The following is a 57,022-nucleotide window of genomic DNA, read 5'->3' on the forward strand; positions in this document are numbered from 1 at the left end:
AGTGACCCACTGTTCCAGCGTTTAGCCACTTTAGTAATTGAATTAAAGGAAGATTTAAAAAAGCTAGAGCAACGGGTGCAAATCTTAGAAAAAGAAACCGTTAGCCAGAAATCGTAGTCAATTGATGCTATAACGATCGAAAGTTAAATTGATATCAACTATGCAGTTAATTGATTATGTAATTGTGCTGCTTTATCTGGCAGCAACCCTAATAATCGGGATTATCGCCGAGAAAAAAGCTTCTCAAGGTCTAGAATCCTACTTTTTAGGTAATCGCAATTTGCCTTGGTGGATGTTAGGGGTGTCGGGAATGGCAGCTAACACCGATTTAGCGGGAACTATGGTCATTTCTGCCCTAATTTACGCCGTCGGACCCAAAGGATTATTTATCGAAATCCGCGGCGGTGTCGTCCTAATTATGGCCTTTCTCATGGCTTTTATGGGCAAATGGAATCGCCGGGCCCAAGTTATGACCATGGCGGAATGGATGCAATTCCGTTTTGGAACTGGAAAACAGGGGAATTTTGCCCGAATTATTAGCGCCGTCGCCACTCTCTTATTCTCTATCGGTGCGATGAGTTATTTCTCGGTTGCGGGGGGGAAATTTTTAGGGCAGTTTCTGGGTATGGATGATCGTCTTGCTTCGGTGATATTAATTCTTTTAACCTTGATTTATACAGTGGCCAGTGGTTTTTATGGTGGGGTAATTACCGATTTATTTCAAGGATTTCTGATTTTTGTGGCGGTAATTTATGTATCGGCAGTGGCCTTTTTTACCGTTAATCTTCCCGATAGTTTCACGGTAGCAATTCCGGGGGCAGCGGAGCCAAAAACTTGGAATTTAAGCGACTGGGCTAGTATTTTTCCCTCCCTGACTTTGGATTTACCCGGAGATTATGCCATCTTTAATTTGTTTGGTGGGGTGATTTTCTTTTATTTAGTTAAAACCATCATCGAAGGTTGCAGCGGCAGCGGTGGTTATATGTTACAACGATACCTAGCCGCCAAAAGCGATCGAGATGCCGGTTTATTATCTTTATTCTGGATTGTTCTGCTTTCTTTCCGTTGGCCTCTAGTCACAGCTTTTGCTGTTTTAGGCATTCACTACGGTTTAACCGAAGGCACGATTACAGATCCAGAAAGAATTCTGGCCACGGTCATTACTCAATACATTCCGGTGGGGATGAAAGGGTTATTAATTGCTGCTTTTTTAGCGGCGGCTATGTCCACTTTTAACGCAGTTATTAACGCTAGTGCTGCCTATTGGGTCAAAGATATCTATCAAGCTTTTTTGAAACCGAATGCGGGAGAACAGGAGTTAGTTTTTCAAGGTCGTTTGGCCTCGGTTTTTGTGGTAGTAATTGGCTTAGTTTTGAGTTTTAATATCCAAAATGTCAATGATATTTGGGGTTGGTTAACCACGGGATTAGGGGTAGGATTAGCAGTTCCTCTCCTATTACGTTGGTATTGGTGGCGCTTTAATGGTTATGGTTTTGCTGTGGGAACTTTAGCGGGAATGATTGCGGCTATTGCCTCACAAGCGATAATTTTACCTTTCTTCCGTCACAGTCAATATCAGGAATATATTCTCTTTCTTGTGCCGAGTTTGTTCGCTTTAGCTGGCTGTATTATCGCTACTTTGTTAACTCCTCCCACCGATAGTTTAGTTATGGAAAATTTCTATAATGTTACCAGACCTTTTGGCTTTTGGGGAGAAGTTCGTCACAGTGTTAAACCTAATCTACAGGCAAAAATTAAAGCGGAAAATCAACGGGATATCATCGCCGCTTTTCTCACCGTTCCTTGGCAATTAGTCCTCTTTATGATGGGGATTGTTTTAATCATCAAGCAGTGGCAAAGTTTGAAGATTTTGGCTTTGGTTTTTCTTTTGCTTTCTATCGGTCTCTATTTTACTTGGTATCGCCACTTATCTAAGGAAATTACTGTCACTAAAGACCGAGATTTAGGTTAGGCAGTTATCAGTTATCAGTTATCAGTTATCAGATTTGAGTTTTAAGTGTGCAGTAGGGATATACTGAGGAAGAGGCATTAACTAATATACAAGATGCAATGAGTATCTTGCAGCCTTGGAAAAACGCTGGCAAGATGGGGAAATTCCTGAAATTAAAATGCAGGTGTAACTATTTGACAGTCGTAGAATTTCGTAAACTATTATGATTGCGATAAAATTAGCTAAAATTTCTCTTTCTTTCGACTCAGCCCTAGATTTGATGATTAATTACATAAGCTTTAAAAACAGGATTCAAACATAATAGAGCGTTTTCATCTTTTGCCACTATTATTCGTCTGATTAGAGATTGAATTACTTTCAAAGAATCTGTATAAGCTAGAGAAGTTTGGTCGATCATTTCTTTAATAGAAATAGGTTGATTAAAATTTGCTAATTCTGTTAGCATTAGTTTCTCTGATTCTGTTAAACTTTGCAAAATACTTAATAAAGTCTGCTCTAAAGTTTCTTCGGCAATCGGGTATTTAATCTCCAAAAAGTCAGCAACCTTACCTAAAAATGTCTCTTGAATAAAACTAGCAACTAATTCTAACCAAAGAGGATGACCTTGATAACATTTAATTAAGGCTTCCCAACTGTCTTCATTTAATAGATTATGATGGCGCAAAATTTCTATGGCATCTTCTCCTAAACCTTCTATGATTAATGTTTTAATGAATTTATTTTTCTGCCCATAAAAAGTCGTATCAATAGGTTTTTCTTGACTCAACAACAGTAAACAGCTTTGATGATTGACTTCAGCAATGCTTTTAAACAATAGTTGATAATCTTGGTACTCTTTGTGATAATTACCTGCTAGTTTTTTAGAATCAAATAGACTTTGTAAATCATCAAGAATAATCAAGCATCGATGACTTTTCATTAATTGTAAGAACAAATTTAATTGCTTTTCAAGACTTTGAGAAAGCTTCAATTGAGGATTGATAGATTGTAAAATTTCACTTAAAAGTTCATCTAGTTTTGGACAAAAATACAAACTTCTGCGAATAACATAGTTAAAATTATCTTTGATTTTATCAACCAGTTTCAGAGAAAGTGTGGTTTTACCAATTTCTTTTAAACCTAACACATTAACCAAGCGGTATTTCTCCGCAACTATCCAAGTTTCTAGATTATTTAATTCGGCAACTCTCCCATAAAATTGAGTTATTTCAGGAATATGACCTAAATCTAAATAAGGTTGATCGCGCTGGATTTCAGAGTGATAATTATTATTATTGAGGGAAAATGGATTATGATCACAAATATGAACATTATTAAAAGAGACTAAATCTCGTCCCATATTATTATTTATAAAGCTATGTTTCTTTAAAACTGCTCTAATATTTGATTTAGTAATATCTTCCCCTAAAACTTCTGACAAAATTTTCCATAATTCTGAAGCACTATCTCGAATATGACCTTCACTAAGATGAGATTCTTTGGCAACTTCTGAGTATTTGTAACCTTCTAAGGTCCCTTGCAAGATAGTTTTTTGAAGATAGTCTAGATGTTGATCTGTTTTGGCAAAAACCAACTCATCTAAGAGATTTAACACCGTATTAGATAGATTAGCTTGAAACATGGACTATAGATTAGGTATATGAAGGTAGAGCAGACAGTGATGCAATTCAGACCTGAATTGGCGAGTTTTTACGCGATGTGTAACTAAAAACGACAGAATCAGGGTTCCCGATGATACTTTATCACTGCTGATTTCTGAGAGCCTTGTAAATCAAGACTAAAAATATAGTTGCACACGGGGTAGTTTTTTACTTATTCTAGCTGACATTTCCGATATTTCAGATCAATTGTTTGGCTGTAAGTTCCGACTTTTCCGACTTACTAAACTCAAGACTGCGATGTATCCTAAGTAATTAAGCAGTTTCAAGGCTTTATTTAGCCAATCTAAAGAAAATGTGAAATAGTACAGGTTCTAGCATATCACAGTCAGGATGCTTAAGGTGGCTTTAGGCAATGTAGCCCAGGCCGCACGCTCAACCAGTACACAAATCAAATGGGGAGGAAAAAATGACATCAAGTTCTAAAGAAAATGTCTTAGTTGACAACTGTTTTGGTATTGTAACGAACAAAAGACTTACCTATATGGCGAAGAAAAGCTGGTTTCGTGGTGGACGAAGAGAAGATGTTCCTCTCAAGCAAGTTGTTGCAGTTCGATATGAAATGGATAGGAAAGTTGTTGGGGGACTATTCCTTGTTGTTTTAGGGATTGTCTTGATAACTGTAGTAGTGGGTATTATTCCCTTGATTTTTGGTGTTCTATTGATGTGGGGTTCTCCAACGGTAAGTGTGGTTACGGCCGGAGGAACAGCAACTCCTGTCACTGGATGGCCATGGCAAAAATCAGAAGCAGAGGCGTTTGTAAACGCTGTCCACAGTCAATTATTTGGTGAGTAAATCGAGGGACACAAATTGTTGAAATTTACTCAATCTTGCTGATACTTTTATAACTTCGGAAAATTAAAAAGTTAGCTGGAGAATTTTTTATGGATTTGGCAAATCGTTTGCTAATAATGCCTCATTACTTGAGTTGTTTAATTTCATATTTCTTTTTCTTCTATGGTGTATTACTTGCTGTTGTTGGGTTATTTGCACGTGAATTAGTTGCCCAAGTCTTTCTAAATTGGCATATACTTATAGTAATATTTTTTCAGTTTCTTTTACAGATGTTTTTAAACCAATCATCACAGGAACAACTTCTGATGACTTTGGCCAGAGACATTGCATTATTGGCTTTCGGAATGTTACCAAGTATAGTGCCTACCAGTAATTTTCAAGAGGGTCTTCTCGTTTTTGTAATTTCGGGATTTTTTATGGTCGGAATCCTTGACTCAGAAGTAGTTAAGAGTTGTGGTACTTTCGAGCAATTGCTTGAAATGTTTGGTCGCTAAATAATATAGATTTTTAAGATTTACTCAATCTTGCTGATACTTTCATGACTTTAGAGATTTACAAACTTAGCTGGAGAATTTTTTATGGATTGGGGAAATGCTTTGAGAAATGTTTACGATGGGATCGTAAAAGCTGTCTCTGTTGGGTTTTCATTGATGGCGATTTATTTGGGATTTTGGGGATTTTTTGCACAAGATGCTGGAGCAATATCCCTACTATTTATAGTAGGTACTAGCTTGACTCTTCTAAGTTATGCTATAACACCTGTACTAGGCTTAAGTTTAGATATATCTGCAATTTTAACTGATTTATTGCTTGTTATAGTATCATATTTTGTGGCACATCTTTTTTTATCTGCTGCTTCTTCATATTTCGGAGTTCCCTATTCACCATTTCTTGTTAATATAATGTTTTTTGGAGCTATCGTTATGGTTAATCTTCGCCGAATAGCGGAGGTAACTTGTTTACCACAACTTGCACAAATATTCAGTTTTTCTATTAATCATTGCCTACGCTAATTTTTTTAAAATGACGAATATTTATATATTCTAATGATAACAAAAGCTCCATATTTAAGGCTTTAACTAAAGATTACTTTGTTATAAACATCTGCCATCTCTACCTCAATCCTCAAAGATTTTAAAGGAACAATAATGTTAGTTTCATAAGCGGTAAAAAAACAGCGATCTCGCAGAGATCCGCTTTGCGGTGCGCCTTCTTCTTGAAAATGTTCAATATAACATCGCCAATTGAAGTCTGAATTGGCAGTTATAGTCATTTCAATTAAGATTGAGAATATCAATGCTAGAGTTAATCAGGGTTTCATCGGTCTAGAGCGTATCAGACTTATCTGAAATGACTATATCAGTTTACTGTCTTCCCACTCCCCAATTCATAATTCATAATTCCCCAAACCCTCACCTCTCAAGGAATTAGAAGTTTCACAGAATAATTAGGAGAGATACCTTGACTTTTGCGGCGGCTTGGGTTATAGTTTTTTTATAATGGGATGTTTGTGTTTAAGTTCAAGTGCTAAGATTTCCATTATTAATAAACTCTTTTAAAAATATTGTCCCAAAATCTGCAAAAAAAAGCAAGCAAAACTTTGCCGTCAATTGTTAAGTTTTGTTAAGAAAAATAGCAAGAGCGGCAAGGAATAGAAATTCCTTACCGTTGACTTTGGCCGGACTCACCACTTCTTATAGGGTAAAAACTTACCCGACATAGTAATTTTAACGCGATCGCCTTTAGGGTCTTCCTCCTTATCCACGTCGAGGGTAAAATCGATCGCACTCATAATACCATCGCCGAATTTTTCATGAATTACCGATTTTAGGGGCATTCCATACACCTGCATGATCTCATAGAAACGATAAATCAGGGGATCGGTGGGGACAACCGGACCTAATCCCTTGACAGGATACTCGGTTAAGGAGGGGATGATTTCGGTTCCCAATCCCAAAGCTGCCACAATTTTCGTCGCTTCCTCTGGGGAGGCGCTCGCTTGCCGGTAAAAAACAGCGGCAATCCACACCTCATCTCGTCCTAGAATGGCTTCTAGGTCAGCGAAACTGAGGCCTTTTTCCTTCTTCGCTTCCAATAGTTTTGCGGTAATTTCGGGTATCATTGCTTATTTTTGCAGAATTTGTCTGCTTCTAGTTTACCTGAACATCAATTATATAAGGAAAAGTTATGACATTGATAAAAAAACATTTCTTAAAACCCCTTTACATAACTATAAAAAGCCGATAGTATTAACTCATGTCAAACAACGAACCTTGACAACCTAATACATACAGAAATTATCCAACCATGACTACAACTCTACAACAGCGCGAGAGCGCTTCCCTGTGGGAGCAGTTCTGCCAGTGGATCACCAGCACCAACAACCGTCTTTATGTCGGCTGGTTCGGTGTCATCATGATCCCCACCCTGCTCACCGCCACCACCTGCTTCATCATCGCCTTTATCGCCGCTCCTCCTGTAGATATCGACGGTATTCGCGAGCCTGTAGCTGGTTCTCTACTCTACGGAAACAACATCATCTCCGGTGCGGTTGTTCCTTCTTCCAACGCGATTGGACTCCACTTTTACCCCATCTGGGAAGCTGCTTCCTTAGATGAGTGGTTATACAACGGTGGTCCCTACCAGTTAGTCATTTTCCACTTCTTACTAGGTGTCTTCTGCTACCTCGGTCGTCAGTGGGAACTGTCTTTCCGTTTAGGAATGCGTCCTTGGATTTGTGTTGCTTACTCCGCACCTGTATCCGCCGCTACTGCTGTATTCTTAATCTACCCCATCGGACAAGGTTCTTTCTCTGATGGTATGCCTTTAGGAATCTCTGGAACCTTCAACTTTATGTTCGTGTTCCAAGCAGAACATAACATTCTGATGCACCCCTTCCATATGTTAGGTGTTGCTGGTGTGTTCGGCGGTTCTCTGTTCAGTGCAATGCACGGTTCGTTAGTAACTTCCTCCTTAGTGCGTGAAACCACTGAAATCGAATCTCAGAACTACGGTTACAAATTCGGTCAAGAGGAAGAAACCTACAATATCGTTGCCGCTCACGGTTACTTCGGACGCTTAATCTTCCAATACGCTTCTTTCAACAACAGCCGTTCTCTGCACTTCTTCTTAGGTGCATGGCCGGTAATCGGTATCTGGTTTACGGCGATGGGTGTTAGCACCATGGCGTTTAACCTCAACGGTTTCAACTTCAACCAGTCGATTCTCGATTCTCAAGGTCGTGTAATCGGTACTTGGGCCGATGTGCTGAACCGCGCTGGTATCGGTATGGAAGTAATGCACGAGCGCAACGCTCACAACTTCCCCTTAGACTTAGCTAGTGGTGAACAGGCTCCTGTAGCTCTGACTGCTCCTGCTATCAATGGTTAATTCCTAGTCTGAACGAAAAGGCACTCCCGCGAGGGGGTGCTTTTTTGTTGTTAGAATTGGGGAACAATGAAAAACGCTGCAAAATGCTTATTCTCAAACAATCATCATTATGACCGCTCTCACTGGAAAATATACTCTTAGTCAATATTTTGAGCAGGAAATACAATCCCAAACTCGTCATGAATATCTGGATGGAAATATTATTGCTATGACAGGAGGGACACCGACTCATAATCGCATTATTAGTAATTTATTGGTGGCTTTATATACTGGACTAAAGAATCAACCCTATGCCGTTTTTGTCACCGATCAGCGTTTATGGATACCTGAGCGTCAAATAGCTACCTATCCTGATATTATGGTGATGCCTGAACCTCTCACTTATCAAGAAGGACGCAAAGATACTTTAATTAATCCTGTTTTAATCGCTGAGGTTTTGTCTGCTTCAACGGCAAATTACGACAGAGAAGAAAAGTTTGCCGCTTATCGAACCATTGCAACTTTTCAGGAATATTTATTGATTTCTCAGGAAAAATGTTATATTGAACATTTTCAAAAGGAAGGCGATTGCTGGTTGTTTACAGCTTATGAATCTGATAGGATAATTCATTTAAACTCTTTGCGGGTTGAGGTGGAGATAGCAGATATTTATAACAAGGTAATCTTTAGTTAAAGCTTTAAATTTGAAGCTTTTGTTATCATTAAACTAGACTAATCTTGGTCAGGAGTTAATTTTATGATATCCCCTCAAATTATTGAACTGGAACAAAAGTTACGAAATTTTTCGTTTGAAGATAAACAATGGTTATTAGAACAGTTACACAAGCATTTAGAAGGTTTCAAAGAAAATGTAAATAGAAAACAGGTCAAAGATTTGATTATGGAAACATTAAATGAGGTTCAAAATATGCCCGATAATTGTTATCATGAAGTTTGGCAAAAATTTGATGACGCTTGTGTGAGAATTTCAGGAAACTTAGAAGAATCTGATTTACTATGATGTTTGCTCAAGATTCACCTCTTGTTATTCTTGATACTTCGGTTTTTCTTTCAGCTTTGTTAAGTAAAAATCCTAACAGTGCGCCTTGTCAAATTATTCGTTATTGGCGAGAGGGTAGATTTAAGTTAGTTATTTCTCCTCAATTATTGGAGGAATTGGTTGAAAAACTATTACTGAAAAATATTGACAGAAATTATATTAAGGAGATTTTAACGGCTATTTTTTATACTGCTATCAAAATTCAAGGCATTTATCAAGCAACGCTACTCGATCAGGTTGATCCAAATGATAATATGTTTTTGGCAGCCGCTTACGAAATAGGTGCTGATTATCTAGTTTCTTTAGATAAAAAACACATTTTACCGCTAAAGCATTATCATCATACACAAATTTTGTCCCCAAATTTATTCTTACAAGTCTTACAAAATAGTTAAAGGTAAAAAGGCGATCGCGTCTATTTGTAAAGAGATAATCCTAATCGTTAGGATTTCTTTTAAGATAAGATTTAAAGACAGGATTAATAGGAAAATAGGACGAGGTTTCTGATGATAATTTATCGAGTAAACAGCGTCTCATTAATGACTGAATAGTTGCCCAAAATTCAGAAGTAGATAAGTCAAGACTAGCAGTTTTGGAAAACTTTTCTACCGCTTCAGTTTGATTAGCTAACCAGTGTATCACCTTTTTTTCTGTTGCGGATAAACGCTGTAAATGACATTCGATCGAGTTTTCTATATCCCCTAAATAAATTTCATTGTTCATTTGTTCTAAAAATAAGGATACTTCTCCATCAAATAGCTCAATAATAGTTGAGGAGATGATATTTAACCAGTTAGGATGACCTTGATAAAGTTCGCTCAGTTCCGTCCATTTCTCCTCACTTTTTAAACCGTATTCTTTGAAGATTTCTTCAAATTCTGTTGTGAAACCTTGCAGGTATAAAGTTTTAATTTTATCGGATTTTAAGGTGACAAAATCTCTGGGAAGTTCCCAACTAATTAAAATCAAGCAACTTTGATGAGATGTGGTAGCAATTTGCTGAAAAAATTTATGATAATCCTGACAGTCGCTTAAATATTTACCTGCTAATTCCACCGGTTTAAAAATATTCTGCACATCATCAAGAATAATTAAACAACGATAGGAGCTTAGATAATCTATTATATCAGGTAAGGGGGTTGATAGAGATTGGGCGAAAAACTGTTTTAGATCATCTTTGAGAGCGATTAATTGAGGAATATTTTCCAGACTGCGGTAAATAATATAATCAAATTGTGGGGCAATTTCTGAAATTAATTTAAGGGTTAAAGCTGTTTTTCCAATTCCACTTAACCCATAAATAGTAATTAATCGAGTTTTATTATCTAGCCATTCTTTTAAGGTTGATATTTCTAACTTACGTCCATAGTTATACCTTAATTCAGGAGCTTTTGTTAGGTTAATTATTGGGAATTGATGATCATTATCTGGAAAATTTGAAGACTTTTTTAAGTTGTTTTCTGAGTAGGGGTTATTTTCTCTACAGATATTTATATGGTTATTACTAATATTATTACCATGATGGCTAACAAAGTGATAAATAGTAGATGAAGCTTTATTTTCTAAAACAGAACGAACATTAGACTTTTTTATATCTTCTTCAAAAACATCTGATAACAGTTGCCATAACTTCCATGCTTCTTTTTTTATATGGTCATAACTGCGCTGATTATCTTTGGCAATTTTTTCGTAATCTTGATGTTCCCAAATACCCTGTAAGATGGATTCTTGCAAAGAATCAAGATGTTTACCGGTTTTCTCTAATACCTGTTTATCTGTCCATTCTAAAAGGTTTTGAATATCCATATAAGTAAGCGAAGAACATTTGTATTACTGTTTGGGATAAGGGAACAGATTTTATTTTTCTCGTTTTTTTATCAGACTAATAATCATTTTACTTCCCTCTTGCAAGAGATCAATGTATTGCCTACGAACATTTTACCCCATAAAGTCGGGAAGGGCAAACTGTCATACCAAATTCGCCTTAGAAAGTAAAGCTTGTAGTCATATTACTCGTAGGGTGCGCCTTTCAATAGCGTAACGCACCAATTTAATAATAGAGGTGGTGCGTTACGGCGAATTATTAATTTTGGTTTTTTGACTAAATTGATAGCCGCCTAACGCACCCTACACTCTACGGACTCGTAGGGTGCGCTCTTCAATAGCGTAACGCACCAATTTAATAATAGAGGTGGTGCGTTACGGCGAATTATTAATTTTGGTTTTTTGACTAAATTGATAGCCGCCTAACGCACCCTACTGGACTGTTTCAACTAAAATAGGGCAATAGATTTCGGCTTAAAGTCTTAGATTATAGAATTTATAGCATTTTTCTAATACACCAAATTAGCTGAAACAGTCCACTACACTCTACGGACTCGTAGGGTGCGCTCTTCAATAGCGTAACGCACCAATTTAATAATAGAGGTGGTGCGTTACGGCGAATTATTAATTTTGGTTTTTTGACTAAATTGATAGCCGCCTAACGCACCCTACACTCTACGGACTACTGATTAACTAGAAATTTGAGAAAAGATTAATAAAGGGTTTTTTATTTTTCCAGCGATAGGTATTAAAATCTCGATTATCAATTGATAAGATACGTCCATTTCCTAACTCTTCTGCTAAGATAACTAGGGAGGCATCGGCTAAGTCCATTGGCAGACTTTGATATTGTTTCATAAGGTCTTGAATTCTTTCTAGATGAGTATTTTCAAGGTGAAATAATAGAAATTTTTGGGGATGTCTCTCAAATACGTTCATTAATTTTATTTGTTTTTCAACTCCTGTATAGAGATTTGGAGAACGTTGTAAAAGAAGATGACAACTTTCTGTTAAAACACACCAAGTTGTAATTAGGGGTTGAGAAGAATACTGTGCTAAGGTTTGCTGTGCTATTAGATGATATTGATCTTTATTGTTAAATAAAGCCACCCAGAACCCAGTATCAACGATGATCATATTTAGCTTTTAATCCTTCTTTGAGAACGGATTTATAATTAGTAGAAAGGTCTGATTCTGCACTAATACAACCGATTAATCCAGATTCTTTTAAAATGTCTAGGGTACTTTGAGCTTCAGGGTTTATTTTTGCTGCAATCTCTGGCTTTTTTGCTAAAGAATAGCGTTTTTTTAATAACTCAATAAAATCAATCAGTAAGTTTTGTGCTTCTTCAGGTAATTGGTTAATATCTTGTTGAATTTGTTCTAAGTTAATCATTAATTGTCCTCCGTTAAGGTTTTTAAACAGGCTGCTAATCTTTAAGCGACTGTTTCTGACATTTAAACCTCCTGATTTGTTTCCGACTGTCCCCTGTTACTTAATCGATTAATATTAATGCCAATGCTTGATTAATAATTTTATTTTTATCGATCATAGCCTCAATTTCTTCTGGTTTATATATACCTTCAAAAGCTTCTAATGCCGCTTGTCTTAAAGCGGAATAATAAGCATCATCTAAGGTTTCTTTTAATTCTTCTATTGTTAGATAATTTCCTCCAGTTTTACGTCGTTGATTAATGCGTTGAATCTGTCGAACAGAATTAGAAATAGAGGTTTCCCATGAGCGGGTACTGCGGTTTTCTGCTTGCTGTTTAATCAGATGTAATAGGACAATAATACTAAAGCTAAAAATCTTATTGAGCTTATCATCTTTGCTCATTTCTGTCATTTCCTCTACCAAAATCAAGGCATCGGGAACATTGCCAGCTAGTAATAGATTTTTTAACTCTAATAATTCTTCCATTTTTTACTTTTTTTTACTGATTAACCTCTTAATTTAGTAATTTGTTCTTTACATTAGATATTGTTAAAGTTGGAAAAACAAGCGAAAACTTTTGCCTGTTTTCTTGCCTTATTAAGGAAAATTTAGCCTTGTTTCATGAGCCTTGCCCTCCTTTTTGTCACTAAATCCCACTTTATCCCACGAAAATTATTATATCAGAAAATCCAAAATGGCCACAAATTCCCACAGACAAAACCAAAGTGAACATCTAGATTGTAAGAATCACTTAGTTTTTTGGATTTTTATCAGGTTATGAACAAGATACTAGCTAATTGTATCAGCTTAGGGATCGGATTGGGTGCGATCGGGGTGGCGTTACCTGCACAGGCCGCCTCTTTTCAGGGTTTAGGGTTCTTAAATGCTATCAATTTAATTAGCCGTGCGCAGGGAGTATCGGCAGATGGGTCTGTTGTTGTTGGTGAAAGCGCCAGTGCTGGTTATCAGGCATTCCGTTGGACACAAGCAACGGGAATGGTAGGACTGGGGTACTTACATTCTGGGGTTGATTTATATAGCTATGCTTTAGGAGTATCAGGGGATGGGTCTGTTGTGGTTGGTCACAGCCGGAATACCAGCAATAATGGTACGGATGCATTCCGTTGGACACAAGCAACGGGGATGGTGGGACTAGGGAACTTATCGGGGGGAGGCATTACCCCTATCAGTGCTAATGGAGTATCAGCAGATGGGTCTGTTGTTGTTGGTTATAGCAATAGTGCTGGTGGCCAGGAGGCATTCCGTTGGACAGAAGCAACGGGGATGGTGGGACTAGGGGAGCTATCTGGGGGTGCTTTCCAGAGCAAGGCTTTAGGAGTATCAGGGGATGGGTCTGTTGTTGTTGGTTATAGCAATAGTGCTGGTGGCCAGGAGGCATTCCGTTGGACAGAAGCAACGGGGATGGTGGGACTAGGGGACTTAGATAATGGGTTTGGTTATCTTCTATCTGCAGCTAATGGAGTATCAGCCAATGGGTCTGTTGTTGTTGGTGAGGGCAATAGTGCTAATGGCCCTGAAGCATTCCGTTGGACAGAAACAACGGGAATGGTAGGACTGGGGGACTTATCTGGAGGTAGTTTCTATAGCACTGCTTCAGGAGTATCAGCCGATGGGTCTGTTGTGGTTGGTAATAGCAATAGTGCTAATGGTCAAGAGGCATTCATCTGGAATTCCAGACAAGGGATGCGGAGCTTAAGAGAGATTTTAACTAATGATTATGGTTTAGATTTAACCGGTTGGACTTTAATACAGGCGACTGGCATTTCTGCCGATGGGTTAACAATTGTGGGTACTGGACTTAACCCTAATAATAATGTTGAATCTTGGATTGCTCGTTTAAATCCGCAAAATAATCCATCTGTACCGGAGCCTAGTTCTATATTAGGGTTAGGACTGTTTTCTTTGGTGGGTTTTTTAATTAAGAAACGGTCATAATCTAACCTGACTTTGATGGGAAAGTCCATAAATTACCTATTTTTGGCATTTCAATCAGTTAGCATCTCAATCATTAGATAAAAGGGCATCCTCGAAAAGGGGTGCTTTTTTGTTGTTCGGATGTATCGATCGAGCTACAATAAAAGGGACTTCTCTAGGCGAAAATATGGCTACAGGCATCGATATTGGTGAATTTATTGTTGCTAGTCCGGATATTTGTAATGCTCGTCCCCGGATCGCGGGAACTAGAATCACGATTCAAAGTTTAGTCATGGATCATAAAATGGGAATGAGTGCCGAAGCGATCGCTAAAGAGTATCCTCAATTAAGTCTGGCTCAAATTTATAGCGCTCTAGCGTATTATCACGCGAATAAAGAACAGATAGAAGCCGATATCGATGCTTACCGAGCCGATTGTGAAGACTGGGAATCCCGATATCGAGCCGGTGAATTGTAATGAGTCAAATCCGTCTCTACCTTGATGAAGATGCGGGTCAACGCTCGGTCGTGGAAGCTTTGCGGAATCTGCGGTCAGTAAGGTATAGTCATTTCAATTAAAATTGAGAATATTAATCCCAGAGTTCATAAGGGTTTTGTCGGTATAGAGTGTATCAGACTTATCTGAAATGACTATAACTAATGATTTCGTTAGTACCGGAACCTAGTTCTATTTTAGGGTTAGGCCTGTTTTCTTTGGTGGGTTTTTTAATTAAGAAACGGTCATAATCTAACCTGACTTTAATGGGAAAGTCCATAAATTCCCTATTTTTGGCATTTCAATCAGTTAGCGTCTCAATCATTAGATAAAAGGGCATCCTCGAAAGGGGGGCTTTTTTCTTGTTCGGATGTATCGATCGAGCTACTCTGTTCTCACTCAACAACCTCGGAGAAAGCGGGTTTCTTAACAAAAAAATCTGAGCTTTAATTTAGATATTTACCAGAAACCCGCTTTCTGTTCCACTGACTGATAATAAACCTCAAAACAATCCTATTCATGGTTATTTGCCCGTTTTTAGTCCTGATTTCAAAGCAGATTTGGCTTGGTGGTATCGAAACGAACCGAAAAAAGGCGATAAAATCTTAGACTTAGTAGCAGATATTTTGGATGGCGATCCGTTTACAGGATTGGGTAAACCCGAACCTCTTAAGTATATTGCTGCCGACCCTTGGTCACGACGGATCGATTTAGAGCATCGTTTGGTTTATAAAGTCACAGGAAATAAGGTTTATTTTTTACAAGCTCGTTATCATTATCAATCAGGCTAAACTCAGACAAACCCATCAAGAACTGTTACAGGAGAAAGGGGACAAAGAACTTAGTGAGTCCCCCCTCGCAGCTAGGTGAAGCAACAGCCCAACCCAAGACAGAAGGAGGACAGTGAAACAGTACACACTAAACTAAGCAAAGCTGTAGCCTACGTTACATTTTAATAAATCTTTACATTCCTCCAAGATTTAATCCTCATAAATGCGGCACTCTAAGGCATCGGGATTGGCTTCGCAGTAGGACTGGAGTGAGTTATTCCCCTGTTTTTTGACCCGTTGATGGGAAGCTTCGGCTTGGAGTTCCTCCACCACATCCCAGGCTGCGGCGCAATCGGGAGAGATTTCACCCTTGGCCGCGCAAATTGCCCGTGCGTCTTCCCGGGCTGCTTCAATTTCATCTTCAATGAACAACCGCTTGGGCTTTTCGACAAAATCGCTCTTGAAGAGAATATCACTCACAGAAATAATGCCCAGCAAAGTTTTGCCCTGAATCACCGGGGCGCGGCGAATGCGGGTTTGAGCAAATAACCGGGCTACATATTCCACCCCCAGTTCGGGATTGACGACCACACAGGGCTTGGCCATAATTTCATAGACCCGCATAGTTTTAGGATCGTGGCCAAAGGCCGCCACTTTGTAAACGATGTCGGTTTCGGTGACAATTCCATAGGGGTCCTGTTCATGGCGCGGTTCGACAATCAAACCCCGCAGTTTTTTTTCTTTCATCAATTTCACGGCATCGGCAACCGTTGCCGAACCACGAATGGTGACAACGTTTTGGGTCATAATTTCTTGAGCTTGCAGCATAGGAGTTGGATGGTGTTGTTAAATTAAAGAACTGGTATAAATGCAAAAGTTGACTAGGGTTGTCCCGATAGCAATTTCCTAGACTCTTGTGGGCTGAGTGCCACTTTGAACACAGATGACAAAGACCAATGGGCGCTCGCTGGTTGGGGCTGGGGCGGCATGGCCGCAGCTGTGCTCCCCTGAATGCCTGGAGCATAGGCCTCCAGCACAGCGCCGTTTTGCCAACACATGGCGATGAAATAATCACACACTGGGCATTCCGTCTGAGCAACCTGCCGGGCTGGACACTTATATCCTGCGGGCAGGCGATCGCTCAAGAGCCGTTGAGCTACGCTGCCACAGTTGGGACACCGAATTTCTATAAGCTTGTTCATCGCCATACCTCAAAATTGAATAGTGGTGTGAGAAGGAAAGGGTCAACGTCGGACGTTTGCCCAGAGTGTTCGTTCACGGTGGAAGACTTATAATTGTCGTTCTACTGCAGCCGTAAATTCTTCATAGGGTTTAACCCCAACTAATGTTTCTATCAATTTCCCCTGTTTAAATACCATGACAGCCGGAATACTTTTAATTCCAAAGCGTTTGGCCACGGGTTTGTTACTGTCCAGGTCAAGTTTGAAGACTTTGGCGCGATCGCGATAGTCATCGGCCAATCGATCGATCAACGGTGCCACCAGTTTGCAAGGTCCACACCAGGTTGCCGTGCAATCTACCACCAACAGGGATTCACTCTTTAAGAGGGAATCAAATTCAGTTTCATCTTGAATAAATGTAGCCGTACCCATGTTTATATCTCCAAATTGATGCTGTGTAACTTAGGACAAATTCTCTGCTCGCTGCGTTTTACAAGATAAATTCAGCCTTGAACCGCTCCTCCTCTAAAAATGCTTGGCTTTTGACTCTTTAACTTTCCCCCAGAAGGGGGTTGGGGTTCAGGACTATGAATAAAGAAAAATGGCATTAGTCAATGTCCGCCTCCCGGGGGTATCGTCTATAGTTTGGTTGTCCCAGACATCGATGGTGAGATCTAGTCCCTGCTCATGCAGGGGTTTTACTTTGTAAGTCGTCATCGGCTGCCCCCAATCAAAACAAATTTGCGACGTTAAGTTGCGATAATATAGTTTTGCAAGTTATTGCATTTAGATACCCTATGACAGCGACCCCTTCCAACGATTTATCTGCCTGGGAGCGGCTAGAACAAGGCAGACAAGCAAAAGCAAGCAACGGTGGTTATGCGGGCTACGGCTCCCCTGCCTTTGGACAACGATCGATCGATGGGGAATTAGTGGATGATCCGGAAGAGTGCCGGGTCATTGAACTGATTCGCCGTCATCACAAATCGGGGAAATCCTTGCAGAAGATCGCCGATTGGCTTAATGAACAGGGCTACACCACCAAACGCGGTCAACCATGGCAGCGTATTTCCGTAAAGCGGGTGCTGGATCGACTTTATGGAAAGGTGTCCAGAATTTCCGGAGTAACCCTTTAGGCCGACCAGAACCCGGAAGTACTCACCCCAGCGTCTGGTGATGCCGCTCCTAAAACCATTAGAGGCTGAATAACCCCTAAATAAAAAGTTTCAGGCTTTAACCTGTTACATCCCTCTATGATACACCGAAGTGGGTCTAAAATCTTTACGAGTTTAATAAAAATTGTAACAAAACGTTACATCTTTTAGGAAAAAGTTAAATGACGCTACACTTTGAGATAGTTTTAGAACGGGTTTCAGCAACTCTGAGAGTCTGGGTTCTTTGCCCGGGGGCTAGTCTGCCTATCTTGGCCTTTGCGATTGCGGGATGGTGCTGATGTCCTTTGATACACCTCTGAGTTGGGCCCCCGATCTGGAAAAAGCGATCGATCGCCACCCCTTGACGGTGCCGCCAACGACTTCCCTGGCAGATGCGATCGCCATGATCGGTCAGGCCCATAGCCGTCTGTGTTTACTCACCGATGACCTATCCCCTCTAGCTGCTCCGGCCGGAGAAGCGCGTGTTAGCTGTCTGCTGGTGGTGCAAGGGCAAGAGTTATTAGGAATTTTGACAGAACGGGATGTGGTGCGACTCACCGCTCAAGGAATTAACCTGACCGAGACAACCGTTGCCGATGTGATGGTACATCCCCTGATCACCTTGCCCCAGCAATCTGCTCAAGACATTTTTGCTGCCCTGTTTTTGTTTCGGCGCTACCGCATTCGCCATTTGCCGATTGTCGATGACCAAGGACACTTAATCGGGGTGATCTCCCATGAAAGTATTCGCCAGATTTTGCGTCCGGCCAATCTGTTGCGGTTTCGTCGCGTATCCGATGTGATGACCAGTCAAGTGGTACAGGCCCCACTCACCGCCACAGTCCTGCAATTGGCCCAGTTAATGGCTGAACATCGTGTCAGTTGTGTGGTGATCACCCAACGAGATTCAGAGGACAATGACTGCCCGGTGGGTATTGTGACAGAGCGAGATCTTGTCCAGTTTCAAGCAGTTCAAATCGATCTGCACAAAACTAGGGCCCAGACGGTGATGAGTACGCCCTTATTTCTCCTCAACCCCGAGGATTCCCTGTGGACGGCCCATCAGGAAATGCAAAAACGGCGGGTGGGGCGTTTGGTGGTTTCTTGGAACTGGGGTCGGGGGTTGGGTATTGTCACACAAACCAGTCTGTTAAGGGTTTTTGACCCGATGGAAATGTATGGGGTGATTGAAAATTTACAACAAACGATTCAACAGCTAGAGTCCGAGCGATCGCCCTCTCTTCCTTCCCCACCAGCGGACTTATTACCCCAACGGACCCGCACCCCATCAGAAAAAGAGAGCGCTGGCGATCGCGAATTATTACTGGCCTTGCTGGACAATGCTTACAAAGACGTAAAGTATATGTTGGCTAACTTAGATATTGTCGTCGAGCAGCGGCGATCTTTGCTTCAATCTGTTCTAGATAAGCTTGCCCACCTCGGTCGTGAAATTAGCTCTTAAATAACCAGCTTGCTTCTATTCATACTAAATCTGGTTAAGTAAGCTAAAACGCACTTAAACCACCTAAAATAGAAATAGTAATTTTAGAAAAATCCTACTTATGCCAGCCAAAGATTTCCTAGATTTAGAAGAAAAGAAAAACTTACAAAAAGCTCTTAAAGAAGAAGAAAGAGCAGAAGTTAGGGAAAGAATTTTAATGTTTCTCTTGCTGAACGACGGGGGGGTGATTCGGTAGTAGTGATGGCGGCTTAATCCTTTGCTTTGCTGTGCATCGTAGTCATGGATAAAATACCAAAGGGTTCCCCAACGTGATTCTCCATTTTTTTAGAGAAAGATAGACTCTCTCTCACCAGCCGAGAAATCCTTTGTCGAAAGGTATTATTGAATCTTTCAATATGATTAGTTTGACCAGTTTCTTTACCTACTGCCCGATGACGTTTACTAGGAATTACTGTCTTATAGGACTCCCAAAAGTCTGTGTAAGCAACCGCGCATTGTCGGTAAACACCTGGTAAACTGGCCCCAAAGTTTTTTAGCTGATTGACGACTCCTATCTCCGCGCATAGCAACCAATAATTTCTCTTGTCTTTCTATCAATTGCCAGCCAAATATAAACCTTTATCGTCTTAGAAAAAACAAAAGACCACATCTCATCACATTCTATAACCAATTTACCTTTTGGTTTGTCCGAAACCTTTATTTGACGGGGGACAGCCGCCAGTTTATTGTTGACATAGTTTTGTAACCATGACCAACTTACCCCTGTTACTCTAGCAATTCCTCGCAAGGAAATTCGTTCGAGCAAGAGTTTATCAATTAATTGTTTGGTTTCGTCAGAGACAGTTTTATTAGTGGGATTGATCACAAACTGACGACCACATTCTTTACATTGACGTTTGGGTTTTCCATTATGAATAGAACCATTCTTGATAGTATGGTGAGAACCACAATTAGGACAGGGGAATAGAGGTGAACTAGGGGGGGGATTTTGTTCGGTGCTAGACTGATATTTGAGTAAGCCAGACAGGAGCCAGAAAAAGATATTTATCATAAAAGTCATGATCAAGCTAGAGGTTTAAAGACTGATCGGGTTCCAATTATTTTTATTCATAAATATTTTACACAATTCATACCAGGTAAGCAAGAGGGCTACGCCACTACTACCAAATCATTACCGGGGTTTGTTTTTGGCATCTATTAATACTTCTAAAAATTGTCAAACTTATTAATTAGGGTTTGCTGAAAAAGTAAAAAACAAAAACTCTCAAAAATCAGCCCGAATTTAAGATAAGTTTTTCTGTTGAGAAATCAGCTTTGTTATCATCTTTTGTAATCAAAGAGGGATGAATAAAGCTAAATTTAGATGTATAAAGAAATAGGGACAAAAAAAGACAGTTAACCTGTCTAAGCAGGTTAGAAAGATTGATGACTAAAAAAGTAATGGCAATGGAAGTTTCTGAAGTTTTATCAAGTTTTGTCATGATACAATCAAGACTATATCTTCTTTTTGCTTGACCAAATTTACCTTCAATTGCATTCCGAATTCCTTCATCCTCAAGAGCTTGTTTTTTAGTTTCTTTACTAATATTTTTAGGTGGTCTTCCTAGAGGAACTCCACTGATTCTAATTCCTCTTTCTTTACACCAAGCTAGATTTTTTCTAGTTCGATAAATTTTATCAACATGAACTGATTCTGGATAATATCCTGTGAATTCTTTATACTCTTCTACTTGCGCTTGTAAGTCCCCAGATTCATTAAAATTATCCCAACTTAAATGGTCTAAAAATACATAACTCTCAAAACAGCTTACTGAGATTTTTGCTCCAAATTCAACTGGTTTTCCTGCTTTTCCTCTAACGATAGGGCGGATGTGTGGTTGGGTTATACTCACAATTCTATCATCAATTCTCGATGATTTATTTTCCCACATCCACAATTGTTGACGATAAACTTCTGTCACCACTAAAAACATTTTGTAGTTTCTTTTGCTGAGACTACTTAACTCTGATCCCCCCTCGATTAATTTCTCTATTTGAGATAGATTTCTTTTGATATATTGCAGTTGCTTCTTGATAGCTTCTCGTCTTTCTTTTTGAGAACAACGACGTTTTTGGGCTACTTTTAAATAATCTTTTCTCGCTCTTTTTCTATAAGTTCTTGGCTTTTTCTTCAGCTTGATTCTCAAATTTTGATAGAGACAATCTAGAATGTTTTCTGTTTTCTTTCTTGCTTGATTTAATATCCCTAAATCCTGGGGATAACTTAGATCAGCAGGTGCGCAACTTGCATCTAATATTAATTTTCCTTTATTTTTTATTTGACTCTCTTTTTCTTCTTCTTTTCTTTCACTTTTTTCTTCAATTTCCTTCTTTTTTCTCTCTCTCATCACCATTCTTTTATTGATTTTATTGATTAAATTCTTACTGATTCTTTTACGAAAATTAACGAACATTGTCGCATCAAATAGAGCTTCATTACTATAGGCTGACATCCCTAGAAAATACTGTAAATAGGGGTTTTCCTTGATTTGCTCTATGGTTTCCCTGTCGCTTGTTTTTAATTTTTCCTTAATAATTAATGCTCCTAATGCCATCCTAAATGGTTTGGCTGGCGCACCCATTTCTTCGTCAAAATTTTGGGCATATTCTTCTTCAAATTCTTCCCAGGGAATTAACTCTGCCATTATTATCCAGCGATTATCTGCTGATAATTTTCCCTCAAAAGGCAACTCAAAGTTTTCTGGGGCAATTGAAGACTCGTTCGTTTTTCGGGACATCTGTTCTTGTCGGATAAGTGCAAGGGTATTTTACCAATTTTAGCCGTTTTCTGTCCCTTTTTCTTGACTTTTTGGGAATTTAATGTGGCTGTAATCCTTATATCATAAGTATTTCACAGTTATTCAGCAAACCCTAATGATGTCTTGAATTTGCTGCGCTGGGATGTCCGTTTGGTCAGATTTGGCATAGATGAGGAGCATCAAAACACAACTATTGTCTTTAAGTTGATAGATAACACGATAGCCGCTACTTTTGCCCTTTTGAATATCGCTGTTTTTGAGGCGAACTTTAAAGACAGTGTAGCCCGTCCCTGGGATTCGATCGCCGATGAATTTGCCTATCTGAAGGTCATCAATTAGGGGTTGTATATCAGTACGAATGCTCCGATAGCGTTTGGCGAGGGTGCGAAGTCGGTCTTTGAATTCATCAGAGAAAAGGATTTTAATAGAGGGGATTCCTTCAGACATCTATGCCATCCCACAGTTCAGAGATGGGATGTACTTTGCCTTCTTTAGCTTGCTGAAGAGAAATACAAAGACTGGTGAGGATAAGTTCTTTTGGTTCGTCGTCGGGGTCAGTGGATGGAGTGAGGATATTACGCGATACTAGCAATTGGTAGAAATCATCGAGTGCCATTCCCGTTAGTTCGGCTGCTTGTTCAAATTGAAGACGTTGCTGCTGATAGAGCATGATAGCGATTTCCGTGAGCATTTGAGCTTCAGTCATTTGGACTGTTTGCAGAAGTTCAGTGGGAAGGATGAGGCTCATAGAGGTTTCATTAAGTGGTGGTAACTTCATTGTATCGCCATTAAAAAGTAAACCACAAAAGTTGGCTAAATTGCTTCTAAAAATACCATAAATGCCCCCTTAATTTAGTTAGTTGAGAGTGCGAAACGCAGGAACAGCAGCCGGTTGTCGAGAGATGATGTCAAATCCCGTCATACTTTATCTTTATTTCTGACCGGCTGCCTAGAAAAATCAGAAAGTAAAAGTCGTGCGGATAGTACCGATAACTAAGGTGGAATTGTTGTTATTTGAGTTAGGAGAAGTAATCACGATTACCCCCGGAGTAAGGGCAATATTATCGGTGAGTTTCCACTCATAAAATCCTTCGATATGAAAGGAAGTATCGGGATCATTAGTGGAACTGCCATCATTTAATCTAATACTAGAACTAGATACCCAAGGCTGCATACCAACAATAATACCGGCCGTATTTCCTTCCTTAAATAAATCAGGAAAAGCCAAAGTTACCGCCCAATTCCAGATATCTAAATCCCCGCGTTCTAGTTGTCCATCTAAGGTGCTAAGGGTGATAGCTTTTGTGTAACCACCCCAACCACCGAGGACAAAACCATCGACAATTCGCCAAGTAAATTGTAAACCCAAACTATTATTAATGGTCGGGACAGCCTCCCCGAATAGTTCTTCGGTGAAAAATCGGAAATTCGAGCGCTGACTTCCCGTTCCCGTGTCTAATTGGTTATAACCATGAAAGTAGGATAAAGCAATGCCAAAATTATCGTTTGGAACATAACCCAGCTGCCCTAGGGCAGTATAGGAACCGTTAAATAAACCCGCTCCCGGGTTAGGATCGTTAGCATCCCCGGCAAGATAACCGGCGCTGAATTGGAAAGCCCCATAATTACCCTGTAAACCGAGTCCAGTTTGTCCGGGAGCAAAATAAAGGGGATTGCGAGTACCAAAAGCGGAAAGCGCCCCACTAGCGCCATCTCCATCCAAAAAGTTGAGGGTATTGGTAAAGTCATCTTTAGCACCTCCCGTCGCTTCTAACCAGAGTTGGATGTTTTCCGTTAGGGGGAAACTGTAGTTTAAAACTTCTAGTAGTAAATCGTTACCATCGGGTTGGGTAAAGGCTAAGGTACTTTCAAAAGTTCCCGTAGTATCGGCTAAATCAGCAATATTTCCCGTTGCTAGACGGGTATAGAGTAAATCTTTGCCTGTGAAGCTAGTATTTAATTCTAAACGGGCCCGATAACCAAAAGCTGGTACTTGGGGAATTCCTTCACCACCGTTTTTTTCTCCTGTGGCTACCCCATATAATGCCATCACCACTTCCCCAGTTAATTTAGTAGTGGTGGAAAATTGATTATTTTCCAGAAAAGCGACTCGATTTTCTAAGTTATCAACTCTAGCCCCTAAGGCCGCTAATTCTGTCTCGAATTCCTTGACTAATCGCTTGATTCTGTCTAGATCTTCTTTTAATACCGCTACTCCTTCTTGAATCAATCTTTCCAGGGTATTTAAGCAGGCATTCAACCCGGCGGCAAATTCCCAACGAGTTAAAGCGCGTTCACCGCGAAAAGTGCGGTCAGGATAACCTACTATACAACCATACCTCTCCACGAGACTTCTTAAGGCCTCAAAAGCCCAGGCGGTGGGAGAAACATCCCGCAATTGATTGACACTTGTTACCTGTGCCATGGGGTTACTAGAGAGGTTTTCGAGACTATTAGCCAGTACCGGACCAGAAAAACCCAGTAATATCGCTGCTGTTAGGAAATTTTGCTTGATTTTCATTGCTGTCTCCTACACCTATAAGAATGATTATTGTTCTCAGTATAATTAGGTTAGCAAACTTTTTCCAGTCTGGCACTATTGCAAATATTTTTCAAATGTTACTCCAGATAAAATCTGAATTGCCTAGCATTTATTGGTTAAAATAAATCTTAAATGATAATAAAAGCAATAGGTAAATAATTTTATTTTTCCTAAAAACAAGATAGAGACGCTGCTGACAGCATCTCTAAATGATTATTTTTGGTTCAATTGAGGATAAAAAGGAGGTAACTAGCGCAATTCAGCGTTAAACTCGTTAAAAGAGCGTCTTTTTAACTCTACCGATTCTAATCGAGGCAGAAGATCAAAAACCTTTCTTAAGACATCATCCACATCTTCATACTTAACATTGCCCAAACCATCATAAACCACTTTACCTTGTTGGTCTAAAACCACCGTTTGGGGAACCCCACCGCGATAATAGTAACCCGGTTCATCGGGACGATAGGAAGACTTTAAGGGGATAGAATCGACAGTAACGGGGATAATACTGGCGGCGCGACCGTAAAACTCTTGAAAACGGGAGACAATCGCCGCAAATCGCTTACAATCACTACTATCATCCAGATAATAGACGATTATAGCTGGAATTTTCCGTTGAAAAGTTTCCGCTAAATTTAGACGCGGTGGTACGAGGGAACCATTACCCGCATAGACCACAAAAATATTACCATCGAGGCGATCGTCATCGATCCCCGCATAGGCGCTAGGGGTTAGCCAAGGAGACAAACTCGTCAGAGCAACAATAAGAAAGACAAGAAAGATCTGAAGACGCAGCCGATAACGAGATTTCATGATCAACAGGGTTAAAATATTAAGACAATTTTTAGTTTGACATACCCCACGCCGTAAACGGACGTGGATTCTTCTCGCATCACTGCTGAGAATTTCTGGCTCAACGAGTCCACTTGAATTAGATTCCTGGCGAAATCCAACCCAGAGGTGGTTCTCTCCTCAGACTTTCGCGACCTTACAGAAGCCTGTTCTCGTATGCCCTACGATACAGTTCAAAACCTCTAAAATAATTGGTTTCTCTGGTACTTGACGCTTAGAGCTTTTACCTATAGGAGCATTCCCCTATAGAACCCCATAACTCTAGTTTTCAAGGTGCGTTCATCCTGCGATGACTGGGTTTTTTAAGCGGTTGCTTACCCGGCCCGCTATTCTTAATATCATACATCAGATAAAGTCGCCCTAAAAGGGCGAGGCTTTAAACCCAATTTTTCGGTAAAAAATCTTGTGACCTTCGAGCGCGATAATTCCCAAACCACCTCGCGAGTCATTGCCGCTAACTCGCGCTTTGCCAATACTTATTATGCCATTCTAGGACTACATCCGAGTGCCTCGGTGATCGAAGTGCGACGCGCCTATCGGGAACTGAGTAAACGATACCACCCCGATACTACCGAACTCAGCCCCGAAGTGGCAACGGCTAAATTCCAGCGTCTTAACGAAGCTTATGCCACCCTGAGTAATCCCGATCGCCGTTCCCTGTATGATTTACAGATAGGTTACTCGCGCTGGAATGTCATCCAAACCATCCCCGATGGCGATCAACCCATAGCTAATCGTAGCGCCTATCTCGATCCGACCGATCGCCCCCTATCTTCGGGAGAGATTTTTGCTTTGTTTATCTTGGCACTCACCCTGCTGGGCTGCTTGTTACTAGCGGTGATTATTGCTATGCTTCGAGGAGAGAATGCCGTCACTGTAGCCCAATTATTTTTGATTTAGATGCGATGAAGATTCCCACTGCCGATACTCCCCTCTATAATCATCCCTTACCGGCGATCGAAGCATGGCTAGTTAAATTAGGTTGTCGGAAAAATACCGAGAATATCCACTGTTGGACTGTGGAAAAACCGACATGGAAAGCGGAAATCTGCCTCGAAATCGAAGAAATCACCGTTCGTTACTTTCGGGCAGCCAATGACGGCAGTGACATCAATCGCGCTTTTAAATACTCCCTTAGTCGCCAAGATATCGAATCGGCGGTTTTTTCTGGTCCCTAATCATCGGTTAAACTTTTGACTATCTAAGGCTTGCTCAATAAATCTAAAAACCTTGTTAGGTAAGACTTTTAGACTTTTTGGTTTCCAAACAGTACCAGATCTGGGAGTGATCGGGGGGAGAATTCAGGGACTTTTTCCCTGAAAATTGGCTAATTGACCACCTGAAAATCGGTAAAACCCCACACCCCACACCCAACCCCCCCGATGTCGGGGGGGTTGGGGGGGCCACACCCTACCCCGTTAAGACAGCACCGCAGTTGGCAGCGAGGAGAGCTAGTCCGAGCATTTGTACTAAATTGTCCGAGACACGCTGTCAATCCAGTACACTTGTTCAGACTGAAATCAACGCTCCCCCACAACTGGAACCGCTGCCAGCAGTGCAACCGTAGCAATAGGAAGCGGTTTGTACCTCTGTAATTACATCTAAACTATCCGCTTGTAATAAATCCGACAGGGTTAATTTTTGTCCTTGACTGGTGCAAGCAGCCAGATCCTCCATCTGATTAAAATCGCAGTCATAGATATTACCCAAATAATCAATGGAAAGCTGATTACGACACATCAAATGCTCGACAGTATCGCCATTAAAATGGTCTTCGAGGAATTGAAGATAGGGTTGATAGAGTTGCCGGTGTTCCAGATGGAAGCGCGTCCTGCCGACGGGTAGGTTAGTGATAGTAAACAGATTGTTAAAAGAAATATTAAAATGTTCTTGCAAGAACTTTTTGTAATCCCGTGTTAGGGATACCTGATCCGGTGTGAGAGAAAAATTCTCTGACTTAGGAATCTGGGGATTATAGACTAAATCCACAATCAAATTCGGCTCTTGAGCGTAGCCGAGACGGTTTAACCATTGTAAAGCGGCGATTGATCGATCATAGACTCCCAGACCGCGCATTTTATCCACATTATCGGCAAGATAACAGGGTAAAGAAGCCACCACCCGCAGCTGATGGCCAGCGCAATATTCAGGAATATCAGTAAATCCTTTCTCGAAATAAATAGTTAAATTCGAGCGCACGATTACCTCTTTCCCCGCTTTTCTAGAGGTTTCCACAATTGGCTTAAAACCGTAGAGCATTTCCGGAGCGCCGCCAGTCAGATCGACGGTTTTAATTTGGGGAAATCTTGCGATCAGTTCGATAATTTGTTCGCACACTTCTGGAGTCATTTCTTCGGAGCGAACTGGACTAGCTTCCACATGACAATGGCTACAAGCAAGGTTACATCTTTTCCCCAAATTAATTTGCAGAACCGAGATTTTTTGCTTAGTTAAAAGAGTGTTTAGTTTCTCAACAAAAGGAGTCATGGGAGAGTAATCAGTAATCAGTGAAAGGTAAACAGTAAACAGTAAACAGTGACCAATAACTAATCAATGATAACTGGTAACTGATAACTGATAACTGATAACTGGTAACTGGTAACTGACGGATCAAACTTGTCTCGACGCTGCTTTTTTAACAGCAACCGCCTCCGTTATAGTGCCAAGTGGACTCGGTGATGAGGATATCTTCGGCAGAGAAACGAGCTAAGTTGCTCGCAGTTTTATCACAGACAGCCACCGGTAATCCTTTGGCTAAAATATGCCCAGCACCATCATCAAAAATTGCCTCCGTACCAGTATAAATAGCAGTTCTGCCCGTAAAAATACAGGCCCCATCTTCGGGAATAGCTACTTTAAAAGCAACGGAATCCAAACTTTCTAAGAGGAGCGGCTCGGCTAAATTATAACTCTGACAGTCCAGTAAACGATAGGGACGACGGGCCCGAATTTCTACCTGACCAAAACCAGCAGCGATCAACTGTTGAATATAATCATCGTAAGTCAAGGCCCCCGATAGACACATAGCGCGTAAACGCTGATCTTCTTGCAAATGTTCGGGAATTGGACGAAGGGCGATCGGATCGCTCATCAGTAAACGTCCTCCCGGTTTTAAGACGCGAAAAGCTTCGCGTAAAGCTAACTGTAAATCGGCTGGTTTAAAGATATTAAAAAGACAATTCTGCGCCACCACATCGACGGAGGCATCCTCCACCGGCAATTCAAAGGCAGAACCATCTCTAATTTCCACAAAATCGAGACTAAACCAGGGATTTTCCAGCAGTGCTTCGCCGAGATTTCTTTGGGCTGCCCAACGCATTTCCGGCACTGGATCCACCGCAATGACTCCCCCCGGACGACGGGAAAAATAGGCGAATTGCAGTGCTTCTAAACCACCACCCACACCCACATACAAAACCCTGGGAGAATTGCCCAATTCATTAACCTGCACCGTCGTGCCACAACCATAGTTCATCTCCTGCATAATGGCGGGGATTTTTAACCCCGGCAGTTGCAAGGGACTGCCCTGGACACAACATAGCCCCACTTCAGGAGTTTGGGCTACTTCGCTGTAAAATTTGGCAGTGGCTTCCAGATAAGTCATTTTCATCCTTTCAACTCCTTTTCTCTGATCAATTCAAGGATCGACTTCCCATCCTCGCCCAAAGCTATCTTAGCATTTGTACTGACCTTTAACCCCTAACTGATCACCTTTAGATAGCCAAGTTCATCGGCGCTCAAATCCCAGAAACGGGTTACACTGTCTTTAAAGTTCGCATCAAAAACAGCAATATTCACAAGGGCAAAAGTAGCGGCTATCCTGTTATCTATCAACTTAAAGATAATAGTTGTGTTTTATTTAAGATTGATTATTGGGAGTATAATATCCTAACCATTTAAGGATTTGTTCTGCTGGTGAAAGAGGTTTTAATTGACCAATAATGTAGATATTTGTATCTAAAAAAATTCTTCTCATTCATAACGCTCCTGAAACAGTTCTTGCTTAACTTCACGAATAAGCTCTAAAATCTGTTCCTGAGTTTCGATACCTGCTTCTTTAAATGCAGCTTGCATATTAGTACGCGCTTGTTCAAACTCAACTTGTTTGTTTTTATCGGGGACAATAATAACAAGTTCAACCTCTGTGTCTGTTGGCAAATCTTGATGGGGTTGCTCGATAATTAATTGTCCATCTTTGATTTTGGCTTTAGTCTGAATAAATTGCCTTTTTGATTTTTTCTCAGACTCAATCTGGTTTATTGCATCTATCTTATCATTTTTGAGCAACTACAGTTCAACAGCCCGATTGTGAGCGAGAAGTAGTTCAAGGCTGACCGCTGAAATAACTGATAACTGAGAAAACGGTAGCAATTTCTACCAAAAGTCCCAATAAAATTCGTTATCGTCATAAGGTCATGACGGAATGTAATTAAAACGAGAAAGAATGCGGATCGAGCAATTGCAAGCCTTTTTAGCCGTAGCCGATACGGGCAATTTCGGTCAAGCGGCGCGCCAGTGTGGAGTCACCCAATCGACTATCAGCCGCCAGATTCAATCCCTAGAAACCGATTTGGGCTTACCTCTTTTTCATCGTACCGCCCAAGCGAAATTAACCATTGCCGGCGAGAAATTACTGCCCCGGGCGAAACGAATTTGTCAAGAATGGACGAATATTCACAGGGAAATCACTGACCTACAGGCAGGAAAACAGCCGGAGTTGTGCGTGGCGGCGATTCATTCCGTCTGCGCCCACTATTTACCGCCGATTTTGCCGAAATTCTGTGCTGAATACCCAGAAGTTCAGTTAAGAGTTACAGCCCTAGGCAGCGATCGCGCCCTAAAAGTGCTGCGGGATGGTTTAGTAGATCTGGCCTTGGTAATGAATAATCGTTTTCTCACCTCTAGCCCGGAGATGGTGGTAGAAATATTATACGAAGAAGCGATCGAAATTCTCATGGCCGCCAATCATCCCCTCGCCCGATACAAAGAAGTGCCATGGTCAGAATTAATCCCCTATCCGCAAGTGGTTTTCAAAGATGGCTACGGGATGCAAAGATTAGTACAAGAATGGTTTTCTCGTCAGGATGCCCACCTAAAAACTGTCATGGAATTAAACACCCTCGATGCTTTTCGCGGTGTGGTGCGTCAGGGTAATATTATCGCTCTTCTGCCCCAATCGGCCCTGATGGAGGCCCATAGCGATGCCACCCTCGCCATTCGTCCTCTTGCTTCCCCTAGTAGCGAAAATCCCCATCTTAATAATGGTAAATTTAGTCATCGTCTCACCCGTCAGGTAGTCCTTGTCACCACCAGCGATCGCCTACAGATACCACCGATCGCTCATTTTTGTCAATTAGTGCGGCAAATGCGGCAAATTATGGTTAAAAGCTTAGAAAATCACCACGTCCAGCCTTAGCAATCCCCATCAATCCCATTTACTCTTTATTTTCTTCCTTGAGATGAGCGATACTTTTCGAGAATTATTAAAAGCGATCGGTAGTGGCACCCATACGGGCAAAAATTTGACCCGTCCCGAAGCGGCAATGGCCACCAAGATGATGTTAACCCAAGAGGCAACCCCCGCCCAAATCGGTGCTTTCATGATTGCCCATCGCATTAAACGCCCCACCAGCGATGAGTTAGCGGGAATGCTTGATGCCTACGCCGAGCTTGGCCCAGAAATAACCCTAGAATCAGCCTCTTTTCAGCATCCGATCGCTATTTTTGGCAATCCCTACGATGGACGTTCTCGCACTACCCCGGTTACTCCGATCACTACTTTAATCTTAGCGGCGGCAGGGGTTCCCGTAGTCCTGCACGGGGGCGATCGAATGCCGACTAAATACGGTATTTCCCTCAGGGAAATCTGGCAGCAATTAGGAGCAGATTTTAGTCAATTATCCTTAGCAGCAGTGAAAGACTGTTTAATCACCACAGGATTGACTTTTTTCTATATTCCCCGCCATTTTCCCCTAGTAGAGAATTTTGTTACCTATCGGGAGCAAATCGGTAAACGTCCGCCTATGGCCACGGTAGAGTTAATCTGGTCGCCTTTTGTGGGTAATATTCATCAGATATCGGGTTTTGTTCATCCCCCCACCGAAGATCGTTTTCGCGAAACTTTTGCCCTGAGAAATATCTCTCACTTCACCACCGTGAAAGGATTAGAGGGGAGTTGTGATTTAGCCTGTAATCGGACGGCAATTATCGGTCTGGGAAATCCCACCGATCCCCCTTCCTTTCAGCGATTTTTCCTAAATCCTCGCGATTATGGCTTCTGTCCCTCGGATTATCCCCTGGAATCTTTAGAATTGCTCACCGCTAAATTAAAGGGTTTATTAGCCGGAGAAAATAATGAATTAACCGATGCGGCAATTTTTAACGGTGGTTTTTATCTTTGGCGCTGTGGAATTGCCCCAGATATCCCCACCGGTTTCCAGCAAGCAGAACAATCTTTACAGTCAGGAAAAGCCCTGGCTAAACTAGAACAAATCTCTAATTATCTGGAAAATCAGGAATAGATAGGAATAGGGTTGTAGGGAAAATTACTTCTAAATCAATCATTAATTCGAGAAGTTAGGCCAAGAAGGTAAACCCCAGACTTGGTTTCAAGATAAATACTTTTGGGAAAAAACTTTCCCGACTGCATCATTTTCTCGCTCCAGTGGGAAAGCTATGACTACGGTAAACGATTTAGAAGTTTGTAATTCCTATCACAGTCGCCCATAGAAAAGCGCTCATGTCTGCAATTAACCCCTCGACGATCAAAAGTGAATTTATCTCTCCCTCTTTTTCTATCTTAAAACTGAAGGAAAACTCCCTCCACCTAGATGAAGATTTTCTCGGCAGTGATTTAGAAGATGATTTAGTATCTAGTCCCCAAAAAAGCTACAGCAACGGCACAACTACCGACTTAGTATTTTTGTACCTACAAGACATCGGCAGAGTGCCTCTACTCAAACGAGACGAGGAAGTTGAACAAGCGCAACGGGTGCAGCGTCATCTGTCTTTAGTGAAATTGCGCGCCACTGCCGTTAAACAAGGTGATGCACAACTACAGCAATTTGTCAAGTTAATGGAGGTTCGCGATCAGCTAACCGCTCAATTAGCCCATTGTCCCCCCCTAGAACGCTGGGCAAAAACCGCGCAAATCAGCGTGCCTGAGTTAAAAAATGCTTTAAAAGCAGGAAAACAGCGTTGGGCGCACCTAGCGGGCTTAGAAGTGGGGGAATTAGAAGAAATTATTGCCCTTGGTACCCGTGCCAAAGAACAGATGATCAAGGCCAATTTACGTCTGGTGGTGTCGGTGGCCAAAAAATATCAGAATCGCGGTTTAGAATTATTGGATTTGATTCAAGAGGGAACCCTCGGTTTAGAACAGGCTGTCAAGAAATTTGATCCCAGCAAAGGCTATCGTTTTAGTACCTATGCCTACTGGTGGATACGTCAAGGAATGACGAGAGCGATCGCAACTCAAAGCCGGCTTATTCGCTTACCGGTTCATATTACCGAAAAACTCAACAAAATTAAGAAGGCACAAAGGAAAATCTCACAAATGCGCGGTCGCACTGCGACCGTAGAGGAAATTGCCCAAGAGTTAGCTCTGACTCCTGAAGAGGTGCGGGAATTGTTGATGAAAGTGCCGCGTTCGGTTTCCTTAGAAATAAAAGTGGGTAAGGAAAAAGATACGGAATTATTAGACCTTTTGGAATCCGAAGCAGTGTCTTCAGAAAATCATTTTGTCGATGAATCTTTGCAAAGAGATATCAGAGAATTATTGGCAGATTTAACCACTCGCGAACGAGAAGTGATTGAATTGCGCTATGGTTTTCTCGATGGTCAATCCCATTCTTTAGCTGCTATCGGTCGCACTTTGGAATTATCCCCGGAAAGGGTACGACAAATTGAGTCGAAAGCGTTGCAAAAACTGCGTCAACCCCAGCGACGTAACCAAATTCGCGATTATTTTGAAGCGTTGAGTTAGTTAGATCATCAACAGAAGAACCCTGCTAGGGAGTTAAATACTCCCTATTTTTTTAGGAGACTTTAACTCAGCCAGAACAACGATTTGTCAGTTGCATTCCAGACGTTTTTGACGCTCTGCTAAGATTGTTTTTAAATTCGGTCGTCCGGTTAAGGTTAATCGCCAAGAAGCCCAAATTTCATAGATAATATCCACTAGAAACCCGATAACTGGCCATTTGGTAGCGGCATAAATCCAACCGATGCCCAAAATGCCCCTGTCCGGTTAATATGTCCAATTTTGTTTTGTCTGTAGGGTATAGGTTCCGTCGCGCACATTGACCCGATGGGGGATCAGCTTCAGGTCTCGGAAGATATTAGCTTGGTGTTGTAGGGCCGTCAGAGAGCGATCATCGATCGGGATAATGGCACGTTCAGAGGCCCTTTGTTCGAGATTAGCCACGATCGCCGGATCGATCTCGTGGTGAGCTGCCAAGCGTCTCGTCGCCTCTAACTCCTGTTGTTTGGCCCAGGCCCCCGCCTCGTTCACCTCCTCTAAAATCACCTTCAGTACATCGGGATAATCCCGCACCAATTCGGGAACCGCATAATAATAGGTCGGCACTTCTACAGAGGCGTTTTCCCCAAAGATACTCTCTAGATCGGCCAACGACCTTCCCGGATAGCTGCGCGTCTCCGTGGGAGAATAGGGAACCCAGACCACCCAAGCGTCGATCTCACCGCGACGGAAAAGCACCAGCGCTTCCGGTTGAGTCGCATACACCGGTTCGATATCGCTTAATTCTAGATTCACTCTCATCAGGGCGCGGATGAGGACATAATGGGCGCTCGAACCTCGATCGAAGGCGATTCTTTTTCCTTTTAAATCCGCCAAAGTCTCTATTGGCGAATCCTCTGGCACGAGAATCGCCTGACCTTTCGGGGCGGTATATTTCTCTTTGGCCACCCGGACGAAGACGTGTTCGGCCGCTTGGGAGAAAATACTCGCCGTACCGCCACCACCGCAAAAGTCGATCGTTCCGTTGCTCAAGGCCTCGATCAGAGAGGAAGCGGCCAGAAAACTCGTCCACGTTACCGTCACCCCCAAGGGTTTTAAGCGTCTTTCCAGAAAGGCCTGGGCGCGGAGAACTTCCAGATTGGTCATGCCCTCGGGATAGCCGATCTTGATGGTTCCTAGCCGCCGCGCTTGTTTGGCGAGGGGAGTGATAGGGTCGGGGGTTGAGCGCTTGAACCAGCGATCGATCAGGATACAGAAGAGAATTCCGGCGATAAATAATCCCACGGTCTCTAATAGCCGGGGAGTGGTATTCCGGGGGAATTTAAAGCTATCGACGAGGTTCAGAATCGGGTTATCCGAGGGAGAATTTTGACCGACGGCGATCTCGCGTAGCGAGCGCTTTGCGTTCGTGTCGGAAAATCGAGCCAGGAGAAAGCTCCCCACCAGACTGGTCAAAAAAAGCAGCGCGGGAAGAACTCCCCGGCAATTTCGCCACGGTTTCCAGAGACACTTAATCGAACGGTGGAGCATGGGATTTCTCGCAGAAAACAAGATTTATTATCGATAAAGGGGACAAGAGGGAAGGGTTTCCCAACTCCCTCGGCATAGCTGCCATTAGTTTTATCTACATACTATAGAAATCCACGACTCCTCGATTGTGTAACAAAGTACATTTATAAATGTATTGAAAATGATATAGTTTCAAAATAAAATTGCGCCCGCATTTGAGAGATCGAGGTGGTATGGATGGATTGGTTGATCGAAATCGTCAAAATCGCGGTGGCCACCGGCATAGCCACCACCTTCGACGACAATATTTATCTAACCGGCTTCTTTAGCGAGGTAAATCGTACCTTTCGCCCGGTTCACGTTGTCGTCGGCGAGCTAGTCGGGTTTACGGCCTTGGTATTGGTTAGCTTGGTCGGTTTTCTACTCGGCCTAATCATCCCACCGATTTATATTGGTCTTCTCGGAATGCTGCCGATCCTCATCGGTGTGAGAAATTTACTGACGTTAAATCGCGATAACGAGAGGGAAACCGCAGATCGCAAGGTTAATTTGCGAAGAAACGCCCAATTTCATGGGTTTGCCTCCCGCAGACTATCCCTCGCTCAAGTCCTCAGAGATCGCCAAACCTATAAAGTTTCCGCGGTCACGATATCCAATGGCGGCAATAATCTCGGTATCTATATTCCCCTATTCGCCAATAGTACCGTGGCGCAGTTAGCCGTAATCATCCCGATCTGCTATCTAATCGTCTGTACTTGGTTATTTCTCTCCTATAATCTAACCCGCCAACCGGGGATCGCGGTTGTCCTCAGCCGTTATGCGAGTAAGCTTTTCCCTTTTGTGCTGATGTGGTTGGGCCTACGGATTATTCTCGATAACGGCTCCTATCGCCTGTTGATTCCCATCGGCTAAATTAGACCCCCTGTAAACGCCAATCTCCAGATCCCACGGGAGTCAAAATTCAGGAAGAGAGAATAAAACACCATTTATTTCCTAGGCAGAATTATCACATCCCAAGGGGTGATTCTGAGTAGGGTGTAGAGTTAGGAGATTTTAACTCAGCGAGAACAACGATTTGATGAGTTGCATTCCAGACGCTTTTGACGCTCTGCTAAGATTGTTGGTAAATTCGGTCTTCCGGTTAAGGTTAATCGCCAAGAAGCCCAAATTTCATAGATAATATCCACTAGAAACCCAATAACCGGCCATTTGGTAGCGGCATAAATCCAACCAATGCCCAAAATATCATAGACTTGGCGAAACACTTCCACATTTTGAATGATAGTACCATCGGCTAGTACAGCATGGATTCGTCCCATGGCTGCCGCAAAGGAAATACCGCCATTTTCCTCTGGATTATAGTTTTCGGCGGCAATATCGACAAAAGCAACTAATCCTCTCCCAGCATCCTGTTTTTGCAGAAAATTGACCTCCCGCAAGCAGAGGGGACATTCTCCATCGTAGAGGAGTTTAATTTTCCAAGAGGGCGATCGAGTAGAATTTTCTAAGGTATCGGCAGATTGAGTCGGTAAAGATGACATGATCTTCTAGGGATTCTCGTTTTAGTGATTAGTGAATGGTTGGGGTTTGACAGCATTTTTCTTTATTTGTGGCAGACATAGTACTCCCCTCTCCCACCTCCTCCTTGAACGAATTCCCAGGGTTTGGGTGTGAGGGCAAGTGACCATCTCTGCCATGACTTTAGAAAAATGCCATGAAATGACTATAATCGTATCCATCGAAAAAAATCTATGATTGAAGACGTAAAAAGTGATTGACTTTATGGATTATCTGGGCTAAAGTGTGTGATGCAGATCACTTAAGTGTGTGAGGCAGATCACTTAGTTGTGTCGCAAAACTCAAGTTTGAATTGTGCTTATGATTCCAATCTTAGGACTATTTTCACACAGATGGGGGAAATACACAGGTAATGGTCGCCCATCAAAGACAGGCGATCTCGCGTAGCGAGCGCGTTGCGACCGCAAGCGGTACTCGTACTGTGAACCTGTAAATTTCTACTGATGGTGACATAGGTGTGCTGCTGGAGCGCAACAACAAGTTAAGCTTCCATGCTTTCTGTCTTGAATGCCTTATAATCTTTTCTAACTTATTGCCATGAAGTCAACCACTCTTGTAACTACCGCCGACTCATCGCCGGAAAACACCCGCGATGAGCAAAAGAAAGTAACCGAGAACGAGCGAATACCAAATAGTACAAACCCGACCAGTAAGATTGATGAGTTGTTAAAGGATGCTGTCGGTGACAAAAATTTAAATCAACTCTCCCGAAAAGATTTAAATGATCTTTTGAACAAAGTTGATTTTTTAGGTGCAATTGGACTTGATACTGACGGAAAACAGATACCAAAAAAAGTTGACGACAACCAAAAATCAAGTCTTACCTCAAGTCCTACCTCAAGTCTTACCTCAAGTCCTGCCTTAAGTCCTGCCTCAAGTCCTGCCTTAAGTCCTGCCTTAAGTCCTGCCTCAAGTCCTGCCTTAAGTCCTGCCTTAAGTCCTGCCTCAAGTCCTACCTCAAGTCTTACCTCAAGTCCTGCCTTAAGTCCTGCCTCAAGTCCTGCCTTAAGTCCTGCCTTAAGTCCTGCCTCAAGTCCTGCCTTAAGTTTTACCTCAAGTGTCTCACTACCAGATTTAGTGGGCAGTTTTGGCACGATTAGTTTGCCAAGTACAGTTGACTTCGGCGCTCTGGGGAATGCACAGGTAATTGTCACTAATCAAGGACAGGCGATCGCCAGTGGACCTAGTACTGTCAAACTCTACATTTCTACTGACGGTCAGATTGACAGTAACGATGCCTTACTCACCAGTGTCAGCACAAACTTGAACCTAAACGCTGGGCAGTCAGTCACCCTAGACTTGCAGTATCAAAACAATACTTCAGTCATCGCTCCGGGGGCCTACTTTCTCATTGCTCAAGTCGATGCAGATAACCAAATTGCCGAACAAGTAGAAACCAATAATGTCACCAGTAAATTAGTATCGGGACTCAATACTAACGCCGTCATCGACTGGAATGCGATCGCATTAAATGCGATTCAAGCCGAGGGAAAGGCAGGGCGGGGAGTTCCGCCGACAGTAGGTTCTCGCTTAATGGCGCTGGTTTCTACTGCCGTCTATGATACGGTCCAGGCCTTCAACACTTTATATCCCTCCTATGCTGTAAATGTGAACGCACCAGGGAATACCTCGTTGGAGATGGCGGTAGTTGGTGCTGCCTATCGAGTTCTCTCTACTCAATTATCTGGACAAAATAACTTGTTCTTACAGCAAGTAGCCAATTCTCGGGCGGAGATTCTGGACAGTGCCACCGCTGAAAGCAGGGGTTTTAATTTTGGCATTTTAGTAGCCAATCAGAGCCTCAATTTACGCACTAATGATGGTTCCAGCAACAATACGCCTTACACTCCGCCGTCGGGAGCCTATGTCTGGAGACCAGAAACCTCGGGCCCGACTGCTGGGGTAGCAGTGGGTGCGAACTGGGGGGGAGTAGATACTTGGACGATTGGCGACATTGACCAGTTTGTCTCGCAAAATCAAATTGATGTAACTCTTGATGGCCGTCCCGACACAAATCCTACATTGTATGCCCAAGAAATTGAAGAAGTCCGGCTCTATGGCGGCTTGCAAAACACTACTCTCACGACCACTTTACGCAATGCAGACCAGACAGAAATGGCTGTTTTCTGGTCTTATGACCGGGCTGATACCTTCCGTCCCTACGGTCAATTAAACCAAATTGCTCAAGAAATTGCGGTGCGCGAGGGCAATACCTTGCTAGAAGATGCCAGCCTATTTGCCGCATTAAATACCGCGCAGGCAGATGCGGTAATCGTCGCTTGGAAAGAGAAATACACTGAACTCCAACCTCGCCCTGATGACATAATTGCTGGGGGATTTGCGGCTAATGACGGGCTAGCTTCTACGGTGGGCGATCCCAATTGGAAACCCTTGCTGTCACCATTAATGGGGGTTAATTCGCCAGCTTTCCCGGATTATATGTCAGGGCATTCTGCCATGGGGGGAGTATTTGCTGGAGTGATGACTCACTATTTTGGCGAGAACTATGAATTTGATGCTGTCTCCCAAGAACTTCTTGGTGTCGTTCGTAGTTTCGATAGTTTCTATGAAGCGGGAATGGAAAATGCCCTCGGCCGTATTTATGGGGGGGTTCACGTCCGTGAGGCTTGCATTGATTCTTTTAACATGGGGTTAGCTGTTGGCAATTACGTCGCGTCAAATGTCTTTCAGCCGATTTAAAATCGGGTTCGTTGTTAAGGCTCCGGCCCGATGATTGACAATGGAACGTTTGTCTCTGGCACTTTTTTAGTCAAAAAAGTGCCAGAACTGTTTTCTAGGAAGGCTTCCAGTAATATTCGGCCAACCCTATCTAGGGTTGGCTGAATAAATGTGAAATATTGACGAGGTAAGGGGTTTGGGGCTTTTTTGGCGAAGCAGGTGCAAGATTTTCAAGCTAGTGACTCAAAAACCTTGCATCTTGATCGGTTGGCATCCTGTAGGGGCGAAGCATTCGGATAGAAAATCTACGGTTTCAGCGATAGGTTATTGCCCGAATGCTTCGCCCCTACTTTTTCAACCAACCCTAGATAGTCAACAGCTTAACTGATAACTGATTCAAGGCTGTCTCCTGAATACTGAATACTGAATACTGAGGGTTATTTTATGGCAATTTATCAGATGGGATGGTATCACTCTCTACGGGTTCTCGATCGTTGCGTTTTGAGAAACCCCAAGCAAAGAGGATAGCAATTAAACTGATCATAATCCATTCTGGCGGCACAAAATCGGGACTAATCACCCGCAACAGCAATCTTAAACCCACCAAACCGACGGTGACAAAACCGGCATCTTCTAGGTGGGTGTATTCCTCTAACCAGCGAATAAATAAACCCGCCATAAAGCGCAGGGTAACTACTCCGATCGTACCACCAAGCAGGATCAACCAAGTATCATCGGCCACGGCGATGGAGGTGGTAACACTATCGAGGGAAAAAGCTAAATCGGTAACGGCAATTAGGGGGATAGCTTGCCAGAGAGATTGAAACTTGAGACTATGATGGGTGTGATCCTTGTCTTCCGGGGAGGCAAAGTAATTAAAGACTAACCAGAGCAAATATACTGCTCCCAAAAGTTCAAACTGCCAGTATTTAACCACCCAGGTGGCGGTAAGAATCAAGACCATACGGAGAATATAGGCGAAAACTAAGCCAATATTCAAGGCCTGACGTTGACGCTGATGATCTCCTAATCCCTGTGCTATGGAAGCGAGAGCAATGGCGTTATCTGCTGATAATACCGCTTCTAGGGCAATGAGAACCAACAGAATTAACGGGGTTTTTAGACTAAGGGTTAGAGATGAATCAAGGAGCGAGTCTAACATTGAGGCCGCAGGTAAAAATAAATGTAATCATGGCAATACCTCAGCTTAACGCTTTTACAACTTTCTTTTCTAGGGGAGATAACCGTCACCGGGGTGGGGAGATATGAAGTCTTGTAACGAAATGATGCAGAGGACCCCGATGATGTCGGAAAGTATTGGATGAATATCTTTATGAGGAGATAATCAGCAATGCTTTCTGATACTCAAGTTTTAGTCGCTCTGGTAATTGCTTTAATCCCCGGGATTTTGGCTTTTCGTCTAGCGACGGAACTTTATAAGTAAAGTCGCTTTCAATAAACCCTGATCCCGTCTGACCTAGCTATAGGATAGACCGATTGGGGTTTTTTTGGTTATCGGTCATCAGTTATCAGTGATTGGGTGTAACTTAAAAGTAATTAGCCACCTTTCTCACCGATTTTACTTGTACTCATAAATCTATGACCGCACGAACACGAAACCAAACCGACAAAAAACCGAGCAAAAAGCCAAAAAGCGTCAATAAATCCCAAAACTGGCAAGTTATCGAGATTTGGCTGCGAATTATTGCCTATAGCGCTCTTTCGATCACGGCAGTTTTTGCGATCGCTCGTTTGCTACCCTACCAACAGATGCAACAGGCAAAACTGGAAGAACTGCGTTTGGCAGCCCAGGAAAAGGAGGAACGGGTTAATCAATTGCGCGGTCAATTTACTCGCAGCTTTGATCCTAGTCAAGCGCGGCAAGTGATGGGGGAACAAAGTCCCCGACGGGATCCTAATCAAAGACGCATTTTTTGGGTTTCTCAGTAGAATCGAGCGAGATAAATTCGTTTTTGAGCAGATTATTTGAGTATTTTGCCGATGCTGGTTGTTCACAACGAAAAAATTCTCGATTTAATTAAATACCGCTACTCTCTGGGGGATATCCAGAGATTATCCGCGTTTTTGTCGGAAAATGATGTCTTGAGATTTCCCCAGCTGGAAAATGGCTTATTTCCAGCAGCATTAGTCAGCAATGAGACAGAATACACCGGATATGCCAATGTTTGGCTGAGGGATAACGTTTATCTGGCTTATTCTCACTATATTATCGGACAGACAGCGATCGCTGTCAAGAATATTCAGACTTTGATGAACTATTTTCAAAAGTTCCAAAGGCGTTTTATTAATATTATCCAAGGTCGAGTTAATCCTGAAAAGATCAGGGAACGTCCTCATATTCGTTTTGAGGGACGTACACTGACGGAAATTGACCAAGTTTGGCAACACGCACAAAATGATGCCCTTGGCTATTTTCTCTGGTTTTATTGTCGTTTGGCACGGGAAAAATATGTTCAGCTTTCCCCCCATTGTTTAGAAACAATCGCCCTATTCCCCTTATATTTTGAAGCGATTAGTTATTGGCAGGATGAGGATAGCGGTCACTGGGAAGAAACCCGCAAAATAGAAGCATCTAGCATCGGGGTTGTGGTAGCGGGATTACGCGAATTAAAAAGGTTATTAATGGAGACAGAGATAAATCTCACGGCCGAAAATCGCAGGATTACACCGGCATTTTTAGCGGACTTAATTGAGATAGGAGAACAAGCTTTATACCGTATTTTACCAGCCGAGTGTCTTCTACCAGTACCGCAGGCGAGAAGTTATGATGCAGCCCTACTTTTTTTGATTTATCCCTTACAAGTGGTGGAGACAAATATCGCTGATCAAATTCTTAATAATGTTATCGTTCACCTTCAGGGAGATTACGGTATTCGTCGCTATTTAGGTGATTCTTTTTGGTGTCGAGACTATCGCTTAATTCCCCCAGAAATCCGCACCACCGTATCGACAGAAAGAGAAAATTGGTTACAGGAACAAGGGAGAGGATTAAACCTAGGCGAAGAAGCACAATGGTGTATTTTTGATCCGATTATTTCTGCCATTTTTGGCCTTAAATTCCAGGGTACAGGTCAGGAAAAATACCTCAACCTACAAACCCATTACTTCAATCGTTCTCTCGGACAAATTACGGGAAAAGATTCCCCTGTGGGTGAGTTTAAATGTCCCGAATTATACTATCTAGAACAGGGAAAATATATTCCTAATGATGCCACTCCTCTCCTTTGGACACAGGCTAATTTACAAATCGCATTGGAACTAATTAAGAAAAGTTTAAGCAAATAGTGTAATTCTGTTTGACCAGATAAAATTAAAACTATATATAAATTCGGGAGTTAAAAAATGCCTAATAACAACAATCAACCCGATATCAATAAAGCGATCGATGTGTGTATGGAGGAGCATAAAACCCTGAGAACGGAAATTTTACAAACCATACAAAATCGCACTAATGTTATTGTCTTCGGAGGCGCTCTAGTTTTGACTTTACTGGGAATTGGGATCAGTCCCATCGCTAACTTGATTTGATCGCTGACTACCTGCAAGATAAAGAAAGAGAACGAATCAGATAGGGAATTTACAAGGGGATAAAAATTAAAATCTTTGGCTCTCTTATTCCCCGTATGATGAGTTTAACTTAATATACGATCGATCGATCTTTGTGTCCTTTGTGTCTTTGTGGTTCGCTCCACTCCCCCGCCAGCCCAACTGTATCTTAGAATATATTTTACCCACCAAACTCAAGAGAGCCAATCTTTCTGATTTCAAGCTACCAACGACCGGCGCTAGTCACTGATAACTGAAACCTGAAAACTGATAACTGATAACTGATAACTGAAATGACTCGATCCTATTTTGCTACTACCGCTAGGGGACTAGAAGAAATTGCCGCTAGGGAATTAGAATGCCTAGGGGCCAAAGAAGTGAAACCAGTATTCACCGGAGTCCATTTTCAGGGAGATCTGGCCCTACTCTATCGAGTCAATCTTTGGTCAAGAATTATTTTTCGGGTTTTGGTTCCCATTGCCGAAATTCCCTGTGGGGATGGGAAGGAACTGTATGATGGCATTCAAGCCATTGATTGGCGCGATTATCTCACCAGTGAGGAAACTTTAGCGGTACAATGTACGGGAACGAACGATCGCCTCAATCACACCCATTACACCGCTTTAAGCATCAAAAACGCTATTATCGACCAACAGCGTCAACAGGGGAATCCCCGTTCTTTTGTGGATACAGAAAATCCCGACCTGCAAATTAACGCTCATATCGAGAAAAATCGCTGTGTGCTTAGTTTAGATAGTTCTGGTCACAGTTTGCATCGTCGCGGGTATCATCGGGCCATGGGAGTCGCACCTCTGAAAGAAAGTCTCGCCGCTGCTTTGGTAGAATTATCGGCATGGCAGGATGATATGGCGCTTTTAGACCCTTTTTGTGGTTCGGGAACTATTGTCATCGAAGCGACGTTAAAAGCTTTAAATATTGCCCCCGGTTTATCCCGTTCCCAGTTCGGATTTCAGAAATGGCCAGACTATCAACCGGATTTATGGCAATCTTTGGTTAAGGAAGCTAAAGAAAAACAAAAATCTCAGCTAAATGCGCCAATTTATGCTAGTGATGCCGATTATGAGGTTTTGCATCAGGCCGAGGATAACGCCTATTTTTGTCAGGTGCAGGACTATATTAATTTTAGCTTGCAAAGCATCACCGACTTAGAACCGGCGAGCGATCGAGGGATTATTCTCTGTAATCCCCCTTACGGCAAAAGATTGGGTAATACCGAAGAATTAGGGGCCCTATATAAATCCTTCGGTGATGTCTTAAAACAGAGGTTTAAGGGTTGGACAGCCTATATTTTATCGGGAAACAAAGAACTGACTAAACAAATCGGTCTGCGTTCTTCCCGTCGCACTCCCTTGTATAACGGTTCTCTGCCCTGTACCCTCTTAAAATATGAGTTGTATTAAGCTAAGACGCATTTAAGCCGCTTATTCTTAGATTAGCCGAATCTCCCCCGCCCCCCCTGCCCCCCGACATCGGGGGGGTTGCCTCTTGCAAGAGTGCCTCTTGCCTCATCTCAACCAGCAATTTAAATTCGCAGGCAGTTTGACTACATCAAAACCTTGAGACTGTCAAGAGCTAAATGAACATTTTGACGAACTGAGGCAGCAGAAGTGTGTAGATCCAGACGTTCAGCATCGGTCAAACGCACTTCCAGAATACTTTCCACACCCCGACATCCTAAGCGACAGGGAACCCCCAGATAAACATCCTGTAAACCGTATTCACCCTTGAGATAGGCTGCCGCCGGCAGTAAACGGGATTGATTTCTCAATATCGTCTCGACCATGGTACAGGCAGAGGAAGCAGGGGCGTAATAAGCGCCGCCAGTTTGCAGTAATTTGACGATTTCAGCCCCACCGTTGCGAGTTCTCTCCACTAGACGATTAATTGTTATCTCGTCCATTAATTCGGTAATTGGCACACCACTGACGGTACAGTAACGGGGTAGGGGTAACATTAAATCACCGTGACCACCCAAAACCATAGCATGAACGTCGGCGGTACTAACCCCCAATTCCATGGCGATAAAGGTTTGTAAACGGGAAGAATCGAGGACCCCTGCCATTCCCATCACTCTTTGGGGGGGTAAACCGGTTGCTTGCCAGACTAGATAGGTCATCACATCAAGGGGATTAGTGATGACGATAAAAATGGCTTCCGGAGAATACTGGAGGCATTTAGTGGCGGCCTCGACGACAATTTTAGCATTGACATTCATGAGATCATCGCGACTCATGCCCGGTTTTCTGGCTAATCCGGCCGTAATCACGACAATATCCGAGCCTGCCGTGTCTTCGTAGTTATTAGTGCCAATAATCTCGCTGTCGTGCAGTTCTATGCCCTGAGCTTCCATCAAATCTAGGGCAATACCCTGGGGCAAACCATTGACGATATCGAGGAGAACCACATCGGCGAGGTTTTTTTCGGCGATGCGTTGGGCCAGGGTGCGTCCGACGTTACCAGCACCAATAACCGAGACTCGGGGCGATTGACAGGGGATGGGTGTATCGTAGAAGTCAACCATGGTTTATGGATGAGGCAATATCCTCATCAGGCGGGTTCCAGTTGTTCGAGCTTTAGCCACACACTGGGGGTAGGAACGTAGAATTTAACCAAAGCGTAATCATCTTTTACATCCAAGACTTCTGCTGTCGAGTTGAACATATAACTAGGTAAACGGCGATCGCTGGCTAAGGCTTCGAGGCTATTTTCTAGGTTTCCCGTCACCACGCGGACTAAAGCTCCTTTCTTAATTGTAGCTGCCATGTCTTTCTCGTTGAATTTGCTTGGGGGTTTCTTCTATAAATTGTTACATATTCCGGCGGGCCTCTGACAAGAGAGTGTGGGGTGTGGGGTGTGGGGTGTGGGGTGTGGGAATGATGAATTATGAATTATGAATTGGGGAGTGGGGAGAATAAATAAAAGCTGTCTCCTGAATACTGTCTCCTGTCTCGGAGTCTCCTCTCTCCTAACCCCACCGACAAACTTTTTCAGTAAACCCTAATTAAAACTCAACCATTTGACCATAACCTAAGAGAGTTTGTAGGGTGGCGAGGCGATTTTCCCAGACTTGTATTTGATAGACAGATAAATCTTTTTGTCTGGACATCACAGATTTAAATTGATAGCTAAATCGCTTTAAGGCATTTTGAGTTAAAGTAAAATTGCGAGGGCTGGGATTATTAGCCAATTGTTCTAATAGATTAGCCATTTCGTCCACTTCTTGCCCCCAAGTTTTTAAGGTTCGCTCCTCCATTGCCCATAGATTATTCACTATTAAAAATATCCACTCTTGACGCAGGGAATTAAACCTCGCCGCCGCCGTTTTGAAGGGTTGACGGTGGGGTAAAGGTTCGGTTTTTTTCGTAATTATCGATCCCTGAATGCGATTAAGAATTGTTTGCAGGTTGGTACTGAGGTTTTCTGTGGCAAAAAGAGCGAATCCCGAAGTGGGAAGATTACGAATAAATTGTAGTTGATCGATGGTGACTTGATCGGGTACTTTTAACAGACGGATACCGGGTATAATCAGAGCATTTCCCGCAATTTGGCGATCAAATAAAGACTGGGTTTTCTCTTCTAAAGTCCCCGTATCAAGAGCATAAGTCATTAAAAATATCAGATCTATCCATTGATTTTGTCCCCATTCTTCCCAGTTTTGTTGAATCCGATATAATCGTTCTTTTTGTTCTAGGGGAAACACCGCCGCCGACATTTTTAAGTGGGGACGAATCTGTTTTAAGCGAGTAGAAACCTGCGAGACAAAAGTATCAACCTGACGGATTTTAAAGCTAGTCCATTGTTCCCATAAAGCACCCCCAGTATTTAAAGTAATGGGATCAACTCCCGTCATTTGTTTAAATAACCAACGGCCAGATTTACCATAACCGTAGGTTTGATTATAATCTTGATTCTGGAAGGGATAGCGAATATAATCTAACTGCAAGCCATCCACATCATAATTCCTGACAATTTCCTCGTAAAGAGATAAAAGATAGTTCTGTACTTCGGGATTAGCAGGATCAAAAAAGGCCTTTTTCATGCCTTGACTGTAATCAAAAGAACCACCACTTTTATTAGTTGCCCCCCAATCGGGATTACGGGATAAAACTGGACCAAGATAATCTAAAGGTTGCTCTAATACCTTATTATGAGCTTGATTAGCCGCCGCAAAAACCCACACCCAGGCGTGGATTTCCATATTGCGTTCATGGGCTAATTTAACGGCAACTTTTAGGGGATCCCAACCTCTGGTTAAAGGGTTTTGTTCGGGGGCAACTTGACTGGGATAAATAGTATAACTGGCATTAACTGTCTCGAAAAAGACCACATTAATACCCGCCGCCGCCATGCGATCGAATACTTTAGCTAAATCCTCCTCATTTTTAGCTTCTACGATCGTGCCTCGATCTAACCACATTGCCCGTATTTCTGGTTGGGCAAATTGTCGATTAGTGGGATAATGATCCCAAAGATTTCGCCGCGCTTGTAGCCAAAATTCTCGCGCTTGGGTATAGTCCCCTTGGGCGATTAAATTCTGAAAATTATTTAAGGCTCCTTGGGCATTTTCTAGGGCTAAACGGAATCGTCTGGCTGTATCTGAGGTGGGGGAATTTTTCCCAAGATTATGAAATGCTTGTGCTAGGGATTTATCAGTATTGGATATATTACTATTACTGGCCTCTAAAGCTAAGAGAGTCGCCCCATAACGTCCGATTAATCCCTGCAATTCCGCCGTCATCTGGCTAATTTGTTGGGGAGTTAGACTTGCTCTGGGGGGAATTGCCTCGGTATTCGCACTTAATCTCCCCATTTCATTACCTGAAGTTTCCGCAGTCGGGGGTAGAGGGCGACGGGGAGCGGTCGCAACGCGCTCGCTACGCGAGATCGCCGTTGGTGTATTATTAATATTATTAACTATTGTTGATTGTCCTTGACAATAGGGCGCAATTGTGTTAATAGAAGAACTGCGATTAATGCCGTAGCGTTGCAGGGCGGTTTCTAGCCAAGCGCTATCGAGGGCGAGATTAGCGACGGCATCGCTGCCCCAGCGCCAACCGAGAAAGATCGAGTTATTATTGAGGACAACGGCGGGGGGATTGTTGCGCGCCCCCCAAACGGCGACGGTTTGGCTATTAACTCCCGTGGGGATAACCACACCACCGAGGAGACTGCTGGCTAAAGGTTTTTGGTTTTTCAGTTCACCTAAATTAGTCGGCCGCAGGGTGTAAGCTTGGGAGTGGGGATAGGCCCAGTAGGCCCCAAACAGCGATCGCAGTTGCTCGCGCACGGCGGGTTCCGAAAGATTTCCCGCCGGACCGGTGACGATAATTTTACCACCGCGATTCAGCCAACGGCTCAAGACATCAGCTTGTAAACCGGAAATAGTCTCGACGTTGGGGATGATCAGCACCTTAATTTTATTTAAATCCGTGTCGCTTTGCCACTGATTACTCTGGAGAATGCAGTAATTAACCCCGACATTTTGCAAACGTTCGGTTATATCTGTCCATTGATTGGCATTTTCTTGACTTTTTAACACTGCCACCGGTGTCGCTAAAACTGGGATCGGCAGCAAGACACCCACACAGGACAAAAGACAGGCAATTAGGGGCTTTTTAAACAGATGATCAAGATGGAAGGACGATCCCAGCACGTTTTTTTCTCTTAATTTTTTTTGGTTAACTCCTCCTGATCTTACCCAACTTAGCCAAAAAATAGTATCTTTGGGAACAAAAATTGCGCCTTAGTCGTCGGCAAGGCGGATTTTAGGGTATTAGTTGAATTTCCCCACTTCCCCACTTCCCCATTCATAATTCATAATTCATAATTCATAATTCATAATTCCCATCTCCCCATCCCCCCATTCCCCCACTTCCCCATTCCCCCATTCATAATTCATCATTCATAATTCATAATTCCCATCTCCCTATAACTGTAAGGACAATTGCCGAAAGTGATCGCCGCGATGTTCAAAACTTTGGTATTGGTCAAAACTAGCACAAGCGGGCGATAATAACACCACTTTAGCCTCTTTTGCTGCTGCTAGTTCGGCCGCGCGTTGAACGGCATTATCCATTGTTTCCACACACTCATAATCGTGATAACCTGCCGATGCTAAACGATGGGCAAAATCGGCGGCAGCGTCACCAATAAGCAGCACAGTGGCGACTTTTGCCTTAATTTCAGCGATCCAAGCCCGATCATCCCCGGCTTTCGCTTCTCCCCCCGCGATTAAAATCGCCGGACCCCGGACTGATTGTAAGCCCACGGCGGCGGCATCGTAGTTAGTTGCTTTACTATCATTAATAAAGTCTACACCTTTATAGGTACAAATATACTCTAAGCGATGGGCAACCCCGGGGAAAGTGGCGATTGCTTCGGTAATGGCTTTTTTCTCGATTCCCGCCAATCTAGCGGCGGCCACAGCCATAAGCAAATTCTGCTGATTGTGACTGCCCACCATTTTGAGCAGATTAACCGGGGCAATTAATTCCCCAAAAGCCACGATCCAGTTATCTTGCAGATAAACACCACGACTAGGATCGCCCAAAAGTGCCTCTTTGCCCTGCACAGAAGTCCAATAAGCTTGTTGCCATTGACTAACACCGATTTGACGCAGATAGGGATCATCCCCGTTGAGGATTTGGCGATCGCTTCTTTGCAGTAAAGAGGCTTTAATCCGATAATAATTTTCCAGGGTTTGATGACGATTGAGGTGATCGGGGGTAAAAGTTGTCCAGATGCCGATTTTCGGCGATAAATCCTGACTGGACTCGATCTGATAACTACTAATCTCCGCAATAATCCAATCGTATTTATCAGCTTTTAAAGCCAATTCACAGGCAGCATAGCCGATATTACCGCAGGAAGGGGCATTTAACCCCGCTTTTTGAAAAATAGCGGCACAGAGGGCGGTGGTGGTGGTTTTGCCGTTAGTTCCCGTAATCCCCAACCAGGGGGAAGATTGCAGATAACGCCAAGCTAATTCTAATTCTCCGATCGTATCGATGCCTTTTTCTCTGGCAGTAATTAAAATCGGGGCATCCCAAGGCACGCCGGGGCTAACCACGATAAGATTGGGCAAGTCCGAAGCCTCTAGACTGAGATTTTGACCAAGATTGACCATAATTCCTTCCCTTTCCAGATTGGTTTTGGTCTCTTGTAAACCGGGAGCATCAGAGCGATCGCTTAATGTCACCTGCCAACCATCCCGTTTTAAGCACCTTGCCGCCGCTATTCCCGATCTTCCCAATCCAATAATCGCCGCTTTCGCCATCTTGTTGCAACTCTACTCAAGGGTCAATTTTTAGCAATCTCTATCCTACTGTGGATTAGGTCGAGTAATAACTAGGGTTTGCGGCAAAAAGTTTTTCGGTGGGGGCAGGGTGTGGGGTGTAGGGTGTGGGGTGTAGGGTGTAGGGTGTAGGGTGTAGGGTGTAGGGTTTTAGCGATTTTGAGCGGGTCAATTACCTAATTTTCAGGGAAAAAGTACCTGAATTTTCCACCCGATCACTCCTAGATAGGGGCTGCTGAAAAAGTTTTTCGTGGGGGCAGGGTGTGGCCCCCCCAACCCCCCCGACATCGGGGGGGTGGGGTGTGGGGTGTGGGGTTTTACCCATTTTCAGGTGGTCAATTACCTAATTTTCAGGGAAAAAATCCCTAAATTTTCCCCCCAATCACTCCAATGGTAGGCACTTTTTCAGGGAAAAAAAGTCTAAAAGCCTTATCCAACAAGGTTTTTAGATTTATTCAGCAAACCCTAGATATGGTACTTTTTGGAAACGAAAAAGTCTAAAAGTTTTACCCAACAAGGTTTTTAGATTTATTGAGCAAACCCTAAATAAGTAGTCGTGCAAAATTAATTTCCTAGTCGAGACAGGAGACGGGAGACGGGAGACGGGAGACGGGAGACGGGAGACAGCTATTAGGGATCGGATTTGAGTTTTCAGTTCACTGTTTCCTCACACCAGAAGTCTGACGGAGTAGTGGCTTAGATGTGTAATTAATTTTGTTAGGTACTTATCTTCCAAGAAAACAAAATTCTCTCGCTTACGTCTAGATCGATAAAATAAATGCAAGTACAATCTCTATAACAACGCTCCCTATTTATGAATCTAAAATCATCCTTAAAATTTACCCTACTGTTTTCACTTCTGGGGGGTTGTCTCCTGACGACACCCAGTCAAGCAACTCTCTTTGAACAACGAGAAGTTAATCAAGAGGATTTTATCGCTATTGCCCGACCCTACGGTAACGGTAAATACGATTTACTGATTTTGCAACAAATCCCCGGTAAACGCCAATGTTGGGCGGTAAATGGCAGAGAACCGACCATTGTTCAGCCTCTTCTCCTCGATTTCGATTTTACCGGCAGTTGTGAACGGGCCACCGACAGTAACGGTTATTCCCTTCGCATTCAGGGCAAAGATTACGGTTTAGAATACCTGCTGCGTATCGTACAACGCAACGGGGAATTAGTCCTCGTGGGAACCCCCCGCAATCCCAGACAATCGGAGGTAATCATTGGACGGACAAAAGGTTTAGGGACCGGTTTAATCCAAATTTATCTCATCGATGGCTGGCGCTTTACTAAACGCAGTCTAGCCGGTCAAAATCTCAGTCATATCTATCTAACTGCTGATAGTCCCAGTTTCAATCCTCCCCCGGAATTACTCGCGGGTAATAGTTATTCCCTCCCCAGAGAATCCGTCAAAGCAGAAACACCGGTTAATCCTTCTGCTAATCCCGAAGTGCGAGAATATACCTTTACGGCTGCAGAAACAGCAGTAGAGAGCAATCCTCAGCCAGCGGTCAATAATCCAGCACCAGAACCAAATTTAACGCCACCGTCCCCAGTTACCCCTAATTTGCCCCCCCTAACTCCTCCCAATTCTCAAAATAGTAATGCAATTGTACCACCACCACCACCGCGCAACCTAGGCAATCAGAGAAGTTTATCAGACGTAATCACTTTTAATCGAGCCGCCGCTAATCCCAGTAGCGGCAATACTAGCAATAGTGGCCGCAAAGGCTTTAAAGTAGTAATCGAAGCTAAAAACGAGAGCGATCGCACCAAAGTTCGTTCTCTCTATCCCGACGCTTTCCCCACTTCCCACCAAGGTCGTCGCGTCTGGCAAATAGGCGCGTTTAGCAGTCGTGATAAGGCTGAAAACGCTTTACAAAGTCTTGCCCCCCTGCGCGGATCGATCGTACCATTTTAGGGAACGCTGGAACTGCGGAACGGGCAACAGAGAGTCGATAGGGGAAATGGGGAAATGGGGTGATGGGGTAATGGGGACTTTCAACTAATACCCCAAAACCCTAAAACCCCAACTCTCAACTCCGGCCTCCTGACGACCGACTCCTAGAGTAACTGATAACTGATAACTGATAACTGAAAACATGGAAATATCGGAACTAAAAAAAGGTATCGAGATAGTAGGATTGCGCCTGGGTAAAACCCAGGACTATCTTTGACTTACCCACTTTAAGGGCGAAAATTAAAGACTTAGAACAGGTGGCAGCCGTCCCCACTTTTTGGGATAACCCCGATACTGCTCAAAAAACCCTGCAAGAACTAAATGAATGTAAATCTTCTTTAGAAACCTATCAGGGTTGGTGTGAACAATTAGAAGATACTAAGGCAATTATCGAGTTATTAGAATTAGAATCCGATCGAACTTTACTAGAAGAAGCGACGGACAATTTAACCCATTTACAGCATGACCTCGATCGCTGGGAATTGCAACAGCTTTTAAATGGTCCCTACGACGCAAAAGGAGCAGTTTTAACGATTAATGCGGGGGCCGGGGGAACCGATGCCCAAGATTGGACAGAAATGCTCCTGAGAATGTATTCTCGCTGGGCCGAGAAACAGGGTTATAAAGTCACTTTAGCGGAAATATCAGAAGGAGATGAAGCGGGAATTAAATCGGTGACAATTGAGATTGCCGGAACTTATGCTTACGGTTATCTGAAAGGAGAAAAAGGCACCCATCGGTTAGTCAGAATTTCCCCTTTTAATGCTAATGGTAAACGTCAAACCAGTTTCGCCGGGGTGGAAGTGATGCCAATTTTGGGCGATGATGCGGTGAGGGTAGAAATTCCCGATAAAGATTTAGAAATTACCACCACTAGATCCGGGGGAAAAGGTGGACAAAATGTTAATAAAGTGGAAACTGCCGTGCGTGTAGTTCATCTTCCCACAGGTATCGCTGTGCGTTGTACCCAAGAGCGATCGCAACTACAAAATAAAGAAAAAGCCCTAGCTTTATTAAAAGCGAAATTGTTAATTATTGCTCGGGAACAACAGGCTCAAGCGATCGCCGAAATTCGCGGAGATATGGTGGAGGCCGCTTGGGGCAATCAAATCCGTAACTATGTTTTTCATCCCTATCAATTAGTTAAGGATCTGCGTAGTAATGTGGAAACCACCGATGTTAGCGGGGTAATGAATGGGGATTTAGATAGCTTTATTGAAGCCTATTTACGTTTGGGGGGGAACAGTGCGGGTTATACTGATTCCTAAGATGAGAGCAGCTCTATTTTCTTGCAAATTCTGTTCTTATTGCTTGTTAAGCTATTTGTCCTCTACTAAGAAGAAAAATCAATGGTTATTATCGAGATTACCAATGTGGAAGAAATATTAAGCGCAAAAATTGGCTCTTTCGCCGCTAAAATCGTCCAAGCTCTAGCAGATGATGAAGGGAAAGTGGAAGAGGTTCTCATCAAAGAATTACAGGCTAATTTTCAGGAAAGGGGGATTAAAGCTAATCTGTTTAGCGTCACTGGGTTAGATATGCTCGGCAATGGCAGGCTAGAAGTTAACGTTAATGTTCGTTCTGCTAATATGATGTCCTAAGATAAAATCGCCAATGGTTGGGTTTAACTATGTTTAACCCAACCTTATTCTGGTAGTTACCATCAAAAGCAATGGCACCGAAGCTCGGGTTTATAATAAACCAACAAAATGTAACGGTCCTTGACCGGTAATTAATTCGATAATAATTGCCAGAAAACCGATCATCGCTAATCGACCATTCCACACCTCAGCTGCCGTGGTCATTCCCCATTCCCAACGCTCCTGGGGATACATTTTCATGTTCGCCTTCGGACGGGTAATTTGCTCGAAAGTAGTGGGGTTTTCCTCTAGGGATTTGACCACTAACTGGGAGAGAGATTCGATAAACATCGGGTGAGTGTTAAGAGCCGGTACTCGCTGAAAATGTTCAATTCCCGCTTCTTCCGCCACTTCTCGGTACTCTATATCGATTTCTTGCAGAGTTTCGATGTGTTCCGAGACAAAGCTAATCGGAACGACCAATAAATGCTTAATTCCCTGCTCTCCCAACCCTTTTAGAGCATCTTCAGTATAGGGTTTTAGCCATTCTACCGGACCAACGCGACTTTGATAGGCTAAAGTGTACTGATTGGGTCGGTTTAGTGTACGCATGATCGCCCTAGTGCATTCTTCAATTTGCCTTTGATAGGGATCTCCCGCTTCCTCCACATAACTTTGGGGGACACCATGGGCGCTAAAAAAGATATGTACTTGGTCAGGATTAGGACACTGCTCTAATTCTCGCGCAATCAGATCCGCCATAGCACTCAGATAAGTGGGATGATCGTACCAAGAGGGGATGAGAGTATATTCCGTCAAACGCAGATAGGGATCCTGCTGCCACATTTCCTCCAGTACACGAAAACTGGAACCACTGGTGCTGATGGAAAATTGGGGATAAAGAGGGAGAATAACTAATTTTTTGATATGATCCCGTTTAATCCGCTCGATCGCTTCTTCGGTGAAGGGATTCCAGTAACGCATCCCGATATAGACGCTCACCTCGCGGCCCATTTCCGCGAGACGTTGTTGCAGTGCCGTGGCCTGTGCTTCCGTAATCTTGAGTAAAGGGGAGCCACCACCAATCTGACGGTAATTCTCTTGGGATTTACTCGCTCTTAGCGTCGATATTAACCAAGCTAACGGTTTTTGTAATCCTTTGATCGGTAAACGGATGATCTCTGGGTCAGAAAAAAGGTTAAATAGAAAAGGACGCACATCCTCTAACCGCTCCGGCCCACCCAAATTTAATAATAGAACCCCAACGCGACCCATAGTGTTAACAGATAATTTTTAAATTTTCAGATTCTTTACCAAGTTTAACAATATATCGGTGGAACCGTTAAAACAAATTACAGACAATATAGAACTTAATCAAATCTTGGAGGTTGATCTTGGCTACTATTTTACGTCCCCTCAGTTATCAATATCAATGGCTTTACGATGGTATCTCCCGTCTGGCTGCCCTAGCGGTGGGTGGGGAGCCTCGTTTTCGGCAATTGGCCCTAGAAGATTTAAAAATCGCTAAAAATGACCCTATCCTGGATCTCTGTTGTGGTGCGGGTCAAACCACCCGTTATTTAGTCCTCCTATCCGATCGCTGTACTGGTTTAGATGTCTCTCCCCGGGCCCTGGAGCGAGCTAGTTTAGCGGTGCCGCAAGGGCATTATGTGGAGGGATTAGCCGAAAAAATGCCCTTTAGTGCCGGAGAATTCGCCCTTGTTCATACTAGCGCCGCTCTCCACGAAATGGAGCCGGAGCAGTTAGAGGAAATCCTTAAAGAAGTGTATCGAGTTCTCAGACCGGGGGGAATTTTTGCCCTCGTGGATTTTCATCGACCCACTAACCCGCTTTTTTGGCCCTCTTTGGCCCTATTTTTGCAATTATTTGAAACCGATACCGCTTGGCAGTTTATCGATCGGGACCTGATCCAATCTTTACAGGCGATCGGTTTTCGTGATTGTCAACAAAAATTATACGCTGGTGGTAGTTTACAGGTGATTCAAGCGGCCAAGTGAAGGGATGGATCTGGCATTATTTTCAGGGGCAGTCGGTCATTTATACTTAATAAGGCAACGGTTTTTTAATCAAGCTGAGTTTGATCGACTCAGTGCCAGTTATTTTTGAGAAGTTAATGACTAGAGCAAAAATTCTACAACCCGATTTAATTTTAGGGGATACGATTCTCGGTCTCACTCTGGAGATTTTGAGTCAGCATCAGATTAAGGGATTGATTCTCGATGTGGACGATACCCTTGTTCCCCTTCAGGAAACCACGGTTTCTGACGATTTACAGCGTTGGGTCGATTCCTTGCGTCTTTATCTACCGATTTGGTTGGTCAGCAATAATCTCAGTGAAAATCGGATCGGTGCGATCGCTGATAATTTACAACTTCCCTACCTTCTCGGTGCGGTGAAACCATCTCGACGCAAACTCCGGCAAGCGATGGCAGCCATGGGACTCCCCCCCCAACAAATTGCCATGGTTGGCGATCGCTTGTTTACCGATGTTTTAGCGGGAAATCGTCTGGGAATGTTTACCATTCTGGTGAAACCAATGGTAAATCCCTTGACTGGGGGGCAAGCTTATCCAATCCACGATTTTGAGGTGTGGATATCACAAATTCTCGGCGTTTCCCTGCATCCGCAGCATTACTTCATAAAACCTGACCAATCCTCACAAAAGTAAATATTAAAAAATACTTAAGTATAGAGGAAAATAGCGAAAAGTAGGAAATACTACAGGCAATTTGAAATGAGGTCAGCCCAGATAAAGACCTTAAATATAAGAAAGTGAATAGATAAGACCTCTTGTAAAAATCAAAAATTGTTGTTAGGGTTGGGAGTCAGTAGCCAGTAGTCAGTCCTCAGTCCCAATGAAAAAATTGTCACCCCCACAGATGAAAGAGGTTTCTTTCCCCACACCCTCTTTCAAGTCAGTAGTTAGGAGAATTAAGAATGAATAATAATCAGTTAAATGGTCTAATTATAGACTTTATGCCATTTAATCCTTATTTCTGCCGTTTTTGAACTCTGAAAAATTAATTATGCAAGAGGTTTATAAAAGAAGATGAGTTTCTAATCAGTTGCTGTCACCTGATCTAGGCTTAAAAATCTTGACCATTTCCCTGTTTATCTGCCTCCACATCTGCAGCTATTCTGAACCATTTAACACCTTTTCTGCCCTGGGTCTTCTCCTTGGCAAAATTAATCAAGTTTTTGCCATCCTCAACCGGAAAATTTAATTTAATTGTCTGGGTAATCAGTGCAGTTATTGAAGAATTTTTCCCAACCAATTAAGCAATCAACCTACTTCCTTCAGGGAACCTAGGGAAAAGATTATGCACAAAAATGATAGGATCGATCGATACCTAGCTGCCGTTAATCGCCCTCGATGAGACCTTTACGCCAACTTTACCGCTATTTAAGTTTATTTTGCCTCTGTCTTCTTCTGATCGTGGGCTGTCAGTCCACTAATTCCAATTTACCCCGGGGGGATAGCGATCGCCTGATGATTGGGACAACCCTAAAACCACGCTCGA

The 57,022-nt window shown here is 42.8% G+C and carries 59 protein-coding genes and 4 pseudogenes (2 of these 63 only partly in view); 34 read left to right on the forward strand and 29 right to left on the reverse strand.

From position 1 onward, the window contains the following. Together B5D77_RS24260 and B5D77_RS24265 are read left to right on the forward strand one after the other, a co-directional pair. Positions 1-117: the end of a hypothetical protein gene (locus tag B5D77_RS24260; protein ID WP_002803572.1), read on the forward strand. The gene continues 252 nt to the left of window position 1, outside the view; the window shows 117 of its 369 coding nt (coding positions 253-369); the start codon falls outside the window, past its left edge; it ends in the stop codon at positions 115-117. Positions 118-160: 43 nt separating this feature from the next. Then, on the forward strand, positions 161-1,972 hold the full coding sequence (locus B5D77_RS24265) for a sodium:solute symporter family protein (protein WP_106909818.1): 1,812 nt from the start codon (positions 161-163) through the stop codon (positions 1,970-1,972). A gap of 250 nt (positions 1,973-2,222) precedes the next feature. On the opposite strand, the gene B5D77_RS24275 is transcribed toward B5D77_RS24265, so the two are convergent. Beyond that, entirely contained in the window at positions 2,223-3,593 is a 1,371-nt protein-coding gene (locus B5D77_RS24275; protein WP_106909819.1) for an ATP-binding protein, read from the reverse strand. Between the two features lie 446 nt (positions 3,594-4,039). Between B5D77_RS24275 and B5D77_RS24280 the strand changes: the two genes are divergently transcribed. The 3 genes from B5D77_RS24280 to B5D77_RS24290 all read left to right on the forward strand — a co-directional run bounded on the left by B5D77_RS24280 (position 4,040) and on the right by B5D77_RS24290 (position 5,439). Continuing rightward, the gene (locus tag B5D77_RS24280) at positions 4,040-4,426 is read left to right on the forward strand and encodes a hypothetical protein (RefSeq protein WP_106909820.1); all 387 of its coding nucleotides are present in this window, start codon (positions 4,040-4,042) and stop codon (positions 4,424-4,426) included. Positions 4,427-4,515: 89 nt separating this feature from the next. After that, positions 4,516-4,920: a hypothetical protein gene (locus B5D77_RS24285; RefSeq protein WP_106909821.1), complete on the forward strand. Its 405-nt coding sequence runs from the start codon at positions 4,516-4,518 to the stop codon at positions 4,918-4,920. A gap of 84 nt (positions 4,921-5,004) precedes the next feature. Next, a complete protein-coding gene (locus tag B5D77_RS24290; RefSeq protein ID WP_106909822.1) occupies positions 5,005-5,439 on the forward strand; it encodes a hypothetical protein in 435 nt (144 codons plus the stop codon). A gap of 62 nt (positions 5,440-5,501) precedes the next feature. Here B5D77_RS24290 and B5D77_RS24295 read toward each other — a convergent pair whose 3' ends face one another. Together B5D77_RS24295 and cynS are read right to left on the reverse strand one after the other, a co-directional pair. Next, entirely contained in the window at positions 5,502-5,699 is a 198-nt protein-coding gene (locus tag B5D77_RS24295) for a hypothetical protein (RefSeq protein WP_002761095.1), read from the reverse strand. A gap of 411 nt (positions 5,700-6,110) precedes the next feature. Then, positions 6,111-6,548 (reverse strand): cyanase, encoded by a 438-nt coding sequence (cynS, locus tag B5D77_RS24300; RefSeq protein ID WP_061430355.1) that lies wholly within the window; start codon positions 6,546-6,548, stop codon positions 6,111-6,113. Between the two features lie 185 nt (positions 6,549-6,733). On the opposite strand from cynS, the gene psbA reads away from it, so the two are divergent. The 4 genes from psbA (at position 6,734) to B5D77_RS24320 (ending at position 9,250) form a co-directional block, all read left to right on the forward strand. Further along, positions 6,734-7,816 (forward strand): photosystem II q(b) protein, encoded by a 1,083-nt coding sequence (gene psbA, locus B5D77_RS24305; RefSeq protein ID WP_002731626.1) that lies wholly within the window; start codon positions 6,734-6,736, stop codon positions 7,814-7,816. Positions 7,817-7,925: 109 nt separating this feature from the next. Then, positions 7,926-8,489: a Uma2 family endonuclease gene (locus B5D77_RS24310; RefSeq protein WP_106909823.1), complete on the forward strand. Its 564-nt coding sequence runs from the start codon at positions 7,926-7,928 to the stop codon at positions 8,487-8,489. 63 nt (positions 8,490-8,552) lie between these two features. After that, positions 8,553-8,816 (forward strand): hypothetical protein, encoded by a 264-nt coding sequence (locus B5D77_RS24315; RefSeq protein ID WP_008199794.1) that lies wholly within the window; start codon positions 8,553-8,555, stop codon positions 8,814-8,816. Continuing rightward, positions 8,813-9,250, forward strand: coding sequence for a putative toxin-antitoxin system toxin component, PIN family (locus B5D77_RS24320; protein WP_008199795.1), 438 nt, complete (start codon positions 8,813-8,815; stop codon positions 9,248-9,250). The genes B5D77_RS24315 and B5D77_RS24320 overlap by 4 nt, the downstream gene beginning before the upstream one ends. Positions 9,251-9,290: 40 nt before the next feature. Here B5D77_RS24320 and B5D77_RS24325 read toward each other — a convergent pair whose 3' ends face one another. From B5D77_RS24325 to B5D77_RS24340, 4 genes are all read right to left on the reverse strand, one after another. Continuing rightward, entirely contained in the window at positions 9,291-10,661 is a 1,371-nt protein-coding gene (locus B5D77_RS24325) for an AAA family ATPase (RefSeq protein ID WP_106909824.1), read from the reverse strand. 711 nt (positions 10,662-11,372) lie between these two features. Beyond that, a complete protein-coding gene (locus tag B5D77_RS24330; protein ID WP_106909825.1) occupies positions 11,373-11,816 on the reverse strand; it encodes a type II toxin-antitoxin system VapC family toxin in 444 nt (147 codons plus the stop codon). Next, positions 11,803-12,075 carry a hypothetical protein gene (locus tag B5D77_RS24335; RefSeq protein WP_002761103.1) on the reverse strand — a complete coding sequence of 91 codons (273 nt, stop codon included), beginning with the start codon at positions 12,073-12,075 and terminating at the stop codon, positions 11,803-11,805. The genes B5D77_RS24330 and B5D77_RS24335 overlap by 14 nt, the downstream gene beginning before the upstream one ends. A 100-nt stretch (positions 12,076-12,175) precedes the next feature. Then, entirely contained in the window at positions 12,176-12,601 is a 426-nt protein-coding gene (locus tag B5D77_RS24340; protein WP_106909826.1) for a DUF29 family protein, read from the reverse strand. Positions 12,602-12,892: 291 nt separating this feature from the next. Between B5D77_RS24340 and B5D77_RS24345 the strand changes: the two genes are divergently transcribed. The 4 genes from B5D77_RS24345 (at position 12,893) to B5D77_RS24360 (ending at position 15,337) form a co-directional block, all read left to right on the forward strand. Then, entirely contained in the window at positions 12,893-14,071 is a 1,179-nt protein-coding gene (locus B5D77_RS24345; protein ID WP_008199812.1) for a PEP-CTERM sorting domain-containing protein, read from the forward strand. Between the two features lie 166 nt (positions 14,072-14,237). Then, positions 14,238-14,528, forward strand: a complete 291-nt coding sequence (locus B5D77_RS24350; protein WP_106909827.1) for a DUF433 domain-containing protein — start codon at positions 14,238-14,240, stop codon at positions 14,526-14,528. 182 nt (positions 14,529-14,710) lie between these two features. Further along, the gene (locus B5D77_RS28255; RefSeq protein ID WP_071823541.1) at positions 14,711-14,797 is read left to right on the forward strand and encodes a PEP-CTERM sorting domain-containing protein; all 87 of its coding nucleotides are present in this window, start codon (positions 14,711-14,713) and stop codon (positions 14,795-14,797) included. Between the two features lie 234 nt (positions 14,798-15,031). Beyond that, positions 15,032-15,337 carry a Txe/YoeB family addiction module toxin gene (locus B5D77_RS24360; RefSeq protein ID WP_039899790.1) on the forward strand — a complete coding sequence of 102 codons (306 nt, stop codon included), beginning with the start codon at positions 15,032-15,034 and terminating at the stop codon, positions 15,335-15,337. A gap of 189 nt (positions 15,338-15,526) precedes the next feature. On the opposite strand, the gene B5D77_RS24365 is transcribed toward B5D77_RS24360, so the two are convergent. Both B5D77_RS24365 and trxA read right to left on the reverse strand, forming a co-directional pair. Further along, on the reverse strand, positions 15,527-16,144 hold the full coding sequence (locus B5D77_RS24365) for a CP12 domain-containing protein (RefSeq protein ID WP_008199826.1): 618 nt from the start codon (positions 16,142-16,144) through the stop codon (positions 15,527-15,529). 461 nt (positions 16,145-16,605) lie between these two features. Further along, a complete protein-coding gene (gene trxA, locus B5D77_RS24375) occupies positions 16,606-16,929 on the reverse strand; it encodes a thioredoxin (RefSeq protein WP_002778933.1) in 324 nt (107 codons plus the stop codon). 332 nt (positions 16,930-17,261) lie between these two features. On the opposite strand from trxA, the pseudogene B5D77_RS24380 reads away from it, so the two are divergent. From B5D77_RS24380 to B5D77_RS24390, 3 genes and pseudogenes are all read left to right on the forward strand, one after another. Next, positions 17,262-17,702 (forward strand): annotated as a pseudogene (locus B5D77_RS24380) (recombinase family protein). A 238-nt stretch (positions 17,703-17,940) separates the two neighbouring features. Beyond that, positions 17,941-19,113, forward strand: coding sequence for a CBS domain-containing protein (locus B5D77_RS24385; protein WP_008199830.1), 1,173 nt, complete (start codon positions 17,941-17,943; stop codon positions 19,111-19,113). A 100-nt stretch (positions 19,114-19,213) separates the two neighbouring features. After that, positions 19,214-19,333 (forward strand): annotated as a pseudogene (locus B5D77_RS24390) (IS630 family transposase); the annotation flags it as partial. 47 nt (positions 19,334-19,380) lie between these two features. Here the strand turns inward: B5D77_RS24390 and B5D77_RS24395 are convergent. The 6 genes and pseudogenes from B5D77_RS24395 to B5D77_RS24420 all read right to left on the reverse strand — a co-directional run. Then, positions 19,381-20,044 (reverse strand): annotated as a pseudogene (locus B5D77_RS24395) (IS1 family transposase); the annotation flags it as partial. A gap of 340 nt (positions 20,045-20,384) precedes the next feature. Then, a complete protein-coding gene (locus tag B5D77_RS24400; protein ID WP_106909828.1) occupies positions 20,385-21,890 on the reverse strand; it encodes an IS5 family transposase in 1,506 nt (501 codons plus the stop codon). A 123-nt stretch (positions 21,891-22,013) separates the two neighbouring features. Continuing rightward, a complete protein-coding gene (locus tag B5D77_RS24405; RefSeq protein WP_106909829.1) occupies positions 22,014-22,358 on the reverse strand; it encodes an addiction module antitoxin in 345 nt (114 codons plus the stop codon). Next, on the reverse strand, positions 22,351-22,689 hold the full coding sequence (locus B5D77_RS24410) for a UPF0175 family protein (RefSeq protein ID WP_008199858.1): 339 nt from the start codon (positions 22,687-22,689) through the stop codon (positions 22,351-22,353). The genes B5D77_RS24405 and B5D77_RS24410 overlap by 8 nt, the downstream gene beginning before the upstream one ends. Before the next feature lie 180 nt (positions 22,690-22,869). Continuing rightward, positions 22,870-24,432, reverse strand: a complete 1,563-nt coding sequence (locus B5D77_RS24415; RefSeq protein ID WP_008199860.1) for an iron uptake porin — start codon at positions 24,430-24,432, stop codon at positions 22,870-22,872. Positions 24,433-24,702: 270 nt separating this feature from the next. Then, positions 24,703-25,266: a thylakoid membrane photosystem I accumulation factor gene (locus tag B5D77_RS24420; RefSeq protein WP_106909830.1), complete on the reverse strand. Its 564-nt coding sequence runs from the start codon at positions 25,264-25,266 to the stop codon at positions 24,703-24,705. Between the two features lie 444 nt (positions 25,267-25,710). Here B5D77_RS24420 and B5D77_RS24425 point away from each other — a divergent pair, with 444 nt between their 5' ends. After that, a complete protein-coding gene (locus B5D77_RS24425; protein WP_002736811.1) occupies positions 25,711-26,205 on the forward strand; it encodes a J domain-containing protein in 495 nt (164 codons plus the stop codon). Positions 26,206-26,210: 5 nt separating this feature from the next. Then, on the forward strand, positions 26,211-26,483 hold the full coding sequence (locus tag B5D77_RS24430) for a DUF3143 domain-containing protein (RefSeq protein ID WP_002779884.1): 273 nt from the start codon (positions 26,211-26,213) through the stop codon (positions 26,481-26,483). A 331-nt stretch (positions 26,484-26,814) separates the two neighbouring features. Here the strand turns inward: B5D77_RS24430 and arsS are convergent, their stop codons facing one another. The 3 genes from arsS to B5D77_RS24450 form a co-directional block, all read right to left on the reverse strand. Continuing rightward, a complete protein-coding gene (gene arsS, locus B5D77_RS24435; protein ID WP_106909831.1) occupies positions 26,815-27,792 on the reverse strand; it encodes an arsenosugar biosynthesis radical SAM (seleno)protein ArsS in 978 nt (325 codons plus the stop codon). A 148-nt stretch (positions 27,793-27,940) separates the two neighbouring features. Further along, positions 27,941-28,915, reverse strand: a complete 975-nt coding sequence (gene arsM, locus B5D77_RS24440) for an arsenosugar biosynthesis arsenite methyltransferase ArsM (RefSeq protein ID WP_008199869.1) — start codon at positions 28,913-28,915, stop codon at positions 27,941-27,943. A gap of 362 nt (positions 28,916-29,277) precedes the next feature. Further along, positions 29,278-29,592, reverse strand: coding sequence for a hypothetical protein (locus tag B5D77_RS24450; protein ID WP_253257733.1), 315 nt, complete (start codon positions 29,590-29,592; stop codon positions 29,278-29,280). Positions 29,593-29,749: 157 nt separating this feature from the next. Between B5D77_RS24450 and B5D77_RS24455 the strand changes: the two genes are divergently transcribed. The 3 genes from B5D77_RS24455 (at position 29,750) to sigC (ending at position 33,289) form a co-directional block, all read left to right on the forward strand. After that, entirely contained in the window at positions 29,750-30,721 is a 972-nt protein-coding gene (locus tag B5D77_RS24455) for a LysR family transcriptional regulator (RefSeq protein ID WP_008199874.1), read from the forward strand. Between the two features lie 43 nt (positions 30,722-30,764). Further along, positions 30,765-31,826 (forward strand): anthranilate phosphoribosyltransferase family protein, encoded by a 1,062-nt coding sequence (locus tag B5D77_RS24460; RefSeq protein WP_008199876.1) that lies wholly within the window; start codon positions 30,765-30,767, stop codon positions 31,824-31,826. 218 nt (positions 31,827-32,044) lie between these two features. Further along, on the forward strand, positions 32,045-33,289 hold the full coding sequence (sigC, locus tag B5D77_RS24465) for an RNA polymerase sigma factor SigC (RefSeq protein WP_106909832.1): 1,245 nt from the start codon (positions 32,045-32,047) through the stop codon (positions 33,287-33,289). A 67-nt stretch (positions 33,290-33,356) separates the two neighbouring features. On the opposite strand, the pseudogene B5D77_RS24470 reads toward sigC, so the two are convergent. Beyond that, a pseudogene (locus tag B5D77_RS24470) lies at positions 33,357-33,541 on the reverse strand (thiol-disulfide oxidoreductase); the annotation flags it as partial. A 12-nt stretch (positions 33,542-33,553) separates the two neighbouring features. Further along, positions 33,554-34,816 (reverse strand): sulfonate ABC transporter substrate-binding protein, encoded by a 1,263-nt coding sequence (locus B5D77_RS24475; protein ID WP_106909833.1) that lies wholly within the window; start codon positions 34,814-34,816, stop codon positions 33,554-33,556. A gap of 216 nt (positions 34,817-35,032) precedes the next feature. Here B5D77_RS24475 and B5D77_RS24480 point away from each other — a divergent pair, with 216 nt between their 5' ends. Then, on the forward strand, positions 35,033-35,707 hold the full coding sequence (locus B5D77_RS24480; RefSeq protein ID WP_008199882.1) for a cadmium resistance transporter: 675 nt from the start codon (positions 35,033-35,035) through the stop codon (positions 35,705-35,707). A 146-nt stretch (positions 35,708-35,853) separates the two neighbouring features. Here B5D77_RS24480 and B5D77_RS24485 read toward each other — a convergent pair whose 3' ends face one another. Both B5D77_RS24485 and B5D77_RS27560 read right to left on the reverse strand, forming a co-directional pair. Beyond that, a complete protein-coding gene (locus B5D77_RS24485; protein WP_106909834.1) occupies positions 35,854-36,336 on the reverse strand; it encodes a thiol-disulfide oxidoreductase DCC family protein in 483 nt (160 codons plus the stop codon). Positions 36,337-37,071: 735 nt separating this feature from the next. Then, complete coding sequence (locus tag B5D77_RS27560; protein WP_253852033.1) at positions 37,072-37,467, reverse strand: hypothetical protein; 396 nt, start codon at positions 37,465-37,467, stop codon at positions 37,072-37,074. 7 nt (positions 37,468-37,474) lie between these two features. Here B5D77_RS27560 and B5D77_RS24490 point away from each other — a divergent pair, with 7 nt between their 5' ends. Then, on the forward strand, positions 37,475-39,073 hold the full coding sequence (locus B5D77_RS24490) for a vanadium-dependent haloperoxidase (RefSeq protein WP_254053016.1): 1,599 nt from the start codon (positions 37,475-37,477) through the stop codon (positions 39,071-39,073). Positions 39,074-39,494: 421 nt separating this feature from the next. Here the strand turns inward: B5D77_RS24490 and B5D77_RS24495 are convergent, their stop codons facing one another. Then, positions 39,495-40,214: a TerC family protein gene (locus B5D77_RS24495; protein ID WP_106909836.1), complete on the reverse strand. Its 720-nt coding sequence runs from the start codon at positions 40,212-40,214 to the stop codon at positions 39,495-39,497. 189 nt (positions 40,215-40,403) lie between these two features. On the opposite strand from B5D77_RS24495, the gene psaM reads away from it, so the two are divergent. The 5 genes from psaM to B5D77_RS24520 all read left to right on the forward strand — a co-directional run bounded on the left by psaM (position 40,404) and on the right by B5D77_RS24520 (position 44,040). Further along, on the forward strand, positions 40,404-40,496 hold the full coding sequence (gene psaM / locus B5D77_RS24500) for a photosystem I reaction center subunit XII (protein WP_012264462.1): 93 nt from the start codon (positions 40,404-40,406) through the stop codon (positions 40,494-40,496). Between the two features lie 155 nt (positions 40,497-40,651). After that, entirely contained in the window at positions 40,652-41,002 is a 351-nt protein-coding gene (locus B5D77_RS24505; protein ID WP_106909837.1) for a hypothetical protein, read from the forward strand. A gap of 51 nt (positions 41,003-41,053) precedes the next feature. Beyond that, entirely contained in the window at positions 41,054-42,358 is a 1,305-nt protein-coding gene (locus B5D77_RS24510; protein WP_106909838.1) for a glycoside hydrolase family 15 protein, read from the forward strand. Between the two features lie 57 nt (positions 42,359-42,415). Beyond that, positions 42,416-42,601, forward strand: coding sequence for a hypothetical protein (locus B5D77_RS24515; RefSeq protein ID WP_106909839.1), 186 nt, complete (start codon positions 42,416-42,418; stop codon positions 42,599-42,601). Between the two features lie 311 nt (positions 42,602-42,912). After that, positions 42,913-44,040, forward strand: coding sequence for a class I SAM-dependent RNA methyltransferase (locus tag B5D77_RS24520; protein ID WP_106909840.1), 1,128 nt, complete (start codon positions 42,913-42,915; stop codon positions 44,038-44,040). A gap of 143 nt (positions 44,041-44,183) precedes the next feature. On the opposite strand, the gene mdh is transcribed toward B5D77_RS24520, so the two are convergent. From mdh to murD, 4 genes are all read right to left on the reverse strand, one after another. Beyond that, entirely contained in the window at positions 44,184-45,161 is a 978-nt protein-coding gene (gene mdh / locus B5D77_RS24525) for a malate dehydrogenase (RefSeq protein ID WP_008199899.1), read from the reverse strand. A 26-nt stretch (positions 45,162-45,187) separates the two neighbouring features. Next, positions 45,188-45,403: an NAD(P)H-quinone oxidoreductase subunit O gene (locus B5D77_RS24530; RefSeq protein WP_008199900.1), complete on the reverse strand. Its 216-nt coding sequence runs from the start codon at positions 45,401-45,403 to the stop codon at positions 45,188-45,190. 238 nt (positions 45,404-45,641) lie between these two features. Then, positions 45,642-48,293, reverse strand: a complete 2,652-nt coding sequence (locus B5D77_RS24535; RefSeq protein ID WP_008199902.1) for a glycoside hydrolase family 10 protein — start codon at positions 48,291-48,293, stop codon at positions 45,642-45,644. Positions 48,294-48,566: 273 nt separating this feature from the next. Continuing rightward, positions 48,567-49,916, reverse strand: a complete 1,350-nt coding sequence (murD, locus tag B5D77_RS24540; protein ID WP_106909841.1) for a UDP-N-acetylmuramoyl-L-alanine--D-glutamate ligase — start codon at positions 49,914-49,916, stop codon at positions 48,567-48,569. An 832-nt stretch (positions 49,917-50,748) separates the two neighbouring features. Between murD and B5D77_RS24545 the strand changes: the two genes are divergently transcribed. The 3 genes from B5D77_RS24545 to B5D77_RS24555 all read left to right on the forward strand — a co-directional run bounded on the left by B5D77_RS24545 (position 50,749) and on the right by B5D77_RS24555 (position 53,501). Further along, complete coding sequence (locus B5D77_RS24545; protein WP_106909842.1) at positions 50,749-51,861, forward strand: DUF3747 domain-containing protein; 1,113 nt, start codon at positions 50,749-50,751, stop codon at positions 51,859-51,861. A 181-nt stretch (positions 51,862-52,042) separates the two neighbouring features. Further along, positions 52,043-53,168, forward strand: a protein-coding gene (gene prfB / locus B5D77_RS24550) for a peptide chain release factor 2 (RefSeq protein WP_106909843.1) whose coding sequence is annotated in 2 segments (ribosomal slippage) — positions 52,043-52,114 and positions 52,116-53,168 — 1,125 coding nt in all. Because the reading frame shifts where the segments join, the coding sequence is not laid out codon by codon here. Between the two features lie 81 nt (positions 53,169-53,249). Beyond that, on the forward strand, positions 53,250-53,501 hold the full coding sequence (locus tag B5D77_RS24555; protein WP_002739055.1) for a hypothetical protein: 252 nt from the start codon (positions 53,250-53,252) through the stop codon (positions 53,499-53,501). A gap of 90 nt (positions 53,502-53,591) precedes the next feature. Here the strand turns inward: B5D77_RS24555 and hemH are convergent, their stop codons facing one another. Then, complete coding sequence (gene hemH, locus B5D77_RS24560) at positions 53,592-54,755, reverse strand: ferrochelatase (protein WP_008199914.1); 1,164 nt, start codon at positions 54,753-54,755, stop codon at positions 53,592-53,594. Between the two features lie 119 nt (positions 54,756-54,874). Between hemH and B5D77_RS24565 the strand changes: the two genes are divergently transcribed. Further along, positions 54,875-55,498, forward strand: coding sequence for a class I SAM-dependent methyltransferase (locus B5D77_RS24565; protein WP_106909844.1), 624 nt, complete (start codon positions 54,875-54,877; stop codon positions 55,496-55,498). A 116-nt stretch (positions 55,499-55,614) separates the two neighbouring features. Further along, positions 55,615-56,169 (forward strand): YqeG family HAD IIIA-type phosphatase, encoded by a 555-nt coding sequence (locus B5D77_RS24570; RefSeq protein WP_008199918.1) that lies wholly within the window; start codon positions 55,615-55,617, stop codon positions 56,167-56,169. A gap of 418 nt (positions 56,170-56,587) precedes the next feature. On the opposite strand, the gene B5D77_RS26090 is transcribed toward B5D77_RS24570, so the two are convergent. Then, positions 56,588-56,776 carry a hypothetical protein gene (locus B5D77_RS26090; protein WP_039899800.1) on the reverse strand — a complete coding sequence of 63 codons (189 nt, stop codon included), beginning with the start codon at positions 56,774-56,776 and terminating at the stop codon, positions 56,588-56,590. Positions 56,777-56,874: 98 nt separating this feature from the next. Between B5D77_RS26090 and B5D77_RS24575 the strand changes: the two genes are divergently transcribed. Beyond that, a protein-coding gene (locus B5D77_RS24575; protein ID WP_106909845.1) for an ABC transporter substrate-binding protein crosses the window boundary here: on the forward strand, positions 56,875-57,022 show its start. It continues 1,469 nt past the right edge of the window; the window shows 148 of its 1,617 coding nt (coding positions 1-148); it begins with the start codon at positions 56,875-56,877; its stop codon lies beyond the right edge, outside the window.

The organism is Microcystis sp. MC19 (genome assembly GCF_003019735.1).
Classification (GTDB): domain Bacteria; phylum Cyanobacteriota; class Cyanobacteriia; order Cyanobacteriales; family Microcystaceae; genus Microcystis.

Bases quoted from the DNA above. Each gene is read 5' to 3' on its own strand.
- B5D77_RS24265 (WP_106909818.1), top strand. From the start codon at position 161: ATGCAGTTAATTGATTATGTAATTGTGCTGCTTTATCTGGCAGCAACC.
- B5D77_RS24275 (WP_106909819.1), bottom strand. From the start codon at position 3,593: ATGTTTCAAGCTAATCTATCTAATACGGTGTTAAATCTCTTAGATGAG.
- B5D77_RS24280 (WP_106909820.1), top strand. From the start codon at position 4,040: ATGACATCAAGTTCTAAAGAAAATGTCTTAGTTGACAACTGTTTTGGT.
- B5D77_RS24285 (WP_106909821.1), top strand. From the start codon at position 4,516: ATGGATTTGGCAAATCGTTTGCTAATAATGCCTCATTACTTGAGTTGT.
- B5D77_RS24290 (WP_106909822.1), top strand. From the start codon at position 5,005: ATGGATTGGGGAAATGCTTTGAGAAATGTTTACGATGGGATCGTAAAA.
- B5D77_RS24295 (WP_002761095.1), bottom strand. From the start codon at position 5,699: ATGACTATAACTGCCAATTCAGACTTCAATTGGCGATGTTATATTGAA.
- cynS (WP_061430355.1), bottom strand. From the start codon at position 6,548: ATGATACCCGAAATTACCGCAAAACTATTGGAAGCGAAGAAGGAAAAA.
- psbA (WP_002731626.1), top strand. From the start codon at position 6,734: ATGACTACAACTCTACAACAGCGCGAGAGCGCTTCCCTGTGGGAGCAG.
- B5D77_RS24310 (WP_106909823.1), top strand. From the start codon at position 7,926: ATGACCGCTCTCACTGGAAAATATACTCTTAGTCAATATTTTGAGCAG.
- B5D77_RS24315 (WP_008199794.1), top strand. From the start codon at position 8,553: ATGATATCCCCTCAAATTATTGAACTGGAACAAAAGTTACGAAATTTT.
- B5D77_RS24320 (WP_008199795.1), top strand. From the start codon at position 8,813: ATGATGTTTGCTCAAGATTCACCTCTTGTTATTCTTGATACTTCGGTT.
- B5D77_RS24325 (WP_106909824.1), bottom strand. From the start codon at position 10,661: ATGGATATTCAAAACCTTTTAGAATGGACAGATAAACAGGTATTAGAG.
- B5D77_RS24330 (WP_106909825.1), bottom strand. From the start codon at position 11,816: ATGATCATCGTTGATACTGGGTTCTGGGTGGCTTTATTTAACAATAAA.
- B5D77_RS24335 (WP_002761103.1), bottom strand. From the start codon at position 12,075: ATGATTAACTTAGAACAAATTCAACAAGATATTAACCAATTACCTGAA.
- B5D77_RS24340 (WP_106909826.1), bottom strand. From the start codon at position 12,601: ATGGAAGAATTATTAGAGTTAAAAAATCTATTACTAGCTGGCAATGTT.
- B5D77_RS24345 (WP_008199812.1), top strand. From the start codon at position 12,893: ATGAACAAGATACTAGCTAATTGTATCAGCTTAGGGATCGGATTGGGT.
- B5D77_RS24350 (WP_106909827.1), top strand. From the start codon at position 14,238: ATGGCTACAGGCATCGATATTGGTGAATTTATTGTTGCTAGTCCGGAT.
- B5D77_RS28255 (WP_071823541.1), top strand. From the start codon at position 14,711: ATGATTTCGTTAGTACCGGAACCTAGTTCTATTTTAGGGTTAGGCCTG.
- B5D77_RS24365 (WP_008199826.1), bottom strand. From the start codon at position 16,144: ATGCTGCAAGCTCAAGAAATTATGACCCAAAACGTTGTCACCATTCGT.
- trxA (WP_002778933.1), bottom strand. From the start codon at position 16,929: ATGGGTACGGCTACATTTATTCAAGATGAAACTGAATTTGATTCCCTC.
- B5D77_RS24385 (WP_008199830.1), top strand. From the start codon at position 17,941: ATGGTGCTGATGTCCTTTGATACACCTCTGAGTTGGGCCCCCGATCTG.
- B5D77_RS24400 (WP_106909828.1), bottom strand. From the start codon at position 21,890: ATGTCCCGAAAAACGAACGAGTCTTCAATTGCCCCAGAAAACTTTGAG.
- B5D77_RS24405 (WP_106909829.1), bottom strand. From the start codon at position 22,358: ATGTCTGAAGGAATCCCCTCTATTAAAATCCTTTTCTCTGATGAATTC.
- B5D77_RS24410 (WP_008199858.1), bottom strand. From the start codon at position 22,689: ATGAAGTTACCACCACTTAATGAAACCTCTATGAGCCTCATCCTTCCC.
- B5D77_RS24415 (WP_008199860.1), bottom strand. From the start codon at position 24,432: ATGAAAATCAAGCAAAATTTCCTAACAGCAGCGATATTACTGGGTTTT.
- B5D77_RS24420 (WP_106909830.1), bottom strand. From the start codon at position 25,266: ATGAAATCTCGTTATCGGCTGCGTCTTCAGATCTTTCTTGTCTTTCTT.
- B5D77_RS24430 (WP_002779884.1), top strand. From the start codon at position 26,211: ATGAAGATTCCCACTGCCGATACTCCCCTCTATAATCATCCCTTACCG.
- arsS (WP_106909831.1), bottom strand. From the start codon at position 27,792: ATGACTCCTTTTGTTGAGAAACTAAACACTCTTTTAACTAAGCAAAAA.
- arsM (WP_008199869.1), bottom strand. From the start codon at position 28,915: ATGAAAATGACTTATCTGGAAGCCACTGCCAAATTTTACAGCGAAGTA.
- B5D77_RS24455 (WP_008199874.1), top strand. From the start codon at position 29,750: ATGCGGATCGAGCAATTGCAAGCCTTTTTAGCCGTAGCCGATACGGGC.
- B5D77_RS24460 (WP_008199876.1), top strand. From the start codon at position 30,765: ATGAGCGATACTTTTCGAGAATTATTAAAAGCGATCGGTAGTGGCACC.
- sigC (WP_106909832.1), top strand. From the start codon at position 32,045: ATGTCTGCAATTAACCCCTCGACGATCAAAAGTGAATTTATCTCTCCC.
- B5D77_RS24475 (WP_106909833.1), bottom strand. From the start codon at position 34,816: ATGCTCCACCGTTCGATTAAGTGTCTCTGGAAACCGTGGCGAAATTGC.
- B5D77_RS24480 (WP_008199882.1), top strand. From the start codon at position 35,033: ATGGATTGGTTGATCGAAATCGTCAAAATCGCGGTGGCCACCGGCATA.
- B5D77_RS24485 (WP_106909834.1), bottom strand. From the start codon at position 36,336: ATGTCATCTTTACCGACTCAATCTGCCGATACCTTAGAAAATTCTACT.
- B5D77_RS24495 (WP_106909836.1), bottom strand. From the start codon at position 40,214: ATGTTAGACTCGCTCCTTGATTCATCTCTAACCCTTAGTCTAAAAACC.
- psaM (WP_012264462.1), top strand. From the start codon at position 40,404: ATGCTTTCTGATACTCAAGTTTTAGTCGCTCTGGTAATTGCTTTAATC.
- B5D77_RS24505 (WP_106909837.1), top strand. From the start codon at position 40,652: ATGACCGCACGAACACGAAACCAAACCGACAAAAAACCGAGCAAAAAG.
- B5D77_RS24510 (WP_106909838.1), top strand. From the start codon at position 41,054: ATGCTGGTTGTTCACAACGAAAAAATTCTCGATTTAATTAAATACCGC.
- B5D77_RS24515 (WP_106909839.1), top strand. From the start codon at position 42,416: ATGCCTAATAACAACAATCAACCCGATATCAATAAAGCGATCGATGTG.
- B5D77_RS24520 (WP_106909840.1), top strand. From the start codon at position 42,913: ATGACTCGATCCTATTTTGCTACTACCGCTAGGGGACTAGAAGAAATT.
- mdh (WP_008199899.1), bottom strand. From the start codon at position 45,161: ATGGTTGACTTCTACGATACACCCATCCCCTGTCAATCGCCCCGAGTC.
- B5D77_RS24530 (WP_008199900.1), bottom strand. From the start codon at position 45,403: ATGGCAGCTACAATTAAGAAAGGAGCTTTAGTCCGCGTGGTGACGGGA.
- murD (WP_106909841.1), bottom strand. From the start codon at position 49,916: ATGGCGAAAGCGGCGATTATTGGATTGGGAAGATCGGGAATAGCGGCG.
- B5D77_RS24545 (WP_106909842.1), top strand. From the start codon at position 50,749: ATGAATCTAAAATCATCCTTAAAATTTACCCTACTGTTTTCACTTCTG.
- B5D77_RS24555 (WP_002739055.1), top strand. From the start codon at position 53,250: ATGGTTATTATCGAGATTACCAATGTGGAAGAAATATTAAGCGCAAAA.
- hemH (WP_008199914.1), bottom strand. From the start codon at position 54,755: ATGGGTCGCGTTGGGGTTCTATTATTAAATTTGGGTGGGCCGGAGCGG.
- B5D77_RS24570 (WP_008199918.1), top strand. From the start codon at position 55,615: ATGACTAGAGCAAAAATTCTACAACCCGATTTAATTTTAGGGGATACG.